At 54.1% G+C, this 41,279-nt stretch carries 36 protein-coding genes, 1 tRNA gene and 2 pseudogenes; 20 read left to right on the top strand and 19 right to left on the bottom strand.

Annotated elements, in window-relative coordinates:
• Window positions 1-151 precede the first annotated feature (151 nt).
• Window positions 152-628 carry an FxsA family protein gene (locus ACLGE8_RS15590; RefSeq protein ID WP_410999768.1) on the bottom strand — a complete coding sequence of 159 codons (477 nt, stop codon included), beginning with the start codon at window positions 626-628 and terminating at the stop codon, window positions 152-154.
• Between the two features lie 337 nt (window positions 629-965).
• Here ACLGE8_RS15590 and aspA point away from each other — a divergent pair, with 337 nt between their 5' ends.
• The 5 genes from aspA (at window position 966) to ACLGE8_RS15565 (ending at window position 6,543) form a co-directional block, all read left to right on the top strand.
• Entirely contained in the window at window positions 966-2,402 is a 1,437-nt protein-coding gene (gene aspA, locus ACLGE8_RS15585; protein WP_035894237.1) for an aspartate ammonia-lyase, read from the top strand.
• Window positions 2,403-2,512: 110 nt separating this feature from the next.
• Window positions 2,513-3,814, top strand: a complete 1,302-nt coding sequence (locus tag ACLGE8_RS15580) for an anaerobic C4-dicarboxylate transporter (RefSeq protein ID WP_410999766.1) — start codon at window positions 2,513-2,515, stop codon at window positions 3,812-3,814.
• A 105-nt stretch (window positions 3,815-3,919) separates the two neighbouring features.
• The gene (cutA, locus tag ACLGE8_RS15575; protein WP_035894239.1) at window positions 3,920-4,243 is read left to right on the top strand and encodes a divalent cation tolerance protein CutA; all 324 of its coding nucleotides are present in this window, start codon (window positions 3,920-3,922) and stop codon (window positions 4,241-4,243) included.
• Window positions 4,219-5,925 carry a protein-disulfide reductase DsbD gene (locus ACLGE8_RS15570; RefSeq protein WP_410999764.1) on the top strand — a complete coding sequence of 569 codons (1,707 nt, stop codon included), beginning with the start codon at window positions 4,219-4,221 and terminating at the stop codon, window positions 5,923-5,925. The genes cutA and ACLGE8_RS15570 overlap by 25 nt, the downstream gene beginning before the upstream one ends.
• Window positions 5,926-5,967: 42 nt before the next feature.
• Window positions 5,968-6,543, top strand: coding sequence for a transcriptional regulator (locus tag ACLGE8_RS15565; protein WP_185669286.1), 576 nt, complete (start codon window positions 5,968-5,970; stop codon window positions 6,541-6,543).
• Here ACLGE8_RS15565 and ACLGE8_RS15560 read toward each other — a convergent pair.
• Window positions 6,540-7,130 (bottom strand): LysE family translocator, encoded by a 591-nt coding sequence (locus tag ACLGE8_RS15560; protein ID WP_410999762.1) that lies wholly within the window; start codon window positions 7,128-7,130, stop codon window positions 6,540-6,542. The genes ACLGE8_RS15565 and ACLGE8_RS15560 overlap by 4 nt on opposite strands.
• 36 nt (window positions 7,131-7,166) lie before the next feature.
• The gene (locus tag ACLGE8_RS15555; protein WP_410999760.1) at window positions 7,167-8,015 is read right to left on the bottom strand and encodes an AraC family ligand binding domain-containing protein; all 849 of its coding nucleotides are present in this window, start codon (window positions 8,013-8,015) and stop codon (window positions 7,167-7,169) included.
• 169 nt (window positions 8,016-8,184) lie between these two features.
• Between ACLGE8_RS15555 and ACLGE8_RS15550 the strand changes: the two genes are divergently transcribed.
• Window positions 8,185-8,260 (top strand) — tRNA-Phe (locus tag ACLGE8_RS15550).
• A gap of 164 nt (window positions 8,261-8,424) precedes the next feature.
• A pseudogene (locus ACLGE8_RS15545) lies at window positions 8,425-9,231 on the top strand (tyrosine-type recombinase/integrase); the annotation flags it as partial.
• A 238-nt stretch (window positions 9,232-9,469) separates the two neighbouring features.
• Here ACLGE8_RS15545 and ACLGE8_RS15540 read toward each other — a convergent pair.
• Window positions 9,470-13,747, bottom strand: a complete 4,278-nt coding sequence (locus ACLGE8_RS15540; protein ID WP_410999758.1) for an NACHT domain-containing protein — start codon at window positions 13,745-13,747, stop codon at window positions 9,470-9,472.
• 212 nt (window positions 13,748-13,959) lie between these two features.
• On the opposite strand from ACLGE8_RS15540, the gene ACLGE8_RS15535 reads away from it, so the two are divergent.
• Complete coding sequence (locus ACLGE8_RS15535) at window positions 13,960-14,127, top strand: hypothetical protein (RefSeq protein ID WP_410999756.1); 168 nt, start codon at window positions 13,960-13,962, stop codon at window positions 14,125-14,127.
• A 287-nt stretch (window positions 14,128-14,414) separates the two neighbouring features.
• On the opposite strand, the gene ACLGE8_RS15530 is transcribed toward ACLGE8_RS15535, so the two are convergent.
• The 4 genes from ACLGE8_RS15530 to ACLGE8_RS15515 form a co-directional block, all read right to left on the bottom strand.
• The gene (locus ACLGE8_RS15530; RefSeq protein ID WP_410999754.1) at window positions 14,415-14,744 is read right to left on the bottom strand and encodes a DUF1493 family protein; all 330 of its coding nucleotides are present in this window, start codon (window positions 14,742-14,744) and stop codon (window positions 14,415-14,417) included.
• The gene (locus ACLGE8_RS15525) at window positions 14,744-15,031 is read right to left on the bottom strand and encodes a hypothetical protein (RefSeq protein WP_410999752.1); all 288 of its coding nucleotides are present in this window, start codon (window positions 15,029-15,031) and stop codon (window positions 14,744-14,746) included. Before ACLGE8_RS15525 ends, ACLGE8_RS15530 begins: the two co-directional genes overlap by 1 nt.
• Before the next feature lie 137 nt (window positions 15,032-15,168).
• Complete coding sequence (locus ACLGE8_RS15520) at window positions 15,169-15,468, bottom strand: SymE family type I addiction module toxin (protein WP_410999750.1); 300 nt, start codon at window positions 15,466-15,468, stop codon at window positions 15,169-15,171.
• 51 nt (window positions 15,469-15,519) lie between these two features.
• Window positions 15,520-15,654, bottom strand: coding sequence for a hypothetical protein (locus ACLGE8_RS15515; protein ID WP_410999748.1), 135 nt, complete (start codon window positions 15,652-15,654; stop codon window positions 15,520-15,522).
• A gap of 350 nt (window positions 15,655-16,004) precedes the next feature.
• Between ACLGE8_RS15515 and ACLGE8_RS15510 the strand changes: the two genes are divergently transcribed.
• Window positions 16,005-16,508 carry a DUF523 domain-containing protein gene (locus tag ACLGE8_RS15510; RefSeq protein WP_410999746.1) on the top strand — a complete coding sequence of 168 codons (504 nt, stop codon included), beginning with the start codon at window positions 16,005-16,007 and terminating at the stop codon, window positions 16,506-16,508.
• A gap of 123 nt (window positions 16,509-16,631) precedes the next feature.
• On the opposite strand, the gene ACLGE8_RS15505 is transcribed toward ACLGE8_RS15510, so the two are convergent.
• Genes ACLGE8_RS15505 through ACLGE8_RS15490 form a run of 4 tightly spaced genes read right to left on the bottom strand, consistent with a single transcriptional unit; the run spans window position 16,632 to window position 19,630 of the window.
• On the bottom strand, window positions 16,632-17,261 hold the full coding sequence (locus tag ACLGE8_RS15505; protein WP_410999744.1) for a DUF1109 domain-containing protein: 630 nt from the start codon (window positions 17,259-17,261) through the stop codon (window positions 16,632-16,634).
• Window positions 17,248-17,805 carry a sigma-70 family RNA polymerase sigma factor gene (locus tag ACLGE8_RS15500; protein WP_312655450.1) on the bottom strand — a complete coding sequence of 186 codons (558 nt, stop codon included), beginning with the start codon at window positions 17,803-17,805 and terminating at the stop codon, window positions 17,248-17,250. The genes ACLGE8_RS15505 and ACLGE8_RS15500 overlap by 14 nt, the downstream gene beginning before the upstream one ends.
• A gap of 20 nt (window positions 17,806-17,825) precedes the next feature.
• On the bottom strand, window positions 17,826-19,058 hold the full coding sequence (locus tag ACLGE8_RS15495; RefSeq protein WP_410999742.1) for a protein-disulfide reductase DsbD family protein: 1,233 nt from the start codon (window positions 19,056-19,058) through the stop codon (window positions 17,826-17,828).
• A 20-nt stretch (window positions 19,059-19,078) separates the two neighbouring features.
• Entirely contained in the window at window positions 19,079-19,630 is a 552-nt protein-coding gene (locus ACLGE8_RS15490; RefSeq protein ID WP_410999740.1) for a peroxiredoxin, read from the bottom strand.
• A gap of 353 nt (window positions 19,631-19,983) precedes the next feature.
• Between ACLGE8_RS15490 and ACLGE8_RS15485 the strand changes: the two genes are divergently transcribed.
• Genes ACLGE8_RS15485 through ACLGE8_RS15470 form a run of 4 tightly spaced genes read left to right on the top strand, consistent with a single transcriptional unit; the run spans window position 19,984 to window position 24,087 of the window.
• Complete coding sequence (locus tag ACLGE8_RS15485) at window positions 19,984-20,736, top strand: MurR/RpiR family transcriptional regulator (RefSeq protein WP_410999738.1); 753 nt, start codon at window positions 19,984-19,986, stop codon at window positions 20,734-20,736.
• Complete coding sequence (locus ACLGE8_RS15480) at window positions 20,736-22,058, top strand: 6-phospho-beta-glucosidase (protein ID WP_410999736.1); 1,323 nt, start codon at window positions 20,736-20,738, stop codon at window positions 22,056-22,058. The genes ACLGE8_RS15485 and ACLGE8_RS15480 overlap by 1 nt, the downstream gene beginning before the upstream one ends.
• 16 nt (window positions 22,059-22,074) lie before the next feature.
• A complete protein-coding gene (locus ACLGE8_RS15475) occupies window positions 22,075-22,764 on the top strand; it encodes a 6-phosphogluconolactonase (RefSeq protein ID WP_410999734.1) in 690 nt (229 codons plus the stop codon).
• Window positions 22,765-22,770: 6 nt separating this feature from the next.
• Window positions 22,771-24,087 carry a PTS sugar transporter subunit IIC gene (locus ACLGE8_RS15470; protein ID WP_410999732.1) on the top strand — a complete coding sequence of 439 codons (1,317 nt, stop codon included), beginning with the start codon at window positions 22,771-22,773 and terminating at the stop codon, window positions 24,085-24,087.
• A gap of 92 nt (window positions 24,088-24,179) precedes the next feature.
• On the opposite strand, the gene ACLGE8_RS15465 is transcribed toward ACLGE8_RS15470, so the two are convergent.
• The 6 genes from ACLGE8_RS15465 to ACLGE8_RS15440 form a co-directional block, all read right to left on the bottom strand.
• Entirely contained in the window at window positions 24,180-25,559 is a 1,380-nt protein-coding gene (locus ACLGE8_RS15465; RefSeq protein ID WP_410999730.1) for an amidohydrolase family protein, read from the bottom strand.
• A 12-nt stretch (window positions 25,560-25,571) separates the two neighbouring features.
• The gene (locus tag ACLGE8_RS15460; protein WP_410999728.1) at window positions 25,572-26,519 is read right to left on the bottom strand and encodes a carbamate kinase family protein; all 948 of its coding nucleotides are present in this window, start codon (window positions 26,517-26,519) and stop codon (window positions 25,572-25,574) included.
• Window positions 26,520-26,645: 126 nt separating this feature from the next.
• Window positions 26,646-28,064 (bottom strand): DUF1116 domain-containing protein, encoded by a 1,419-nt coding sequence (locus ACLGE8_RS15455; protein WP_410999726.1) that lies wholly within the window; start codon window positions 28,062-28,064, stop codon window positions 26,646-26,648.
• Window positions 28,064-29,611 carry an acyl-CoA synthetase FdrA gene (gene fdrA / locus ACLGE8_RS15450; RefSeq protein ID WP_410999724.1) on the bottom strand — a complete coding sequence of 516 codons (1,548 nt, stop codon included), beginning with the start codon at window positions 29,609-29,611 and terminating at the stop codon, window positions 28,064-28,066. Before fdrA ends, ACLGE8_RS15455 begins: the two co-directional genes overlap by 1 nt.
• Window positions 29,589-30,464, bottom strand: coding sequence for a DUF2877 domain-containing protein (locus tag ACLGE8_RS15445; RefSeq protein WP_410999722.1), 876 nt, complete (start codon window positions 30,462-30,464; stop codon window positions 29,589-29,591). The genes fdrA and ACLGE8_RS15445 overlap by 23 nt, the downstream gene beginning before the upstream one ends.
• Before the next feature lie 39 nt (window positions 30,465-30,503).
• Window positions 30,504-31,109 (bottom strand): ankyrin repeat domain-containing protein, encoded by a 606-nt coding sequence (locus ACLGE8_RS15440; protein ID WP_410999720.1) that lies wholly within the window; start codon window positions 31,107-31,109, stop codon window positions 30,504-30,506.
• Between the two features lie 242 nt (window positions 31,110-31,351).
• Between ACLGE8_RS15440 and ACLGE8_RS15435 the strand changes: the two genes are divergently transcribed.
• Window positions 31,352-31,846 carry a DUF1097 domain-containing protein gene (locus ACLGE8_RS15435; RefSeq protein ID WP_333497368.1) on the top strand — a complete coding sequence of 165 codons (495 nt, stop codon included), beginning with the start codon at window positions 31,352-31,354 and terminating at the stop codon, window positions 31,844-31,846.
• A gap of 355 nt (window positions 31,847-32,201) precedes the next feature.
• Window positions 32,202-33,134: a LysR substrate-binding domain-containing protein gene (locus tag ACLGE8_RS15430; protein ID WP_333497369.1), complete on the top strand. Its 933-nt coding sequence runs from the start codon at window positions 32,202-32,204 to the stop codon at window positions 33,132-33,134.
• Between the two features lie 26 nt (window positions 33,135-33,160).
• Here ACLGE8_RS15430 and ACLGE8_RS15425 read toward each other — a convergent pair whose 3' ends face one another.
• Entirely contained in the window at window positions 33,161-34,579 is a 1,419-nt protein-coding gene (locus ACLGE8_RS15425) for a UDP-N-acetylmuramoyl-tripeptide--D-alanyl-D-alanine ligase (protein WP_410999718.1), read from the bottom strand.
• Window positions 34,580-34,755: 176 nt separating this feature from the next.
• Here ACLGE8_RS15425 and ACLGE8_RS15420 point away from each other — a divergent pair, with 176 nt between their 5' ends.
• From ACLGE8_RS15420 to ACLGE8_RS15400, 5 genes and pseudogenes are all read left to right on the top strand, one after another.
• Window positions 34,756-36,420 carry a Mur ligase gene (locus ACLGE8_RS15420; protein WP_410999716.1) on the top strand — a complete coding sequence of 555 codons (1,665 nt, stop codon included), beginning with the start codon at window positions 34,756-34,758 and terminating at the stop codon, window positions 36,418-36,420.
• A 25-nt stretch (window positions 36,421-36,445) separates the two neighbouring features.
• The gene (lapG, locus tag ACLGE8_RS15415; RefSeq protein ID WP_410999714.1) at window positions 36,446-37,132 is read left to right on the top strand and encodes a cysteine protease LapG; all 687 of its coding nucleotides are present in this window, start codon (window positions 36,446-36,448) and stop codon (window positions 37,130-37,132) included.
• A gap of 9 nt (window positions 37,133-37,141) precedes the next feature.
• Window positions 37,142-39,082: a cyclic di-GMP receptor LapD gene (lapD, locus tag ACLGE8_RS15410; protein WP_410999712.1), complete on the top strand. Its 1,941-nt coding sequence runs from the start codon at window positions 37,142-37,144 to the stop codon at window positions 39,080-39,082.
• A gap of 17 nt (window positions 39,083-39,099) precedes the next feature.
• Window positions 39,100-39,441 (top strand): tryptophan synthase subunit beta, encoded by a 342-nt coding sequence (locus tag ACLGE8_RS15405; RefSeq protein ID WP_410999710.1) that lies wholly within the window; start codon window positions 39,100-39,102, stop codon window positions 39,439-39,441.
• Window positions 39,442-39,773: 332 nt separating this feature from the next.
• A pseudogene (locus ACLGE8_RS15400) lies at window positions 39,774-40,145 on the top strand (retention module-containing protein); the annotation flags it as partial.
• Window positions 40,146-41,279 lie beyond the last annotated feature (1,134 nt).

The raw sequence follows: 41,279 nt of genomic DNA, 5'->3' as shown, positions 1-41,279 counted from the left end.
AGAGAATAATCACGTTGGGTGCGTTTGAACTCAGTCATCATCACGTTCTCCGGATTTAAGTCAGGAACGTGTCAACGCTATTCAGGACGGGTCACAGGCATAAAAAAAGCCGGAGACGCAACGCGCTCCGGCTTTTTATTATCACCCTCACTTACGGGCGATTATCGTCTTTATTATCCAGCTGGTCAGGACGCTCGTCCTTACGCTGATACTCACCGTCAAACGTCTGCCCGCTCGTGGTACCGCCCGCAAACCCGCCGCCCGGCATCCGATTAAAGTGCAGGTATGGCATCAGCTTCACGGTGAGGTGTTTCTGCACCGGCGGCAGCAACAGCACCAGACCTAAGAAGTCGGTAAAAAAGCCTGGCAACAGCAGCAGCAAACCGGCGAGGATCAGCGACACGCTTTTGATCATCTCGGCTGCCGGGCTTTCGCCCGCCTGCATTTTTTCCTGCATCAGCATCAGGTTTTTGAAGCCCTGATTGCGCACCAGCGACATGCCGATAACGGAGGTAAAAATGACCAGCACTAACGTCAGCAGGACGCCAAACACATGGGCGACCTGGATAAAAATCGATATCTCAATGTAAACATAGAGAAAAATGGCAATTAACGGTATCCAGCGCACTGGCATCTCCTGTTCGAAAAATCACGCGGTTCGCGCGTTTGCAGCGATTAACGTCCCGCTGCACTACTTTTAAATGGTGGTGATTCGCCGCATTTCAATCAGCGTGCATCCATATTTTTGTCAACAATGGTCAAGCGGTGACTCATTTCACAAATAAATAATTCTTATCCGTTCCGTCTGATAATAAGTGATCCAGATTACTGCAATCCGCTATTATCAGCATATCATCATAGACACTGGGCCGATTAAGGAAATAATCTGCGGTCATAAAACGCATAACCATTCTGATTATGCGTATTTGGTGAAATCATTGGCAGCTCGCAAATAGAAGGTTCACATGCTAAACAACATTCGTATCGAAGAAGATCTGTTGGGTACCAGGGAAGTTCCGGCTGACGCTTACTACGGCGTTCATACTCTGAGAGCGATTGAAAACTTTTACATCAGCAATAGCAAAATCAGCGACATCCCGGAATTTGTTCGTGGGATGGTGATGGTGAAAAAAGCAGCGGCCCTGGCGAACAAAGAACTGCAAACAATCCCTAAAGGCGTGGCGAATGCCATTATTGCTGCCTGTGATGAAGTCCTGAATAACGGCAAATGCATGGATCAGTTCCCGGTAGACGTTTACCAGGGCGGTGCAGGCACCTCCGTTAACATGAACACCAACGAGGTACTGGCGAACATCGGCCTGGAGCTGATGGGCCACCAGAAAGGCGAATACCAGTACCTGAACCCGAACGACCACGTCAACAAATGCCAGTCCACCAACGATGCCTACCCAACCGGTTTCCGCATCGCGGTGTACACCTCTATTCTGAAGCTGATTGATGCGATTAATCAGCTGGGCGAAGGCTTCCAGCGCAAAGCAGCGGAATTCCAGGACATCCTGAAGATGGGTCGTACCCAGCTGCAGGACGCGGTCCCGATGACTCTGGGCCAGGAGTTCCACGCGTTCAACGTGCTGCTGACCGAAGAGACCAAAAACCTGCTACGCACCGCAGAACTGCTGCTGGAAGTGAACCTCGGCGCGACCGCTATCGGTACCCGCCTGAACACCCCAGACGGCTATCAGCAGCTGGCAGTTCAGAAGCTGGCGGAAGTCAGTAACCTGGCGGTGGTTCCGGCGGAAGACCTGATTGAAGCGACCTCCGACTGCGGCGCTTACGTGATGGTGCACAGCTCGCTGAAACGCCTGGCGGTGAAAATGTCGAAGATCTGTAATGACCTTCGCCTGCTCTCCTCCGGCCCACGCGCTGGCCTGAACGAAATCAACCTGCCGGAACTGCAGGCGGGCTCGTCCATCATGCCAGCCAAAGTCAACCCGGTGGTGCCAGAAGTGGTAAACCAGGTGTGCTTCAAGGTTATCGGCAACGACACCACCGTCACTATGGCTTCTGAAGCCGGTCAGCTGCAGCTGAACGTGATGGAGCCAGTGATTGGTCAGGCGCTGTTTGAGTCTATCCACATCCTGACTAACGCCTGCTACAACCTGCTGGAAAAATGCATCGACGGCATCACCGCGAACAAAGAAGTGTGCGAAAGCTACGTCTATAACTCGATTGGTATCGTCACCTACCTCAACCCGTTCATCGGCCACCACAACGGCGACATCGTCGGTAAAATTTGTGCCGAAACCGGTAAGAGCGTGCGTGAAGTGGTGCTGGAGCGCGGCCTGCTGACGGAGGCGGAGCTGGACGATATCTTCTCCCCACAAAACCTGATGCATCCGGCCTATAAAGCGAAGCGCTATACCGATGAAAGCGAACAGTAGTCTTTCTGACTAATAAACTGAGGCATGTCATGATGACATGCCTTTTTTGTTTCTATAATTCACGAAAACACAACAATTACATATCAACTTGTTAAACAAGGAAGGCTACTATGTTTGGAGCAGAACTGGTCATTGTGCTTCTTGCCATTTATCTGGGGGCAAGACTTGGCGGCATTGGCATCGGCTTCGCCGGCGGTTTCGGCGTGCTGGTGCTGACGCTCATTTTTCAAATTAAACCCGGCGCGATACCCTTTGACGTTATTGAAATCATCATGGCGGTTATCGCCGCGATAGCCGCGATGCAAATCGCCGGCGGGATGGATTACCTCGTCAGCCTGGCCGAGCGACTGCTCCGCCGTCACCCCAAATACATCACCTTCTTAGCGCCGCTGGTCACCTGGTTTATGACCATCCTGGCGGGCACCGGGCACACCGCGTTCTCTACGCTGCCGGTGATCACCGAAGTCGCTAAAGAGCAGGGTATCCGCCCTTCTCGTCCACTTTCTATTGCCGTGGTGGCCTCGCAGATTGCGATTACCGCCTCGCCAATCTCTGCGGCAGTCGTGTTCTTCGCGGGTATCCTTGAACCGATGGGTGTGAGCTATCTGACGCTGCTGGCTATCTGTATTCCGGTCACGCTGATTGCTGTCATGCTCACCGCGGTTGTCTGTAACTTCCTCGGCTGCGAGCTGAAAGATGACCCGGTGTATCAGGAGCGTCTGGCAAAAGGCGAAGTGCGCCTGCGCGGCAGCAAAGTGTTTGAGCTGAAGCCGCATGCCAAGCGCTCCGTCCTGCTTTTCCTGATTGGTATCGTGGCGGTAATGTTCTACGCCACCGCCATCAGCGACACCGTCGGGCTGATTCAGAACCCGGTACTGCCGCGCAACGAAGCGATTGTGGTGTTCATGCTGACCATCGCCACGCTGATTTGCATCACCTGTAAAGTCGATACCGGCGAGATCCTCAACGCCAGCACCTTTAAGTCCGGCATGAGCGCCTGCGTGTGTGTACTGGGCGTCGCGTGGCTGGGCGATACCTTCGTCAAAGCGCATATTGCCGACATTCAGGCCATCGCGGGCGACCTGCTGAACAACTACCCGTGGCTGCTGGCAGTGGTGCTGTTCTTTGCTGCTACCCTACTGTACTCCCAGGCGGCGACCACCAAAGCGCTGATGCCTGCGGCGCTGATGCTCGGCGTCACCCCATTAACAGCCATTGCCTCTTTTGCGGCGGTCTCCGCACTGTTCGTGCTGCCAACCTACCCAACGCTGCTGGCGGCGGTAGAGATGGATGACACTGGCTCCACCCGTATCGGCAAATACGTGTTTAACCACGCCTTCCTGATCCCGGGCGTTATCGCCATTACTCTGTGCGTGATCCTTGGTTTCATCTTCGGCGGCCTGATGCTCTAATCCGCTGTAAAAATCGTTAAAGTCGGGCCGCTCTGCGGCCCGATTCACTCAACCCCCTTTCCCCGCCGTGCTATAGTGCCTCTTTTCATCGATACGAGGTTTGCAATGAGTACTCCCGACGCTGTTGTGGTTCTCTGTACTGCTCCTGATGAAGCTACCGCCCAGGACCTGGCGGCGAAAGTGCTGGCGGAAAAGCTGGCGGCCTGCGCCACGCTATTGCCTGGTGCCACCTCGCTCTACTACTGGGAGGGGAAACTCGAACAGGAGTATGAAGTGCAGATGCTGCTGAAAACCGACCACGCGCACCAGCAGGCGCTGCTCGACTGTCTGAAGGCTCACCACCCGTATCAAACGCCCGAACTTCTGGTTTTACCCGTTACTCACGCAGATACCGATTACCTCTCATGGCTCAACGCTTCCTTACGCTGATTCTGCTGCTGTGCAGCACCTCGACCTTTGCCGGGCTGTTTGACGCGCCCGGCCGCACTAATTTTGTTCCTGCCGATCAGGCTTTCGTTTTTGATTTTCAGCAAAACCAGCACGATGTGAACCTCACCTGGCAGGTGAAAGACGGCTACTACCTCTACCGCAAGCAGGTGCTGGTGACCCCAGCCAACGCCAGCATCGCCCCGCTCAAGATGCCCAACGGCGAGTGGCATAGCGACGAGTTCTACGGCAAAAGCGAAATCTATCGCCACAGCCTGACCGTACCGGTGACGCTGACCCAGGCCAACGCAGGCGCGACGCTCACCGTCACCTACCAGGGCTGCGCCGACGCGGGCTTCTGCTACCCGCCGGAAACCAAAACCGTACCATTGAGCGCGGTCGCGCAAGCCGCGCAGACTCCTCCCCCTCTCCCCTCCGGGGAGAGAGCCGGGGTGAGGGGCAACCCCAGCGCGGACTTACCCTTCTCCGCCCTCTGGGCCCTATTAATCGGCATCGGCATCGCCTTCACCCCCTGCGTCCTGCCGATGTACCCGCTGATCTCCGGTATCGTCCTCGGCGGTAAACAGCGCCTCTCCACCGCCCGCGCGCTGCTGCTGGCCTTTATCTATGTGCAAGGCATGGCGCTCACCTACACCGCACTCGGCCTGGTGGTGGCCGCCGCCGGGATGCAGTTCCAGGCGGCGCTTCAACATCCGTACGTGCTGATTGGCCTGTCGGCGGTGTTTATCCTGCTGGCACTGTCGATGTTTGGTGCCTTCTCGCTGCAATTGCCGTCGTCGCTACAGACCCGCCTCACCCTGATGAGCAACCGCCAGCAGGGCGGCTCGATGGGCGGCGTATTTGCGATGGGCGCGATTGCCGGGCTTATCTGCTCGCCGTGCACCACCGCGCCGCTCAGCGCCATTCTGCTGTACATCGCCCAAAGCGGTAATCTGTGGCTCGGCGGCGGTACGCTGTACCTCTACGCGCTGGGGATGGGTCTGCCGCTGATTCTGGTGACAGTATTCGGCAACCGCCTGCTGCCGAAAAGCGGGCCGTGGATGGCGCACGTCAAAACTGCCTTTGGCTTTGTGATCCTCGCCCTGCCGGTGTTCCTGCTGGAACGTATTATTGGCGACGTCTGGGGGCTGCGGCTGTGGTCGATGCTCGGCGTGGCGTTCTTCGGCTGGGCGTTTATCACCAGCCTCGGTTTGAAAAAGCCGTGGCAGCGCATCGGGCAAATACTCCTGCTCACCGCCGCGTTGATTAGCGTGCGCCCGCTTCAGGATTGGGCCTTTGGCACCACCGTGGCGCAGAGCCAATCGCACCTCAACTTTACCCGCATCAGCAACGTTGAGACGCTGAACGCGGCACTGGCCAGCGCTCAGGGTAAGCCGGTGATGCTCGACCTTTACGCCGACTGGTGCGTGGCCTGCAAAGAGTTTGAGAAGTACACCTTCAGCGACCCGCAGGTACAGCAGGCGCTGCAAAACACCGTACTGCTACAGGCGGACGTGACCGCCAACAGCGCCGAGGACGTGGCGCTGCTAAAACATTTACAGGTTCTGGGCCTGCCAACCATTCTCTTCTTTGATGAGAACGGCAACGAACAGCCCGCACTACGGGTCACCGGCTTCAAGGATGCCGCCGCGTTCCGCGCACATTTGCGCGATCGCCAACCGTAGACAACACTTTTAGACGGATAGCCGTCAACGGAGGAGAGACACGTGCAACGCGAAGACGTACTAGGAGAAGCCCTACAGCTCCTTGAGCAAGAAGGGATTGCGAGCACCACGCTGGAGATGGTTGCCGAACGCGTAGACCGCCCGCTGGACGAACTGCGCCGTTTCTGGCCAGACAGCGAAGCGCTGCTGTATGACGCGCTGCGCTACCTGAGTCAGCAGGTGGAGACCTGGCGTCGCCAGTTGATGCTCAACGAAGAGCTGACCCCCGAGCAAAAACTGCTGGCCCGCTACACTGCGCTGACCGAATGCGTGACGAAAAATCGCTACCCCGGCTGCCTGTTTATCGCCGCCTGTACCTTCTACCCGGAGGCAGACCACCCGATTCACCAGCTCGCCGAGCAGCAAAAGCAGGCCGCCTATGCGTACAGCCATGAGCTGCTGACCCAGCTGGAAGTGGACGACCCAGCGATGGTCGCCAAACAGATGCAGCTGGTGCTGGAAGGCTGCCTGAGCCGCATGCTGGTCAGCCGCAGCCAGGCCGACGTGGACACCGCGCACCGTCTTGCCGAAGACATCCTGCGCTTTGCCCAGTGCCGCCAGAACGGCGCGCTGACCTAAGCCAGCATCCCCGCCCACGCGGAGACCAGCAGGCACAGCGCCATCAGCCGCTGAAACCGCACCATCGCCACGGTGGTGCGGAACACCCGATTCACCGCCTTCCCCAGCCACGCCCAGCACATCAGACACGCTACCGAGATCAGTAAAAACCATAGCGCCATCAGCGCCACTTCACGCAGCGCATGCTCGCCCGCCGGAGCAAACAGGCTGACAACCGCCAGCGCCATCATCCAGGTTTTCGGGTTTATCACCTGCAACAGCGCTGCCGCTTTAGCGGTAAAGCGATGATGTGACTGCCCGGCAATATTCGCCGCCGGCGCGCAGAACAGCTGCCAGCTCATCCACGTCAGCCACAGCACGCCCGCCCAGCTCATCACCAGGCGCACCAGCGGATACTGACGCAGCACTTCCCCCGCGCCCGCGCCGGATACCAGCACAATCGCGCTCGCCGCCGCGCAACCGCTGACCAGCGCTGGAATAGTCGCCCGCACGCCATAGTGCTGGCTATTGGTCAGAACAAGGATATTGGTCGGCCCCGGCGTTATCGACGCAACGAAGGCAAACAGCAGAAACGGCATGATATTCACAGGTGACTCCTTATTATTAGAGTCCCGACTGTGCCGTTATTTATTGGAAACGTCTGGAAGGTTTGTGCACAACCGACGGTAATGCGCTGGCGAGATACGATACGCACGCTGGAACCAGCGCCCGAGGTGGCTCTGGTCGGCAAAGCCGAGCGTCGCCGCCACGTCAACCGGCTGTTCGCCCAACGACAATAGCTGGCGCGCTTTCGCCAGCCGCAGCTGGATCAACCACGCGTGTGGGGCCATGTTGAACTCACGCTTAAAGCTGCGCGTCAGGGTAAAACGGTCGGTGCCCGTCTCCCGCGCTAAATCAGAGAGCCCAATATTGTCGCCCATATGCGCATGCAGATAGTCCCGCGCCCGATGAGCAATCGCCGAGCTTTGAATCGCCGACGGCAGCCGCTTGCGCCACTGGCAGTGCGCGGTCAGCTGCGCCAACAGGCCGTCCATACTGCTCTGCTGCACAATGCGCATCTCATCGGTATGCAGCGTGCTGAACGTCTCGCCAATCGCCCGCACCAGCTGCGGTTCGCGGGTGAGCGTTTGGTTAAAGTGCAGCGAATAGCTGTCCGGCGTGGCGTCATATAGCCCGCGCAGGGTGCTGGTCAGCCAGCGTTCATCGAGGTAAAAGGTGAGATAGGTAAAGCCACCGGCCACCGGCGCTTCACCGTCGTGAATTTCCCCCGGCTCCAGCAGGAAGGCATCGCCCGGCACGCTATGGTGACGCTCGCGACGACAGTGAAACTGCTGGGTGCCAGACAGCGTGATCCCCACCAGATAGCTATCGTGCCAGTGCGGGTCGAACGCGTACCCTTCAAAGTGCGCTTTGATTGTCTCAATGCCCGTATCGGCATGCTGTCGCAGCTCAAGCCAGTCTTTCGTTGCCATACCGCCCCCCTCTCACCGCCAGCATTGCCCGATTGCCGCGCCGATGTCTGGAAGATTTGTGCAATCATCCGGCGCAAACGCGTAGATTGCCGCAATAGTAAGCAGTTGAACAGCTTTTCGGTGAATTTGGTTGACGTGAGGGAGCGACTACGGTTTAATGCGCCTCGTTGCCCGGATAGCTCAGTCGGTAGAGCAGGGGATTGAAAATCCCCGTGTCCTTGGTTCGATTCCGAGTCCGGGCACCACTATTTTAGTTTTGGGACGTTCCTATACGTCCGGGAACATAGAAAAATCAGTAAGTTGATGAAAATCTGGAGTACCGAAAGGTACTGCCAGATTTTTTGACATCCGTAGTTTTTGGGGGCTTAATTGGGGGCCTGCCGGTTTGATAAACTACGGAGCCCCCACAATGCCTCTGACTGATACCGCCACCCGCCACGCCAAACCTCTCGAAAAACCTTACAAACTCAGCGACACGCAAGGTTTATACCTGCTGATTAAACCCAACGGTTCCAAACTCTGGCACCTTAAGTACCGCTTTGGCGGAAAAGAGAAAAAGCTGGCGTTTGGCGCTTACCCGACTGTCTCGCTGGCAACGGCCCGTAAACTGCGCCAGGAAGCCCGTACAATACTGAGCACAGGTGCCGATCCCGGTGTAAAGAAACAGCAGGACAAGCAGGCGAGAAAAAACGGCATTACCTTCGAGACCGTCTCCCGTCAGTGGGTAGCCGCGAACATTCGCTGGAGTGAGGCACACGCCACCAGAGTCCTGCGCTCACTGGAGTTGCACATTTTCCCGCTCATCGGCAATGCCCTTGTGACTGACCTGAAAACTGCCGATCTGCTTATCCCGCTACGGATGGCAGAGAAAAAAGGTTGTCTGGAAACCGCAGCACGAATACAGCAACGTACCACAGTCATCATGCGTTACGCCGTACAGGAAGGATTGATTACAAGCAACCCGGCCAATGACCTCTGCGGCGCTCTCACCCCACCACCGAAAAATCATTACCCTGCCCTGCCGCTGGAAAAATTACCTGAACTACTGGAAAGAATAGACAGCTATTCAGGCAGACTGCTGACAAAGCTGGCGGTACAGCTTAATTTGCTGATTTTTATTCGCTCCAGTGAATTACGTTTTGCCCGCTGGTCGGAGATCGACCTGGATAATGCGATGTGGACACTTCCTGCAAATCGGGAACCTATTGTAAGTATCCCGGCAAAACGGGTGTGCTTACAGTATAAAGGGCAAAGCGTGACAAAAGCGTTGGATTTATTCAGCAAAAAAAGAAATAAAAATGTGACAATTTAGGAGAAGAGGATCGGGAAGTTGCAAGATTCATGAAGCGGGGTCGCAATTCAAACCCTCTCGTCGCTAAAAGAGCGGCCCTTTTTCCCCTGAACATACGCAATATTCAGGGGAAAGGAGCCTTGGAATACTAATTCATTAAACCTTATTCAGCAGACCTTCTCTCGCGAATACTTAAATCGATGACAATGATTTTTACATCTTTAATTTTTGGATAATTAGGCGAGATAGATAACCAATGTTGAGTTAATGCATTTTCAAGTTCATTGAGATTTACTTTAGCACCATTAATAATCCAATTTTTAACTGGTTGATCTTTACCCTGCCAAATCAGTAAAAACACACCAAAATCGGCTTGATTTTCACGTAAGTAATCCCCTACCAACTGATTTTCCAAACGCTCACACAGATCACTTCCTGACCAGGATTTATCCAACAGTTTCAGCTCAACAGGAATGGGAACACCAACATTTTGATGTTGAAGCCATAGGTCTGGCCGTTGACTATTTGCGAGTTCAGCTTCCTGAGCGCAGGTTAATCGCCCCTTTGCAGTGGTTTTGATATGATGAGCAACAACATTGCGCATCTCAGTTTCGCTGGTAATGTTTTGATAGGTTTTAGCCAAACTATCATTACCGCGTTCGAGCCAATCCTTGAAATCCAGTAAATAATGGACACCCATTTGGTATAGCTGTGCTGGAGTATTAGGTGTAAACACTAAACTGGCATCAAAATCTCGTACCTGCTCATCAGTCCATAGCTCGAAATCAGCATCGGACACTGCCCTGTTGCGTGCAGCCCTTACCATCCAATGCTTGTAACCTTCATAAGGGTATTCATTAATAAGCTCCATTATAGTGATATAGGCTTCTTTACCCGGAATATCTGCTAGCCACTGAAAAAGTAGTTCACGGGCACTTTGTGCATCATCTCTAAGCGTCGGAGTATATGTAGTAACGGCTGAATGATCTAAATCATCCTCCGGCTTGATAAACGTGGTCATAAGCAAAAATAACGCTTTTAAACTAACAGGATTACGCACCCCGCCCGTAAAAGAGGCTCTCTCTTCACCATGGCGGAATTTCCCGGTGAGCGTCGTTATAAAATGTTGTGAAAATATACATGCTCTATCTTCTGATAATTGCTCGAGCCAGGTTTTTAACTTGGGTATCGCCTCATCCGGAGAGGTATCAACATATAAGGCAAACCAGGTTGGAAGATTCTCCTCCAGAGAAGGAGCATCGATTTTTTTACTAGCCAAGTGGGCTAACTCAGCAAAACCAATACCGCCATTAACCATAATACGAATACAGCTTCTCAAGCTCTGATTAGATTTCGGCTCATTCCCTTCAAGCCACTTATAAAGTGCGGGAGCCAACTCTATATGGCTCCAGGGAGCCTGATAAACAACATCATGCAAGAGTGGATACATTTGACTGGGTTGATTATTATTTGAAAGTTCCTGCTCCAGTTCTTTCCAGAGTGCATTTACAACAGTCTCCGGATAAGTTTGATACATCTTTTCCAGCCAGCCAGGAAAGCCATTCATTTCTTTTGTTAAATATAAAAGAGCATGCTGTACTTCATCGGGTGGAAGATAGTCAGCAAAACTCGGGTTCTCTTTATATTCGATCTCCAGCCCAAGCAATCCAAAAATAAGATTAAATGGTATTGAGGTTGAGCTTTGGTCTTCAGGCCTGTAAATCCGCCAATATGCCATGGCCGCATCACGAAACGCACAGGCAACGTCCATACCAAATGTTTCAATAAGATCACGCCAGTCATGATTAGTTGCAAGATGATCGTGATTATTTTTATTTATTTCCTGGTATAACCAATATTGTCCATTGCTGGTCTCACCTGTCGCCAGTCCGGGTGGGTTTTTTATAGCTTGAGGATTTGCTTTAACATGGTCAATCCACTTAATACGCTCACATTCATTCTGCGCTCGTTTTTCCTCTGCCTTTTTTATTAAATCAGCCTGTTGCTTGTTTAACTCTTCTCTTTCAGGATCAATCGGAGGGTTTAAATAAAATGCAACTTTCTGTACTAACTCATGATGTTGTTGGGATACTTCATTAATTCCCGATAAAAATTGTTCACTATTATTAGACTGCGTATAAACACGCAGAGCCAAAGACAACGCAACCAACCGATCATCAAGCAATTCTTTTTGACTAACATAGCTCAAAATTCGCTCAAAACTTTCCACATCAAACTTAAAGAAATGCCCTGGCCATTGGACATGCCAGTCATCAATCAATCTGCGGTTTTTGAATTGCGTTTCGGTTCTTCTGTTTTCTACTGCACGCCAGAAAAGAGCATCGTTTAACTCCGGCCATGCGGGAACTAGTTCAGACAATGCCCCTTTGTATTCCCGAATATGATCGGCATGCCAATCTCTGGTTTGGACAAAAGCCAGCATTAAATCTAGCACTTTTTTCTCTAAGCATATATCCGAGCGTAATGACACCAACTTTTCAATAAGATCCATGGCTGAAGGCAACAGCCACACATTTTCTTCCGATATTCCTATATCAGGTTGCTCACAGTAAGGAGCAAGTTTAATTAAATCGTAAAAACCGTTTAGAAGAATAATTAATGTTTTCTCATAATTGGAGGCATTAATGTGGGGTACCTTTTCTATGAACGCCTTGATTCCCTCAACCAATCCCGTTGTTTCGAATTGCTTATAAGGCTCTAATTTTTTAAATGAACCCAATAAATAGTTAACATTCTGTATGTTAAAATCAGCGTTATTCACGAGATCAGCCAGAATACGTCGTGATAAATTATCTGAATTCTTATTCAAGGTTTGCCATAATGATGTCAAAACCTCAGCTGTTGCGGTAGTAACCAATACTCTAACGGCACCAATACGCGCGTAAAGATATCGCTTTTGATCAACCGCAATTGACATTAATTCTTCCAGGCAAACTGGCTTATTAATTTGCCATAGCATCCTTGACAAAAAGAAAATAACATCATCATTATAAAAGTACTCTTTGATAAGAGATGATATTTCTTCTACTAAATCTAATTTAGCTATCATTCCAATAGCATCATTGTACCTTACTCGTTTTTCGTCTGTATCGCTTGCAATACGACTGACAATATTTCTAAGCATGCCAACTCGTACAGACAGAGGTAAATGAGAGACATCCCCACCATTAAGCGCTATTTCAGGCTGAATGCTTAATGCTTTATCCCTTATTTTATCATCCATCAATATCAGCCAAGGGACTAACGTACTTAGTCTAGGAGTAATTACTTTCTCGCCATATATGTCGCGAAATATCAGTGACTCAACGACTCTTCTTGAATGCCCTTTCTCCAACAATGAGTTAAGCCATTTTGCTGTTAAATAATCCCGAATTTCTCGGTGACGGAAACCAACCATATTGTATATCGCATCACTGAAAATCCCTCTCTCTAGAAGAGCCCATACATTTTGAGGTTCCCAACTATCTAAAATAACTTCAGCATTCACACCAACTCGTTCTGTCAGCTTATCATTAATCTGAATGCCACTTTTTCCAGTGAAGGTAACTGCCCCCGCAAGCAGAGAAGCCCCTTCAAGCGCTTTTGATGCCTGAAGAGGTCTTGCCTGACGCCTTGAAGGGTCGATTTCATCAAGCCTCGTTGTAACGTTTCGCTCAAATAATTCGAAACGAGAACCAAGCTTTCCATCCTTATTCCATGTAGTAATCAGAAAATCCAGGTCAAAGGGGCGAGACGCCATCGCTTGTAAATTTGCCCGTTCAATTTCATCAACAAATTCAGTTGCATCTCTAACTTCACGCCGGGATGCATAAAAACGGATATCATCCAGACTCAACGGGTTAAGGCTATAGATGGTCAAAGGGTTGTCTCTATAACCCCCCTCAACTACGTTTTGATTAGAAAAGGGTAAATGGCGCTCAACCGTTTCACAATCAGTTGCGAAACTCCATGTATAAGGCCTACCAGAAATATATATATGTGCTCTATGTCGAGATTTTTTTATTGCGTAAGCAAATCGTTTTACTGCTTTTTCGAAAGCTGTCGGTGCTACCAGACGCGCCTCATCAACGGAATCCAGAAAGAACCAAGCCTCATCAGTAGAGTCCAGCCAAGCCTCAAACTCCTCCGCAGAGCCTACTTCCAAACCCCATGCAAAATCCGCCTCATCCAAATCTTCTATACGAATAAAAAAAGCTAATCTTCCACTTTGCTTGATGTTTTCCGCGCGAGAGCGCATCTCTACAGTCTTGCCTGCCCCTGCAGCCGCAAGAATCACAACACGATACTCCTCCTCAAGCTGAGACCATTTAATTGATCCCATCAAGATACCCATAGAGGTGGATTTTTCATCCTCATTACCAAGGCTATCTTTAGGTACTGCGGTAAAGGACCGGTCCAAAGAAATGATGTCCAGATTCATTGGTTCTACCATGCTTTGAGTTGAGAGTGTAACAACTAAAATACTGCCTTCAATTTGTTGATACAACAGCAAATCTCTGGCATGGCTCGCAAAAACTCGAGATTAATTGCTGCATTGACTTTGGACATTGATGTAGCGAAAAACGTCTACAAGCCACTGTTCTGGTGAGTGATGCTCAGCCTACAAATCCTACTATTGCACGGCCTTACCTAGTGGAAAATCTGCTGATATGGGATGCCCAAGGCAATGCCGTAGATGTATTTAGTCATCCGTTAACCGGCGTTCACCTCAATAGCTTTACCCTGGATATGGTCAGGAGCGGTGAAAGCAGCAAGAGTTCGATTTTTGCCAAGCTTGCCCGGTTGATGGTAGAGAATTAACGGAAAGTGAGTCGGTGTTTTTAGAACACGTTATATGTGGACCTGACTCCACATATAACGAGGTTCCTATTCGCAAAATAACGTTTTTTTCGTGATAACCATCTCAAAAAAAAGCAATTTTTTATGGGGACCTTCGTGGGGGCTCTATTTGCGATAAATATCAACAAAACCAATAATAAACAGCATGTTAATCGTGGATATGATTCCGAGTCCGGCACCACTATTTAGAAGAACCCGCCTATGGCGGTTTTTTTGCTTTCTGAGACTCCGGTAGACACCTTATCTATTCAGTCATACAACCATCTCCCCGCCTTCGCAGACTCGATAATCATCGCAACGGTCAGCGGTTTAATTTCTGGTTCCGGCATGGGTCTTTTTTGCCAGACTGGATACTCGTATTCGAAGTAATTCCTACCATCAAAGTTTGAATGCTCAATATCAAAATGCGCGAATAAATCCGACAAAAAATCATGCGCATCTTCCGGTACAAACTGAAAATCATCAAGTAAGGTCCATTCCTTGGTGACCTGTTGAATTTCAGGTTTAAACCTTCTTTTTCGAATCGGGTAACGTGCCATGATGTACCCGATAACTTCTGCTTCATAGTCTCTGTCCATTAGAATGAAGTCCATTGTATACGGTCTTTCGATCGGGCAATCAGGTTGTATTTTTCAGGCGTACGTTTCGCAACAAGCTGAACCGTAATTATTAGAGTGGCGGCGGATAGTTTCCCTGATATCGGGACGAGCGGCTGGCCAATCAAAATCATGCTGACAGCTTCAGCGGTCATTCCTAATGCATCTGCAAGTTGCTCAATGAAGCTCTGGTCAAACCGTTCTCCAGGTACCACATGGGTATGCCCGTGATAAAAGTATGTCCCGTTTATTTCTTCAACCGCATCCATTCGTTCCTCATTACGCCGTTTGGCGCTCGTTCCATGCGTCTGCAAAAATGATATTACCGTCGCAATGCTTCAAAGAACCCAGCCTATGGCTGGGTTTTTACTTTTTTGCATCCCAATCGTTACGCTGACTCAGCCTCTCAAAGCGCGTTCAACACTTCCGCTTTCACCGTTTTTATCGCCAGCTTCATCTGTTTAAGCTGCTCGCGCAGAGTCTGCACTTCATCGCCGTCGGGAATAAGTACAATGCAGTCTCCGGCAATCTTAACTGTGACGCCAGTACCGGTATCGAAGCCAGCGTCTTTGAGCCATTTGCCGCTCAGGTTAATCGCTGGCGTGCTAGGGCCGTTCTGGCTGGGAACGTAGCTGACGGTGTAGCGGCGCTCAGTTTTGGCCGGTTTTTCGGATGATGGGTGAGTCTGGGTAGGGATCGTTGCCATGTGGGCATCCTCCTGTAACGGGTTAAACGTCCGCCGCAGGAGAGGCTAATCTCACGGGTGGCGGAACCAGACGGGGTTAGCCTTACCGGTGTTACAGGGAACCGGCGCGTCTTGCGACGCCCCCGCCTGGCCCACCATTGAGGTGTAGCCGTGCGTACGACATATTTTGAGACGTTTGCTCGTCATATGTCGCCCGTAACATTCTATCAGAGAGGCTAATCCCGACACCTGATTTTGCAGGTGCGTGAAGAAAGTACTCCTATAGCTAACGCGCCGCAATCCGCCCCCGGACTTCCTGAAAACACGATGGTTATTCTGGAATCCGCCTCGCAAAACCACACGGATGATTGTTCGGTTAACATTATTTACGCACCTTAAAACAGGCAAAATACAGTTAACGTCTGTTTTAAGGTGCATCAATCCTTGTACTTATCTAGTCCCCCCGAAGGTCTGACCGCCCCCGAGACTGATTATCTGTTACCCTATAACCGCAGGCATCGCGACAACCGCCTTGCCACGCATCCTCAAGGTTCTCCATGACCACCAAACACAAAATCCTCCTCAGTGCCTGCCTCGCCGGGCATCCCGTGCGCTACAACGGCACCGATAAATCCTGTACCGCAAATCTGCTGCAACAGTGGCGCGATGAAGGTCGCCTGGTCGCCCATTGCCCGGAGCTGGCGGCGGGACTTGAAACGCCGCGTCTGTCGGCGGAAATGGTTAACGGTCAGGGTATCGAGGTGTTGAGCGGGCGGGCGCAGGTGGTGGAAAGCGACGGGCGTGATGTGACGCAGCCGTACGTGCTGGCGGCCTGGCTGGCGTTAAAAGCCGCGCAGAGTCACGGCTGTCGGTTTGCGATTTTGACCGACGGTAGCCCAACCTGCGGCAGCCAGAACGTGTATGACGGTGCGTTCAGCGGGGTGAAATTGCCGGGCGAAGGGGTCGCGGTGGCGCTGTTGCGCCAGCATGGAATTGAGGTGTTTAGCGAGTTTCAGCTGGCGGCGTTGAAGCGGCGGTTGGATGAGGTTGAAGGGGTTTAGAAAGAGCCGCCCCGGCGTTGGCGCATTGCGCCTCAGCCGGGCTACAAAGATAAATACATCGTTATCAAACAACGCATGTAGGCCGGATAAGCGCAGCGCCATCCGGCAATGCCGCAACGCTCATCACCCAATCCTCACCCACCGCCACCCCACCGCCATCATCACCAGCACGATCGTTACCCCCGCTGCCATATGCAGCAGGAAATCCAGCGGATGCACCTCCACCGGGTGGCAAAACGACAGCATCGTCAGCGCCATACAGGCGATTCCCACTCCTGACGTCGCCAGCGTGCGCAGCGGGTACAGGGCCCGTGTGCGGCGCAGGTAGCCCATCATAATGACCATCATCGGCGTACTCACCGCCATCATAAACGCGTAGCAGTTCACCTCGTCGGAATGACTTTCCGGCGCGTGCGTTGTGCCAAGGCTGAAGATAACGCCGCCTAACCACAGCGCAATCAATGGTGCAAACCAGCGCCAGCCCAGCGGTTTTCGTCCGGCGATGCTCAGCAGGAAGGCGTTGCGTATCGCCAGTATGCCCATCACAAAAGCCACGGTCAGCTGTAGCGCCGCCAGCAGCGCGCCGGACTGCGTCCAGTCTGTTGCCACCCGGTGAAACACCAGGCTGCTGAGCCAACCGCACGGCAGCGCCATCAGCAGCCAGGCGGCGACCCGTCGGTTGCTGGCCCAGGGGCGGCGTATCGGCCCGGCGTCGCGGCTAAGCTTCGCAATAAAAAGATCATGATCGGTCATGGTTCGCTCCCATCCGGCGAAGGTTGGTTAGTGCTCTGTGTAATAGCGATTTCACCGCCGAAACGCTTAAATTATGGCGGGCAGCGGCCTCGGCGAGGCTCATCTCCTGCAGGTGGATATGCTCCACAATCTGCCGCTGGCGCGAGGGAAGCTGGTCGAGGATCAGCGCCAGCGTCTCTTCTCGTTCATCCTCTTCCGGGATGTGTTCGGCGGCAGGCTCAACGGCCTCTTCCTCATCGGCTTCACGCAGCCAGTGGCGGCCACGCTTGCGCAGCGCGTCAACGGTGCGGGCCTGGGTGATGGCCATCAGCCAGGGTAAAAACGGACAGGCGGGATCGTAGGTGTGGCGCACCCGATGGACAGCCAACAGAACGTCCTGGATAACGTCGTCAACCAGCACGCTGTCGGCAATCTGCTTGCGGACCATTGCCCGAATCACCGGCACAATGGCCCGCAGCAGCTGGGTATAGGCATCGCGATCCCCCGCCTGCGCGCTTGCCATCAGCGCAGGCCATGCTTCACGCGGCGCTAAACCGTTATCCATATTCCGCCATGCCCGTTACCTCATGCTTTTTTACCGGATGCCTGATTCAGGGCGTCGACCACAATCGTCGGGGTCAGCACCTGCGGCAGCACTTTTGGTGCGCTGCCATCTGCCGGGTAGACCACGTAGAGCGGCAAACCACCCTGCCCGAACGCGGTCATCGCATCATCAATATCGGCGTTAAATTTGGTGGAGTCCGCCACCATGTAGATCGTGTTCGTGCTCGCCAACGCCTGCTTCACCGCCGTCGTGGAGAGCGACGTGCGCTCGTTCACCTGACAGGTAATGCACCAGGAAGCGGTGAAATCAACAAAGATAGCCTTGCCATGCCCACGCATCTCCGCCACTGTCTGCGGCGACCACTTCACGTGGGTAATGTTTTCCACACGCGCAAGTTCCGGCTGCGATGGCTGGACGTGCATCACGCCGGGCAGCGGGCTGACCGCGGCGATAAACAGCACCACCGTCACCGCCAACAGCCCTTTATAGGATTGCCCAATATAGCGTCGGCGCTGGGCCATGCCGTACAGCCACGCGGCAAAGCTCACCACGACGGCGCAAATTAGCATCGCTAACAGCGCGGTCGTCCCCGCCTGCTGCGTCAGCACCCACACCAGCCAGGCAAACGCCCCAAGCATCGGGAACGCCAGGCCGCGCTTGAGGATATCCATCCATGCGCCCGGTCGTGGCAGGCGTTTGGCGATGGCCGGGAACAGCGAAACCAGGGTAAACGGTGCGGCAAAGCCTATCGCCAGCGACAGGAAAATCGCCAGCGAGGCTACCGGCGGCTGCACCAGCGCGTAGCCTACCGCGCCCGCCATAAAGGGTGCCGAGCAGGGTGTCGCCACCACAATCGCCAGCGCGCCGGTTAGCGCCGAGCGCACAAAAGCCCCGCTGCCTACCGAAATTTCCCCGGCTCGCTGCAATGACAAGCCCACTTCAAACACGCCGAGCAGGTTCAGCGCCGCGCCAAGAATAATCAGCGCCAGCACGGCAATCACCATCGGCGACTGAAGCTGGAACCCCCAGCCGACGGCGGTGCCACCGGCGCGTAGCGCCAGCAGTATGCCCGCCAGCACCTGCATGGTAAAAATCACGCCGAGCAAAAAGCCCAACCCTTCGGTGCGTGCGCTTTTGGCATCGCCCTCATGGCGCAAAATACCCAGCGCCTTCAGTGAAATGACCGGGAACACGCAGGGCATCAGGTTGAGGATAATGCCGCCGACAAAGGCGGCCAGAATGGCAGTAAACATAGCGAACCCCGGCGGCTAAATTACGAGTGCGATTGCGCGTACTGCTTCACGGCATCCATCGCTTTCTGGATGTGCTGATCAGGGTTGCGGTCGGTGTAGCTCATCAGGATTTTGCCGTCCGGAGCAATCACAAACGAGGTACGGTCGGACACCGTTTTGCCGTTCATCTGCATCAGCGTCTGGTACTGCGCCGCCACTTTCGCGCCTGGGTCTGCCGCCACGGCAAATTTATCCCGGCACTCCAGTTTTGAGAATTCATCCACCTGGTCGACGTTCCCGGCGGTCACGCCCACCACGGTTGCACCGAGCTTTTTGAAATTATCGGTGGCTTCAGCAAAGGCGTGCGCTTCAAGGGTACAGCCTTTGGTGAACGCGGCCGGGAAGAAATAGAGCACCACCGGGCCTTTCTGCAATGCCTGTTGCAAGGAGAAGGTCAACGGCTTACCGCCGAGCGCGCCTTGCAGGCTGAAGTCCGGGGCTTTTGCACCTGGTTCAAGGGCGGCGTTCGCATTCACGGCGAAGAGAGAAAGGCTGAGTACGGCGGCGGCTGATAAGGCTTTCAAACGATTCATGGTCGACTCCATCAGGGGGATAAAGGTGCTCTGTACATAATAGTTCGCACGCTAAGGCCTGAAGGTTTCGGTTGTGGGTAAAAAAATTTTGGAATCGAGAGGCCTCGTCCGAGCTATGGGTGTATGTAGGCCGGATAAGCGAAGCGCCATCCGGCAACCTGCGCCGATATTGCCGGATGGCGGCGTTGCCTTATCCGGCCTACAAGGCCTCACGCTTTCCAATGATATGGAAAGTCTCCGCATGGAAATTTATAACGCGGATCACGGAAATTAATTTCTAAATCATAAAACCTATTTCCAATTCTCCCTTGTTAACATCCCTCCCGAGAGCCGCATAATAAAAGGTGCACTCCATGCGAAAAGACTTAACCAGTAATGAACTGCGAATTTATAAATTCTGTCAGGAAAATCCGACTGACGTTTATAGGATGAAAATTCATGAACTGGCTGAGCGCGTTTACACCACCGCACCGTCTATTTCGAAGCTGGTGAAAAAATTAGGCTTTAATAATTTCCAGGAATTTAAGGTCGACGTCAGGGACGTCTTCTCCAAATCGCAAAACTCGCAGCACCATAACACGTTTGTTAGCGAGTATATCCGTGAAATGCAGGACGCCTTAACCAAGGTGTCAGAGAGTAAAGTGAAAGCCTTTTGTGACTTTTTATCCGGCTGCAATACCATTATTACCTGGGGATACGGCACCTCGGATAGCGTGGCGAACTACGTTAGCTATAACCTGATGGTGCTGGGCTTTAATATCCTCAACGAGACGGACTACACCAACTGCAACGTCCGTAGTCGCTTTCTCACCGCCAACGACTGCATGCTAATTGTCTCCAACAGCGGTGAATCAGAAATGCTGGAAGAGATCATTTTTAACGCCAGAAAAAATGGCATCAAGGTAGCCGCGATTACCAGCCGGGAAAACTCCACGCTGGCGCTTCAGGCCGATGCTGCTTTGATTTACAAAAACGCCATTATTAAAGATACCGCTTTCGAAAATATTAGCTATCCGATCCAGATAGCCATCGTAGATATCATGCTTTTCCATTTATCCAATGTCCGAAAAGTGTCGTTAAAATTTAATTCAAAGGTAGAAGATTAATGAAAACCGTAAAACTTGTGGTGATTGGTGCAGGAAGTAGTTATACGCCAGAGCTTATTGAAGGGGTGATTAAAAACCACCACCAGCTCCCTATCTCGCATATCGCGTTTGTCGACGTAGAAATGGGCAAAGAGAAAATGAACATCATTTTCGAGCTCACCAAAAGAATGCTCGCCAAAGCGGACTTACCGATTGAGGTTACCCAAACCTTTGACCGCAAAACAGCGCTGCAGGGTGCAGATTTCGTGGTAACTCAGCTGCGCGTTGGCGGCATTGATGCGCGAATCGTTGATGAGAAACTGCCAAAATCACACGGTTTTATTGGCCAGGAAACAAACGGCGCGGGCGGGATGTTCAAAGCCCTGCGCACTATTCCGGTCATCATTGAAATTGCTAACGAAATGAAGGAGATTTGCCCGGATGCGTGGCTGATTAACTTCACTAACCCAGCTTCCATGGTGACGGAAGCGGTACTCAAGTACAGCAATAACAATCGGGTCATTGGTCTGTGTAACGGGCCTATCAATATGACCCATCAGGTGGCTCGCCTGCTGAACGTCAACGTTGAGGATTTATACGTCGAGTTCAAAGGCTCCAACCACATGAACTTTATTACCAAAATTCTGCACAACGGCATCGACCGCACTCGTGAAACCATCGAGATGATTAACGCCGCCGACGTCGATGCTCTGAGCTTTAAAAACGTCAGCAATGAGCAATTTAATAAAGAGCTGCTGGCCGCCACTAACCTGATCCCCTCTTCCTATTTAAAATACTATCTCAAGACTACCGAAATGCTGGCCGAGCAAGAAGAAGCAGAGCTTTCGCGCGGTGAGATTGTCAAAAATATCGAAGCTGAGCTATTTAAAAAATACAGCGACGTTACGCTTCAGGATAAACCTAAAGAGCTGGAAGCCCGCGGCGGCGCACTCTATTCCACCGCCGCACTGAACGTCATTCGTGCTATTTACCTCGACGATAAGAGCATTCAAACCGTCAACGTTCGCAACGGCGGCGCAATCACCAACTTACCGGAAGACGCGGTGGTGGAAGTGAACTGCGTTCTCACCCGTAATGGCCCTATCCCAATCTGTACCGGCGAAATCCCTTCTCCCGCCAAAGGGATCGTTTCAATGATGAAAGACTATGAAGCGCAGATCGTTAAAGCCGCCGCCACCGGTGATTATCAGGCACTGATCGCTGGCTTTATTTTTAACCCATTATGCTCAAGCGATAATAACGGCGTGGCGTTAGTCAAAGAGATGCTGCTGGCGAATAAAAAGTATCTGCCTTTATTCGCCAAAAAGATTGAATCACTTTAATCGCGGGATGAAACGGATGAAATGTACAACTTTTGATACCAATACCGCGCTGGCCGAACAGGTCGTCAGCGAGCTTTCCGCGCTAAAACCACACTCTCGCGTGCTGATCCCATCCGGTAGCACGCCGCACTGGGTGTACGACGCGCTAGCAGCAACCCCGATTGCCGAGCACCTGACCTTCTTCGCGTTGGACGAGTGGGTTAACGTTCCCAGCGAGTCAGACGGTAGCTGTCTGAGCATGATTAATCAGGACTTTGTGCACAAATGCACCTATCCGGTGCGGTTAGTCCATTTCGATCCGTTTGCCTCAACGACACAAAATATTACCCATTACCAAACCGCACTCAACGGCGAAGAGTTTGACTATGTGATTCTGGGCGTGGGAATGAACGGGCATATCGGCTTAAACGAGCCGGGCGTGCCGTTTGATGCGGATTATCTACAGACCAAACTGGATGATGTAACGATTAACGTCGCTAGCCACAAATACTTCTCCGGAGATGTCACCCTCAGTGAGGGTATTACCGTCGGCCTGAATAAAATCATCAAGGCAGGCAAGGTGATTGTCATCATCAACCACGACGCGAAGAAAGACATTTACCAGCAGATTGTTAACGGCGATGCGCATCACACCCAGGTTCCTGCCATCTATATCAAGCAGTTCCCGCAGGTTAATTATTACATTACGAAAGACCTTAAAGGGTAATCGGCAATGAGCATAACCTCTCTACTCGAACAAAAGATGTTGCCATTGGCCGAGAAAATCTCGTCAAACATCTACCTGACCGCCCTCAAAAATGCGTTTATCGCCCTGATTCCCTTTTTGATTGTCGGTTCATTTTTCGTGTTATTAACCAACTTTCCGATTAACGGCTATCACGAGTTTATGAGTTCGCTGTTAGGGGAAGGTACGCTGGATAAACTCAATTACGGCATTAACGCCAGCTACGGATTAATGACGCTGCTGGTTATTATCACCTTCTCAAAGGAGCTGGTTGAAAAGCTCAATCTCAGCCAAAGTACCGCCATTCTGCCGGTTGCCATCTTCTTTTTAATGTCGCCGGGCAGCATCACCACCGGGTCTGGGGAGATCGTTGCTGATGCCTACGCGCTTGTCGACTTTAGCTCCGAGTCGATGTTCTTAGGGATTATCGTTACCGTCATCACCATCAAGATGGTCCAGCTTCTGGAAAGCAGGGCTTTCACCATCAAGATGCCCGCTAGCGTCCCACCAGAGATTGCTAAGTCATTTAAATCGCTGGTGCCTATCTTAGTGGTGCTGCTGTTCTGGATTATCGTCAAGGTGCTGTTCGAGCACACGCACTTCGGTACACCGGGGAAATTTATCAGCGTCATGCTGCAACAGCCGCTGCTGTATCTGGGAAATTCCCTTTTATCACAGTTGATTGCCGAGATGATGATCAGCTTCTTCTGGTTCTTTGGGATCCACGGCGACTCAATCATGACGTCGGTAATGGGGCCAATCTGGCAAACGCTCAGCGCGCAGAATCTGGCGCAGACGCAGGCCGGACTCGCCGCCACCAATATCATTACCCAGCAGTTCAGGGATGTGTATTTGATTGCCGGCGGCACGGGCTTTACCGGGGCGCTGCTGATTAGCATCTTTATGGTCGCCAAAAGCACGCGATTAAAGCAGCTCTCAAAGCTGGCAGCACCCGCGGCGATTTTTAACATCAATGAGCCGATTATTTTTGGTTTGCCGATCGTGCTCAACCCGCTGATGCTTATCCCTTTTATCATCACACCGATGGTGCTGTGTACGGTCACCTATGTGGTTATTGCGCTCGGCTGGGTTCCTCCCACGTCCGGCGTGTCGATACCCTGGACCACGCCAATCTTTATTTCTGGCTTCCTCACTACCGGGATTTCAGGCGTCGTTTTACAGGCGGTGAATCTGGTTATCGCCACCGCGATTTATACGCCATTCGTGAAGATTTTAGATAAGCAGTATCTGCATGAAGAGCATCGGCTAGAAAGCACGGTGGGTGAACTACAGACTCAGCAATAAAAACCAGAAGTCGGCCGGATAAGCGCAGCGCCATCCGGCAGTATCAGTACGGGTTGCCGGATGGCGGCGCTGCGCTTATCCGGCCTACAGGATTATGCCACGCTGCCCCACACCAGCCGTCCTTTATGGAACGTTGCGGCGCGAGGAGAGATCCGCGCTACCGCTTCCGCCGAGCACGACGCATCCACCAGCACAAAGCTGGCGTCATCCTGCGCCTTCGGCCACACGCGCTCGCCTTTGTCGTTCAGTGGCAGCACGTCGCCGGTGGCGAGGAACAGCGAGCGGGAGAGGTTCTGCTCGTTCGGGCGGATATAGAGCTGGGCGTAGAGGTTGGCTTTTTCGAACATATCGCCAAGGCCGTACGGCGACCAGTGGTCAATCACGCTGTCGGTGCCGGTCATCAGCGTCACGCCTTTGTCGCGCAGCTGTTTCAGCGGCATATGCAGCGTGCCGATAGGCACCGTTGAAGCGATGGAGATCTGCTGCGCGGCCATACGCGAGGCGATTTCATCCACCAGCTCTTCGTTCATGGTTGCCAACGCGAAGGCGTGGCTGATGGTCAGCTTGCCCTTCAGCTCCGGCGTTTTCTCTACGGTTTCCACCATATATTTCACCGCCGCCACGCCCGCTGGGCTGGTTTCATGCAGGTGAATATCCACCCCTTTGCGGTAGTCGATGGCAATCTGGAACATAGTGTCGAGGGACTTCTCCATCGCACCGTCGACGTTGGTCGGGTCCAGCCCGCCGACGTAGTGCGCCCCGGCCTGCATCGCTTCGCGCATCAGCGGTTCAGATTTTGATAACAACAGGCCGTGCTGCGGGAAAGCAACGATTTCGCAGTCGAAGCCGGCTTTGCGACGCGCCAGCACTGCCTGTAAATTTTCGAGGTTTTTCAGCCCGGAGACCGGCTCGATGTTGCAGTGGCTGCGGGCGATGGTGGTGCCTTTTGATTGCAGCAGGTCAATCAGCTTTTCGGCGCGCTCCTGGGTGTACGGCTGGAGTTCAGGCAGCAGCTTTTGCTCCAGCTTGATCATGTCCTGAATCGTGGTGCCCGCCGGGCGGTTGAGCGAGCGCCACGGGCCGCCGTAGAAGGTTTTATCAAGGTGGATATGCATGTCGCGGGTGGTCGGCAGCATCAGCTTGCCGCCCGCGTCATAGTGCGGCAGCGTGGCATCCGGGTGATTTTTATTGTCGCGCAGGGCCACGATTTTGCCGTCCTGAATTTCCACGGTCTGCAGTGCGGTACGGGTATGCACGACGACCGCGCCCTCGTACTCAAAGCCCGTTTCAAGCAGCACGTTATCCAGATAGTAATGGCTGTCGGTAATGTTCATGGTTCCCTTCGTCTCGCAGACGGCAGCGCCAAAAGTCGCTGCATAGGCCATCGGCGCGGTTGCACCAAACAGCGCGGCGGCGGTGACCATTTTGCCGCTGTTGCTTAAAAACTCACGGCGACTATTATTCTCTTTCATCGTCGTTCCTTATCAATGGACGATATGGGTGCCCGTTTCGCCACGCAGGGCGGCAGGCAGACATTCCGGCGTGGTGATAATCACCCGTTTACCGCCGTGTTGTAAAAATTGCAGGCTGGCAACAATCTTCGGCAGCATACTGCCCGCTGGGAAGTGGCCTTCGTGCATATAGCGGGTCATGGTGGCGATATCCACCAGCCCCAGCGCCTGCTGTTCCGGTTTACCAAAGTGGATGCAGACCTTCTCCACGCCGGTGGTGATCACCAGAATATCGGCGGCGATCTCGCGCGCCAGCAACGCGGTGGAGAGATCTTTGTCGATCACCGCGTCAACGCTGTGATAATCGCCCTCTTCCCCCAGCGCCACCGGAATGCCGCCGCCGCCCGCGCCGATCACCAGGAAGCCTTTCTGCGCCAGCGCCTGAATGGCTTCAGACTCGACGATGCGCTTTGGCTCCGGCGAGGCGACAACGCGACGGTAGCCACGTCCGGAATCTTCGACGAATCGCCAGGTTGGGTTGGCTTTTAACAGTTCGTCACGCTGTTCGGCGCTGAAGAACGCGCCAATGGGTTTGGTCGGGTTGGCGAAGCCGGGGTCGTTTTTATCCACCTCCACCTGGGTTACCACCGTCACCGCTTTTTGCTCGCCGCGTTTTGCCAGCCGGTTATTCAGCGCCTGCTGAATAAGGTAGCCGATACCGCCCTGGGTGTCGGCTACGCAGTTGGCGAGCGGGGTGAGCGGCAGCCCTTCTCGCTCGTGGGCAATCTCCGCGCGACGCAGATCCAGCCCCACCTGCGGGCCGTTGCCGTGGGTCAGGACGATGTTGTAATCCGATGCCAGCATCGCAAGCACCGTGTCCGCGACCGCTTTCACCGCCTCTGCCTGATGTTCAATCGACTGGCTGGCGTTGTCTTTGATTATGCTGTTGCCGCCAATGGCAACGACCACAAGTTCTTTCATCGTGTAGGTTCCAGTGCAGAAGGTGATGTGATTATTGTTGTTGGGGTGGCCGTTGTAGCCCGGCCAAGCGAAGCGCCGCCGGGAGAACCCCGGGGTCGGCGTAAACGCCTCGCCCGGGCTACAACGTCAGACGCAGTAACGTTCGCACCAGCTTAAAATAGCTTTTTCGAAGCAGGCGAACGGCGGGTGCACGATCCCGGCGCCAATCATGCCGATGCCCGCATCTTTATGGGCAATGGCGGTGTTGATCACCGGCAGAATACCGCTGCTGCCGACGCGGGTGATGTCGATAGCCGTTGGCACGCCCATAAAGCCGAGCAGCGGGATGGTGACGTTCGGATTCTCGCCGAGGGTGATTTCGCGCATCTGGCGGGAGAAGTCGATCGCCTCTTCCACCGTGCCGCCCACCAGCGCCACAATCGCCGGGGCCGTGGCCATCGCAAAGCCGCCGATGCCGTAGGTTTCGGTGATCGCGCTGTCGCCGATATCCAGCCCTGAATCTTCCGGCTTGTATCCGGCGAACATCGGGCCGATAACCTGCTGCGCCGGGCCGGTGAACCACTGCCCTGGCAGGCCGCTGACCCGCAGGCCGAACTCGACGCCGTTACGCGCCATGGTGGTGACCACGGTGCTGTATTCGATGCCGTGCGCCGCGTCCATCGCCGCTTTACACATCGCCATCCACGTCGGGCCGGAGAAGTAGTCGCTGCTGGCGACGAACTCGAACACTTCGCGCTGCTGCTCAACGGGGTAGCCCGCCTGAATGATCCCCGGCGTCAGCGCCTGAATCAGCAGCGTGGTACCCGCGTTGTTGCGGTTGTGGCACTCGTCGCCCATGTGCAGCGCCTGCGCCAGCATTAAGCGCAGGTCAATCTCGCCGATGACCTTCATTGCATCGCGCAGCATCGGGCCCTGTACGTCGCGCATCCAGTTCAGACGGTCGATCACGCTCTGGTCGTTGGCCCCCATGCGCAGGATCTTCGCCATCTGCTCGCTCATGTTGGTATAAGCGATGTTGCCGTAGGTTTTGTTCTCAACGATGTGCATAAACATCGAGGCTGAGGTCACGCCCGCCATCGAGCCGACGCAGTCGTGCTCGTGGCACGGCGAAAAGGTGATTTCGCCGGAAGCCGCAAGATCTGCCGCCTCGTCGATATCCTTCGCCAGCCCTTCAAACACCAGCGCCCCGGTGACCGCGCCTTTCATTGCGCCGCACATTTTCTCCCATGTCACCGGTGGGCCCGCGTGGAGGATGGTTTTCGGCGTCATGCCCGGCACCACGTTAATCGCCTGGTCAAAGCCAATCAGCACCGGGTGAGACTGAATGATGCGCTCCAGCGCCTGCTGGTTGGCGGCGGCAATTTTCTCCGCCAGCGGGGAATCGGCGATGCTGTCCAGCGCCTTCACCACCTGCATATTGCCCTGCCCCGGCGGCGTCCAGTCGAGCTGGGTGACGGCGACGTGCTGCTTTTTCAGGTCATCGCTGAACATGGCGATGCCGACGTTAATGACGTTCAGCGGTTGGGTAAACAGTGACTGGCTCATCAGGCTTCCTCCCCTTTGCAGATAAATTCACGCGCCAGCAAACCGGTATTGGTGCTGCTGCTGGCGAGGATAACGCCCGCGTCGGTCAGCATCTGGCGCTGTTTTTCCAGCGACGGCGTATCGAGATCGGTCCCCAGCACGTAGGCGAGGATCGTAAGCTCTCGCCCATCGGCGGCGGCGATCGCTTTCGCTTCGTTGATCGCCTCGATCGTTGAACCGACCGGATCTTCATGCGATCCAAAGCCCAGCACGAAGTCCATCACGATCACGCCCACCTGCGGATCGCGCGCTTCCTGAATCAAGCGGCTGATGCGGTTGGTCGGGTCGATCATCGGGTGCGGCTTGCCGTTGGTGAAGTCGTCATCGCCGAAGTCGAGGAAGGTGTGCTTCACGCTGCGGTTGATATCCGCCAGGCGGAAAGCCGGGTCAGGCTGAATGTTGCTGTAGACGTCGCCGTGTTTTTCCATCACTGCGAACATGGTTTCATCGCACAGCGTGCCGCCGCAAAACAGGCCGCGAATGTACTTCTGCTGAGGGGTCAGACGTGAACGCACGTCGGCAATCAGCGCCTCGTTCAGCGGATGCAGGTCTAACGATTCCTTCTTCACGCCGCTCAGCAGCACCGCTTTCAGCGCCGCCTCTTTGGTGCCACGAGCGAACTGTAAGCCCTGCTCGTCTGCCGGTGGCTCGGCGCGACCGAGGAAACAGACCACCACCGGTTTGCGGCAGGTGCGAGCACGTTCCAGCACTTTGCGCGCCACGGCCGGAGCCGGCGGCTTGGAGACCAGCGCGATAATCTCGGTTTGCGGGTCGTTTTCCAGCATGCCGATGGCATCAAGCATCATCAGCCCGCCAATCTTCTCGCTGAGGTCACGCCCGCCGGTGCCGATCAGCTGCGAAATACCGCCGCCAAAGTCATGAATACGGACGCTCAGCTCCTGGCTGCCGGTACCGGACGCGCCAACAATGCCGATGTTGCCGCGGCGTACCGCGTTGCCAAAGCACAGCGCCGCGCCGTTGATAATCGCGGTGCCGCAGTCCGGCCCCATCATCAACAGCCCTTTTTCATGCGCCAGCTGTTTCAGCGCCAGTTCGTCTTCAATGGTGACGTTGTCGGAGAACAGCATCACATTGAGGTCGTTTTGCAGCGCCTGACGCGCTTCGCGGGCGGCAAACAGACCGTTGACGGAAATCACCGCCAGGTTGCTCTCCGCCACGTGCTTTTTGGCGCTGGCAAGCGTAGCGTAGCGCGCTTCATGCGAACCGCTTTCCGCTTTTTTAGTGAATAGCTCTTCAATGGCCGCCAGCGTCTGCTCGTTGTCCGCGCCGTCTTTGCCGTTGATGACGATCATCAGGTCGCCGTTTTTCGCGTCATCCAGCTCGGTGGTTAACAGCCCGAGATTTTTCAGCACGCCTTTGTTCATCTCGGTAGCCATAGCCACAAACGCCTGCTCAACGCCGTCGAGCTTATTGGCGCGCGTGGAAATCGACATCAGCGAGACCGAATCAAAATACGTATTCTTCTTAATCACTATTTTGACTGACATAACTCCCTCCATAGGCTTGGCTCAGCGCGCAGGCATCCGCCATGCCGTAAAGCATGTCGCAGCCGGAACTGGAGCCAATATTTTTAATACTGGCGATAGTCTGGGTTGAAATATGTTGCGGCTCATTAACCATGCCGTTAATAAACCCGAAAATCGTTTCGCGATAGCGCTGGGAAAAAGCCGCTTCCAGCGTAATAGCGCTTAATAAAGTGGTATTGTCACGCGCCACCTTTAGCGCGGAATTAAATGCGTTGCGATATTTTTTTGCCGGGTGGCCGTCGATAAATAAAACGGTGCTTAACCCCACTAAATAATCATCCGCCGACGGCGTCAGGCCAATACCTAATCCCACCATATTGGCGACTGCCGACGTTATTTCCCGGCCCTGTAATAACGCATTAAATAATGTCTTTCGCCGCTGCTGTAATGTCTCGGAGATAGCCTGATAAAACGGGTTATCGCCGCGCCAGAGAAACAGCGTCTGGTTATCCTGTAATTGTTGATGAATCTCGTCGTGCCACCGCTGCCAGGGAATCTGCCGGAATCGTTCGGCGTTAAGCTGCGGTATCGTTGGCTGCCAGCGCTGGCAGGAGGCGGTGTCCAGCCATTTATCCTCGCCAACCGTTATCCCTGTTGGGTGAAACTGAACCGTCTCACCAGGCCGGAACAGGCCATCAAAGTGAGCAAGTGCCAACCTACAGCTGTTCGGGGCGTTGTCGTACGCGTCGCACAAGAGCGTCAGCAACCGCTGCTGTGCCGGGAGATAAAGGTTTACCGCCCGGGAAAAGACCTGTTCGACCCGACCAGAGCCACGTTCCAAAAGAAAGTGCTCGTCCGCAGTTAGCGCTTGCACACACCGCCGTATTGGGGTGTCGATAGCGCGTCTCCTCTGTTACGCTCCGGCAGCCATCAGCAGCTGAGCAATTTCCTCGTAACCCTTCTCCCGCGCCAGTTCCAGCGGGGTTTTGCCGTATTTGTCGGTCATGTGCGGGCTGGCGCCATGCTCCAGCAGCAGGCCGACAATCGTCTGCTGGGTTTCACCGCCGTCGTTAAGCACGATGGCCTCCAGCAGCGGCGTCCAGCCGACAAAGTTGGTGTGGTTGACGTTAATGTGGGTGCGATGCAATAGCTCTTTAACGATTTCAAGATGCCCTTTTTCGCAGGCGGGCGTTAATCCCACGCCGCCAAAACGGGTTAAGCGATTTAAATCCGGACGGGCCGGTAAGAGTAAACGCAGCAGCGTTAAATCATTATTCAGGCAGCTAATTAAAAAAGGGTTTAAACAGGTCTGGTCTTGCTTATTAATATCCGCACCGGCATCCAGTAAGGCCACTACGCAATCATATTTTTTATTCAGGCTCGCCAGCGTAATGGCGGTTTGCCCCTGGCGATTGCAGGCATTAATATCGACGCCATGATGCAGGCAGGATTTTAATTTCGTCAGTTCGCCTTGTTGCGCAGCCAATAGATAGTCAGCAATCAGATTGTTGTTGGTCATGTCAAATCCCCTGATTTTTGTGGCTGTTTTCGATGAAATGAGAATAGCAACGAAATAATCGGAAAAGAACCCGCTTAAATTTTATTCGCCATAACCAGCTTGATTAGTGAATTTAATTTAATAATCGATACAGACTGTGCGGTAGTGCACCGTTTATTTGTTTGTCGCTATGCCCCTTAACTCAATCGGGTTTTCTTTCTATATAGTTTCAGTGCGTAACCACTAGATGAGAGGAAACAACGATGAACGGACTCACCGCTACGGGCATTACCGTTGGAGTGTGTGCAGGTCTCTGGCAGATGGTGTCCTCGCAGGTTGGGCTGGCCCCAGGCTGGGAATTATTAGGTACGATTGGCTTTGTGGCGTTCTGCAGTTTCTATGCGGCAGGCGGCGGCAAGGCGGGATTTGTGAAGAGTCTTTTTGTCAATTACTCCGGCGCCGTCTGGGCATTTCTCGCGGCAGCGGCCTCCGGCTGGCTGGCGTCAGTAAGCGGCCTGTCCCCCTTCTGGGCGGGCGTGGTCATGACGGTGCCGTTCTCCGCCGTGGTGGTCTGGCAGGGGCGATTCTGGCTCACCTCGTTTATCCCCGGCGGCTTTCTTGGCATGACGCTATTTTTCGCCACCGGAATGAACTGGTGGGTCACGTTGCTGGGCTTTTTTGCCGGGAACTGCGTCGGGATTATCTCCGAATATACCGGGCGCAAACTGAGCGAAGCCACCTCGAAAGAGGCTGCGTAGCGGTATGCTGCCGGATGGCGGCGTAAACGCCTTATCCGGCCTACGGAGGAGTATCCGTTGTAACGGTACCACCCAGCAACATGCCGCGTAACGGTATGCTGCCGGATGGCGGCGTAAACGCCTTATCCGGCCTACGGAGGAGTATCCGTTGTAGCGGTACCACCTAGCAACATGCCGCAGATTTTGTAGGCCGGATAAGCGTAGCGCCATCCGGCAACCTGCCGCAGAGAGCCAAATAGAACCCTAAACAGCGGTTTTAAAAGTTATTCAAAAATGGTTGCCCAACAATCACTTCAACCAATACATTCATCTCATTAAAGAGGCCCTATAAATAGCTGAACCGAGGAGCAGGTGAATGAACTCAATTTTTACGGAAGAAAATCTGCTGGCGTTCACCACCGCCGCGCGGTTTGGCAGCTTCAGTAAGGCGGCGGAGGAGCTGGGCCTCACTACCTCCGCCATCAGCTATACCATCAAGCGCATGGAGACGGGCCTCGACGTGGTGCTATTTACCCGCAGCACCCGCAGCATTGAGCTGACCGAGTCCGGGCGCTATTTCTTTCGTAAAGCCAGCGACTTACTCAATGACTTTCACGCCATCAAGCGCAGCATCGACACCATTTCCCAGGGCATTGAAGCGCGGGTGCGTATCTGTATCAACCAGTTACTCTATACGCCAAAGCACACCGCCAGGCTGCTGCAGGTGCTGAAAAAGCAGTTTCCTACCTGCCAGATAACCGTCACCACCGAGGTCTACAACGGCGTCTGGGATTCGATTATCAATAATCAAGCCAGCATCGCCATCGGCGCGCCGGATACCCTGCTGGACGGCGGCGGCATTGATTACACCGAGATTGGCGCGATTCGCTGGGCCTTTGCCATCGCCCCGTCCCACCCGCTGGCGTTTATGCCGGAACCCATTGCCGAAAGCCAGCTGCGCCTCTACCCCAACATCATGGTAGAGGACACCGCGCACACCATTAATAAAAAGGTTGGCTGGCTGCTGCACGGGCAGGAATCGATTCTGGTGCCGGATTTCAACACCAAGTGCGAGTGCCAGATCCTCGGCGAAGGGATTGGTTTTTTGCCAGATTACATGGTGCGCGACGCGGAAGCTCAGTCGCTGCTGGTCACCCGAAAAATCAACAACCCACGCCAGGACTCCCGCATGCTGCTGGCAACCCAGCACTCGGCCAACGGCCAGGTAACGCAGTGGATCAAACGGGAGTTTGGCCCTCAGGGAGTGTTAACCGGGGTCTATGCGGATTTACTGCATCGGGAAGGATAGCCGCTCTGCCTGCACAAGCCCGGGGCCTAGCGCGCAGCCAGCAGCTTCAACCAGCTCACTAATTTCCAGACCTGCGCGGAATGCGAGCCCTTAAATAAAGCGATATCGCTATCCTGAATATCCTTAAGATAAACTTTTTTAAATGCATCAACGTCATCCAGCAATATATATCGCTTATTTTCAGCCATCATGCTGGCATAGGATTGATATGTTTTGCCAATCAGGTAAATCGCATCAATCTGGCTGTGATTGATATGCGTAATCAACGCGCGGTAATACTGCTGATGCTCATCACCTAACTCAGCCATTTCGCCCAGCACCAGCATTTTTCTCCCCGGCAGGACTGACTCGCTCAGCTGCGCGACCGCCATCATCATGGAACCAGGGTTAGCGTTATAGGCATCATCAATAACCGTTAGCGGATGGGTCGCCACGGTCAGATGATTAACTTCGCCTCTGCCCGGCAGCGCCTGGAAACGGGTTAACCTCGGCAGCGCCGCCTCAGGGGAATAGCCCAGCGAACAGACGACGGCAAGCGTGGCGACGCTATTAAGCGCCATATGCAGGCCTTCTGCCTGCATCGTATAGTCGAGGCGCTGGCCAAAAATCTCTGCCGTTACGCCGCGAGTGACCGGGTCATAGGCAATCAGTCGGCAGTCGCATCCTTCCTGCTGACCGTAAGTCACGATCCGCAAATCCTGCTTTACCGCAGCCGCATAAATACAGTCCCACTCCTGCATCTCACGATGCAGCACCGCAATATCGCCAGGTTTCATGCCGAGGAAAATCATGGCTTTGGTGCGCGCAATATCATGCAGAGACTGGTTCTCCTTCAGATGAACCGCCTGAATATTGGTTACCACCGCCACGGTCGGCCGCACCATGCGCGCGCTGATATCCATTCGGCCAATCGCCATTTCCAGCACCACCTGCGGCGTATTCCAGGGCATAGAGGCGATATTCCACGCGATGCCGCGCGGCAGATTCGCATTTTGCATGCTGCCAAGAGACGGCCCCCACTCGGCAAGCGCAGCGGTGAGCATGGCGACACAGGTGGTTTTTCCCGCGCTCCCCGTCACGCCAATCACATTGCCCTGCATCCGGTCGCGGGCATATCGCCCCATACTCAGCAGCGCATCATTGCGATCGTCAACTAAATACACCGGCACGTTGCTGCCGACTGCCCGTTGCGCATTATCAACAATAAGCGCCGCTGGCGGGTATGGCAGCTTATCGAGTCGCTCAGCGACGACGCCGCCAACCTCGTCTTCCGCACGCACACAGACCATATTGCCCGCCTGCATGGCCGGCGCAAAAATCGACACACCCGTTGCCCGCCATCCTTCAGGCGGAGGAGTGAGCCAACGGCCCGGCGCGGCCAGCATTAGGGATTCAACTGTCCAGCAGGCGTCGTCTAAAGGTCCTTTTTCATTTTGCTGATCCATTCTTTCTCCTGGAAAACACAGTGCCATTCGCCATCAAATCATTTGCGCCCAATAGGGTTATTTTCTATTTTCAGGGCAATATAGTAAAAATGTAGAATACGTAAATCGCAACACGTAATGTTATTTTGATACGATTAATCTCAGACAAGGGCGTCATTCCATGACAAGGAGCTTAAATGTCGCTAAGCCGTTTACTTACGCATGTGCGCCCTGAACTCGATGCATTTCACGCCGCCGCGCAACCCTCCCCTTTTCCAGGCTACATTCTCTTCCTCAGCGCCAGCAATGGCGAGGAACGTGCCTATACCGCCTATGCCTGCGGTGATTCGCTGGATGAAGCCTGGCTGCGCGCGGTAGACGACTTACAGCGCTGGGAGAGCCAGCAGTCGCGGCCATTGATCTGGCTGCGGGCCGATCTGGTCAATAAAATTCAGACCCTGCGCTGGGATGAACTGCAGGATAAGCTTGGTAAGACCAAACGTAACTACTTCCGTTTTGGCCTGAGCTTCACGCCTGATTTCAGGCAGCCCATTCTGGAGCAGGAAATTAACGCCAACGCATTGCTGTATCACGGCAATGAGGGGGTAGCGACGCCCAATGCAGCCAATCTGGCGCACTATGCGCGCTGGCGTTTCGGTAACGCGCTGCGCTGGCCGGATAAACCGGAACAGCTTATCTGGCGCTTCAACACCCGCAGCCTGTTTTGTGATGGCGAGAAGGTCTACCCCATCGAATCCAACGGCCGTAACGCCGGCTATCGCCAACTGCCGCACTGGCAGGAAGAGGCGCTGGAGCCGATGATTTTCTCCGCCACCGACTACCTGGCACGCCAGGTAAAAAAATCGGGCCGCTACCATTACGGTTGGTTCCCCTGCTTTGACCGCGCGATCCCAACCTATAACGCCCTGCGCCATGCCAGCTCAACCTATGCGCTGCTCGAAGGCTGGGAGGTGACGCAGGATAACACCCAGTTTGCAGCCATTGAGCGCGCGCTGCATGACCTGTCGACCGAGCTCATCGCCACCCGCACGCTCCCGGACGGCAGCGAAGCTGACTTCCTGATCGACACGGGCGGCGAGATTAAACTCGGCGGTAACGCAGTCTGTATTCTGGCGATGGTCAAGTACACCGAACTGACCGGCGATGAGCGCTACCTCCCGCAGATGCAGCGCCTGGCTAACGGTATCGGCTTTATGCAGAAACCGGATACCGGCGGTTTTAACCACGTTTTGCACGCTGCCGATCTGTCGCTGAAGGCCGAGCATCGCATCATCTATTACGATGGCGAGGCCACTTTTGCGCTGATGCGCCTGTATGGCCTGACAAAAGCGCCCCGCTGGTTGGCTATCGTTGAGCACGCCATGGATCACTTTATCGAACAGAAACACTGGCAGGCCCACGACCACTGGCTAAGCTACTGTATAAACGAACTCACGCTGTACCGCCCGCTTGCACGCTACTATCAGTTCGGCCTGGACAACGTGCGTGATTACCTGGATTTCGTCCTTCAGCGAGTCACCACCTATCCCACACTGCTGGAGCTGATGATGGCGGCCTCGCATATGCTGGCGCGCCTGGCCGAGTCCGAGCACCGGCAACTGCTCGAGGGCTTCGATATGGAGAAATTTAATCTGGCGCTGGAGACGCGAGCGCGCTACCTCGCAAACGGCTTCTTCTGGCCTGAACTGGCCATGTTCTTCAAAAACCCATCCCGTATTGTGGGGAGCTTTTTTATTCGTCACCACAGCTTCCGGGTACGTATCGACGACGTAGAGCACTACCTCTCTGGCTACGTTGCTTACCGCAAACGCTGGCGCAGCCAGCATGGCATTAAGGCGTAATTTCGTGATACTGAGCGTCCCTTAAATGAGGCTCCCTGACGTATTCTACTGGAAGCGATGGCTATCGTTATGCCTGACGCTGCTTCTGTTTGTGCCGCTACAAATTGGTGCGGGCTGGGACTTTAATACCATTAATTCCCGAACCCGGCAGCTTTACGGCCCGGCGACGCCGACCGCGCAGCGTAATATCGACGCCTGGGAAATGTTGTTGAAGCAGCCGCCTGCCGGCGATATTCATACCACCCTGAACCGCGTAAACCAGTTTTTTAATTCGCGGATCCGCTTTGTTGATGATATGACGGTATGGGGCCAGGAAGATTATTGGGCGACGCCGGTAGAAGCCCTGCGTAAAGGCGCGGGAGATTGTGAAGACTACGCGCTGGCGAAATATTTCACCCTGCGCGAATTAGGCGTTCCTGCCAGTCAATTAAGAATTACCTATGTTAAAGCATTACAATTAAATCAGGCACATATGGTCGTCACCTGGTATTCGAGCCCGGATGCAATTCCGCTGGTTCTCGATAACCTCAAACCTGCCATATTGCCCGCCTCCGCCCGTAGCGACCTGCTCCCCGTCTATTCATTTAATGGCGAGGGTTTGTGGATACCACAGGCAAGCGGCAGCAAGCGCGTCGGCGACAGTACAAGGCTCTCTCGTTGGCAGGATCTTCTCACCAGGATGCGTGCAGAAGGGTTTGTAATTAATGAATAGGAAGCGGTCATGTCCCTCTATAAACAGCTACTGATTGGCATCTGCCTGTTTACGTTGACGATTTTCTGCGGCAACTTTTTTGCCACGCTGGAAAGCTCGCGTGAACAGTACCACAACCAGCTAAGCGCGCATGCCCAGGACGCCGCCACGGCGCTGGGTCTCTCGCTGACCGCGCATATTGACGACCCGGTGATGACGGAACTGATGGTGAACTCGATTTTTGATAGCGGCTACTTCTACCGCATTCAGGTCGTGGATATCAAAACCGGCAAGCCGATTATTGAACGCCAGAATGTCCCACCTAGCGCCAATGTACCAGGTTGGTTTGTGCGTATGGTGCATCTGAATCCAGGCCAGGGCGAAGCCGTGGTCATGCGCGGCTGGTCGCAGGCCGCACGCGTTGAAGTTATTAGCCACCCCATGTTTGCCCTCGCACGCCTGTGGAGCACGTTGGTCGCAAGCTTCCTATGGCTGACGGGCTGTAGCGTGCTGTGCATTCTCGGCGCGATGTTCCTGCTGCGTAACCGTCTGCGCCCGCTGAACTACATCGTCGAGCAGGCGATGGCCATCAGCCGTCGCGAATTCCTGAGCCTGCCTGCGCTGCCCAAAACGCCGGAACTGCGCCGAGTGGTTGAAGCCACTAACATGATGGTCACCCAGCTCAAAGCCCTGTTCAGCGAGCAGGCGCAACGTACCGAAGCTCTGCGCCAGGAAGCCTACAACGACAGCCTGACCGGCCTGAACAACCGCCGGTCGTTTGATATTAAATTCCAGACGCGCCTGAGCGACGAAGAGCACGCCGACGGCAACCTGATTGTGCTGCGCGTTCAGGATCTGATGGGCCTGAACCAGCGCCTCGGCGGTGCCAATACCGATAAACTGCTGCAGGCCGTTGCCGGGATCCTCGATGCTCTCCAGCAGCGCTTTTTCCACAGCGAGGGCTTTGTCGCCCGCGTGCGCGGCGGCGAGTTCGCCCTTATCACCGCACCGGCTTTGCCTAAAGAGATGGACAGTTTCGCCAGTTCACTCAATACCCAACTCAAGGCGCTGTATGAAACCGGGCTGAGCGACGTCAACCCGGTTGCCCACTTTGCCGCCGTGGCCTTCCACTACGGTGATTCACCACAAACCCTGCTGCGCCAGGCCGATCAGATTCTGGTGGCGGCAGAGGCGGATATGCGCACCTTTGTCGACCCAAACCTCGCGGCACAGCAAGAGCCGGATGAAGATCACCACGACTGGCACAAGCGCCTGAGCGCGATTCTGGATAAAGAAGCTTTCGAGCTTTATTCACAGCCGGTATACCAGTGCAACAATCAACACGTTGTTCTGCATAGAAAAATACTTGCTCGCATCAAAGATGAAGCTGGCGAAATTATCCCAGCGGGCCGCTTTATTCCCTGGGTGCGTCGCCTGGCCCTGGGCCGTCGAATGGACGTCGTGATGCTCAAACAGACGCTACGCGCGATGGAAAACAGCACCGATGCGTTTGCCCTCAGCATCAGCGGGGAGAGCGTGGCAGACGACGCCAGTCTGAACGCCCTGCTGCAGCCGTTGAAAACCGCACGCCACCTGGCGTCAAGACTCACGCTGGAGCTGGATGAAAACGAACTGCCTGAGCCAGAACGCGTCAGCATTCTGGTGAAAAAATTGCAGGATCTCGGCTGCGGCCTGGGTATTCAGCACTTTGGCGGCCGCTTCCATCTGATTGGCAACCTGCCGCAGTGGGGGCTTGCCTGGATCAAAGTTGATGGTGGTTACATCCATCACATCAACGAAGAAGAAGATAAGAAACTGTTTATTGAAGCGATTTACTGGGCGACACGTCAGATCAATCTGCCGCTCATCGCCGAGCGTGTTGAAACGGAAGGTGAGCTGGCGGTGCTGGAGAAAATCGGCCTGTACGGCGCAATGGGCCGCTACTTTAGCGATGCCAGCACATTACATTAACTCTCAGGAGAGAAGCCATGCACTTTATTGAACGTGATGGTGAAGGACGGATCGTTCGGGTTGAGACCGCAGCCTTCACCGGAATGACCGAACAGAGCGAAGTGGCCACCGCGGAAATCAGCGAATGGCTTAAAGTCGAAAGCATTCGTGCGGCAACAATACAGCAGTTGCAGCAGAGTGACCTCAACATGATCCGCGTGCTGGAAGACCTTATCGAAGTGCTGATGAGTAAGGGGATCATCAGCATTACCGACCTGCCGCCTGCCGCGCAGAGTAAACTGCTTAACCGTGCCCAGGCACGTCAAACGCTGAGCGGACTGGAAGGACTCATCGGCGATGACGATGAAAGACTGATTTAACGCTCACTTATCTTCACTATTTCAGGCACATGATTTTGTGCCTGAAATATAATTAGCCTTAAAACCATCATAAAATCGTGTCTATACCTACCAATTATTTACAAGACATTTCCATTGAAACAACATTAAAATCAAAGAATATTCTTTCCGCCAACTTTATCCTCGAACAAGAATAACGCGTCCCATTCGTAATACTGTCATTACGATAATGAAATATAAGAAATATTAATTATATAAGCCAGGCGGCTTGGTCCGTAAAGGCGAACAGTCATTGTATTCAATCAATATTTGCGTGGTACAGGAATTACCCGCAGAAATGAAGGAGAGCACGGATGAGCGGTATAGCCGGAACCATCAAAACAATCATTGGTCAGGTTTTTGCTATTTCACCAGATGGCAGCAGACGACTGCTGACTGAAGGCGATCGAATCCTGACTGGCGAACAGATAGAAACTGGCGCAGCCGGCGCCGTTACTATTGCTCTCCCAAATGGAAAAAGCCTGGATCTCGGCCGCGACAGTCACTGGGACAGCGCACAGAATGCCTTACTTTCCCCAGAGACGGGCGATCAAACAGACATCGCGGCCATACAGCAAGCCATTGCTGACGGCCAGGACCCCACGCAAATACTTGAAGCGACCGCCGCTGGCCCGCAGTCCCCTTCCGGCAGCGGTGAACCCGGCGCCGGTGGCGCGCACACGCACGTCATCCTTGATCTGACCGGCGAAAGAGTCGACCCCACAGCCGGATACCCTACTGAAGGTATCGACTTCCCCCATACGCCAATAGAAGAAGAACTCACGGTTCTTGATCGGTCTGATGCGGTAGGTGGGGACACAGATTCTGATGCGGACGCTGATGCCGATGCAGATGCCGATGCAGATGCCGACGCGGATGCAGATGCCGATGCAGACGCCGACGCTGACGCTGATGCCGATGCTGATGCGGATGCAGATGCCGACGCGGATGCAGATGCCGACGCGGATGCAGATGCAGATGCAGATGCCGACGCGGATGCCGATGCGGACGCGGATGCCGATGCAGACGCGGATGCAGATGCCGACGCGGATGCTGATGCCGATGCGGATGCCGATGCGGACGCTGATGCCGATGCTGACGCGGATGCGGATGCCGATGCGGACGCTGATGCGGATGCAGATGCGGATGCCGACGCGGATGCAGATGCCGATGCGGATGCGGATGCCGACGCGGATGCCGATGCAGACGCTGATGCGGACGCGGACGCTGATGCGGACGCCGACGCGGATGCAGATGCAGATGCCGACGCGGATGCTGATGCAGACGCGGATGCCGACGCGGATGCCGATGCGGATGCGGATGCGGATGCGGATGCGGACGCTGATGCGGACGCTGATGCCGATGCGGACGCCGATGCCGACGCTGATGCGGATGCCGACGCGGATGCTGATGCAGACACGGATGCCGACGCGGATGCTGATGCAGATGCCGACGCGGATGCCGATGCCGACGCCGATGCGGATGCGGATGCTGATGCGGATGCCGATGCGGACGCCGATGCCGATGCCGATGCGGACGCTGATGCCGATGCGGATGCCGACGCAGATGCCGATGCGGACGCTGATGCCGATGCAGACGCAGATGCTGATGCGGATGCCGATGCGGATGCCGACGCAGATGCCGATGCGGACGCCGATGCCGATGCTGATGCGGATGCCGATGCAGACGCTGATGCCGATGCAGACGCCGATGCTGATGCGGATGCCGATGCGGACGCGGATGCCGATGCGGATGCAGATGCCGACGCGGATGCAGATGCAGATGCAGACGCCGATGCGGATGCTGATGCAGACGCGGAT

It is taken from the genome of Kluyvera sp. 142486, from assembly GCF_046569695.1.
GTDB lineage: Bacteria > Pseudomonadota > Gammaproteobacteria > Enterobacterales > Enterobacteriaceae > Kluyvera.
Note: the sequence above shows the minus strand (reverse complement) of the source record. Positions and strands in the feature narration are given on the sequence as shown.

Coding starts and splice junctions, on each gene's coding strand:
- aspA (WP_035894237.1), top strand. CDS start 966: ATGCTAAACAACATTCGTATCGAAGAAGATCTGTTGGGTACCAGGGAA.
- ACLGE8_RS15580 (WP_410999766.1), top strand. CDS start 2,513: ATGTTTGGAGCAGAACTGGTCATTGTGCTTCTTGCCATTTATCTGGGG.
- cutA (WP_035894239.1), top strand. CDS start 3,920: ATGAGTACTCCCGACGCTGTTGTGGTTCTCTGTACTGCTCCTGATGAA.
- ACLGE8_RS15570 (WP_410999764.1), top strand. CDS start 4,219: ATGGCTCAACGCTTCCTTACGCTGATTCTGCTGCTGTGCAGCACCTCG.
- ACLGE8_RS15555 (WP_410999760.1), bottom strand. CDS start 8,015: ATGGCAACGAAAGACTGGCTTGAGCTGCGACAGCATGCCGATACGGGC.
- ACLGE8_RS15540 (WP_410999758.1), bottom strand. CDS start 13,747: ATGAATCTGGACATCATTTCTTTGGACCGGTCCTTTACCGCAGTACCT.
- ACLGE8_RS15530 (WP_410999754.1), bottom strand. CDS start 14,744: ATGGACAGAGACTATGAAGCAGAAGTTATCGGGTACATCATGGCACGT.
- ACLGE8_RS15525 (WP_410999752.1), bottom strand. CDS start 15,031: ATGGATGCGGTTGAAGAAATAAACGGGACATACTTTTATCACGGGCAT.
- ACLGE8_RS15520 (WP_410999750.1), bottom strand. CDS start 15,468: ATGGCAACGATCCCTACCCAGACTCACCCATCATCCGAAAAACCGGCC.
- ACLGE8_RS15515 (WP_410999748.1), bottom strand. CDS start 15,654: ATGACGAGCAAACGTCTCAAAATATGTCGTACGCACGGCTACACCTCA.
- ACLGE8_RS15510 (WP_410999746.1), top strand. CDS start 16,005: ATGACCACCAAACACAAAATCCTCCTCAGTGCCTGCCTCGCCGGGCAT.
- ACLGE8_RS15505 (WP_410999744.1), bottom strand. CDS start 17,261: ATGACCGATCATGATCTTTTTATTGCGAAGCTTAGCCGCGACGCCGGG.
- ACLGE8_RS15500 (WP_312655450.1), bottom strand. CDS start 17,805: ATGGATAACGGTTTAGCGCCGCGTGAAGCATGGCCTGCGCTGATGGCA.
- ACLGE8_RS15495 (WP_410999742.1), bottom strand. CDS start 19,058: ATGTTTACTGCCATTCTGGCCGCCTTTGTCGGCGGCATTATCCTCAAC.
- ACLGE8_RS15490 (WP_410999740.1), bottom strand. CDS start 19,630: ATGAATCGTTTGAAAGCCTTATCAGCCGCCGCCGTACTCAGCCTTTCT.
- ACLGE8_RS15485 (WP_410999738.1), top strand. CDS start 19,984: ATGCGAAAAGACTTAACCAGTAATGAACTGCGAATTTATAAATTCTGT.
- ACLGE8_RS15480 (WP_410999736.1), top strand. CDS start 20,736: ATGAAAACCGTAAAACTTGTGGTGATTGGTGCAGGAAGTAGTTATACG.
- ACLGE8_RS15475 (WP_410999734.1), top strand. CDS start 22,075: ATGAAATGTACAACTTTTGATACCAATACCGCGCTGGCCGAACAGGTC.
- ACLGE8_RS15470 (WP_410999732.1), top strand. CDS start 22,771: ATGAGCATAACCTCTCTACTCGAACAAAAGATGTTGCCATTGGCCGAG.
- ACLGE8_RS15465 (WP_410999730.1), bottom strand. CDS start 25,559: ATGAAAGAGAATAATAGTCGCCGTGAGTTTTTAAGCAACAGCGGCAAA.
- ACLGE8_RS15460 (WP_410999728.1), bottom strand. CDS start 26,519: ATGAAAGAACTTGTGGTCGTTGCCATTGGCGGCAACAGCATAATCAAA.
- ACLGE8_RS15455 (WP_410999726.1), bottom strand. CDS start 28,064: ATGAGCCAGTCACTGTTTACCCAACCGCTGAACGTCATTAACGTCGGC.
- fdrA (WP_410999724.1), bottom strand. CDS start 29,611: ATGTCAGTCAAAATAGTGATTAAGAAGAATACGTATTTTGATTCGGTC.
- ACLGE8_RS15440 (WP_410999720.1), bottom strand. CDS start 31,109: ATGACCAACAACAATCTGATTGCTGACTATCTATTGGCTGCGCAACAA.
- ACLGE8_RS15435 (WP_333497368.1), top strand. CDS start 31,352: ATGAACGGACTCACCGCTACGGGCATTACCGTTGGAGTGTGTGCAGGT.
- ACLGE8_RS15430 (WP_333497369.1), top strand. CDS start 32,202: ATGAACTCAATTTTTACGGAAGAAAATCTGCTGGCGTTCACCACCGCC.
- ACLGE8_RS15425 (WP_410999718.1), bottom strand. CDS start 34,579: ATGGATCAGCAAAATGAAAAAGGACCTTTAGACGACGCCTGCTGGACA.
- ACLGE8_RS15420 (WP_410999716.1), top strand. CDS start 34,756: ATGTCGCTAAGCCGTTTACTTACGCATGTGCGCCCTGAACTCGATGCA.
- lapG (WP_410999714.1), top strand. CDS start 36,446: ATGAGGCTCCCTGACGTATTCTACTGGAAGCGATGGCTATCGTTATGC.
- lapD (WP_410999712.1), top strand. CDS start 37,142: ATGTCCCTCTATAAACAGCTACTGATTGGCATCTGCCTGTTTACGTTG.
- ACLGE8_RS15405 (WP_410999710.1), top strand. CDS start 39,100: ATGCACTTTATTGAACGTGATGGTGAAGGACGGATCGTTCGGGTTGAG.